General features: G+C 71.2%; 48 protein-coding genes, 1 tRNA gene and 1 other RNA gene (2 of these 50 cut by a window edge). 13 read left to right on the forward strand and 37 right to left on the reverse strand.

Annotated elements, in window-relative coordinates; translation table 11 throughout:
- Positions 1–567: the start of an FAD-binding oxidoreductase gene (locus tag ACFRFC_RS03820; protein ID WP_382681324.1), read on the reverse strand. 840 nt of this gene lie to the left of the window's left edge; only the first 567 of its 1,407 coding nucleotides appear in the window; it begins with the start codon at positions 565–567; the stop codon falls past the left edge of the window.
- Positions 568–658: 91 nt separating this feature from the next.
- On the opposite strand from ACFRFC_RS03820, the gene ACFRFC_RS03825 reads away from it, so the two are divergent.
- The 8 genes from ACFRFC_RS03825 to ACFRFC_RS03860 all read left to right on the forward strand — a co-directional run bounded on the left by ACFRFC_RS03825 (position 659) and on the right by ACFRFC_RS03860 (position 7,492).
- Positions 659–2,098, forward strand: a complete 1,440-nt coding sequence (locus ACFRFC_RS03825) for a tetratricopeptide repeat protein (protein WP_382681322.1) — start codon at positions 659–661, stop codon at positions 2,096–2,098.
- Positions 2,099–2,361: 263 nt separating this feature from the next.
- Positions 2,362–2,832 carry an Lrp/AsnC family transcriptional regulator gene (locus ACFRFC_RS03830; protein WP_382681319.1) on the forward strand — a complete coding sequence of 157 codons (471 nt, stop codon included), beginning with the start codon at positions 2,362–2,364 and terminating at the stop codon, positions 2,830–2,832.
- Between the two features lie 60 nt (positions 2,833–2,892).
- A complete protein-coding gene (locus ACFRFC_RS03835; RefSeq protein WP_382681316.1) occupies positions 2,893–3,540 on the forward strand; it encodes an ABC transporter permease in 648 nt (215 codons plus the stop codon).
- Complete coding sequence (locus ACFRFC_RS03840) at positions 3,533–4,768, forward strand: betaine/proline/choline family ABC transporter ATP-binding protein (protein WP_382681314.1); 1,236 nt, start codon at positions 3,533–3,535, stop codon at positions 4,766–4,768. The genes ACFRFC_RS03835 and ACFRFC_RS03840 overlap by 8 nt, the downstream gene beginning before the upstream one ends.
- Positions 4,765–5,625, forward strand: a complete 861-nt coding sequence (locus ACFRFC_RS03845) for an ABC transporter permease (RefSeq protein ID WP_382681312.1) — start codon at positions 4,765–4,767, stop codon at positions 5,623–5,625. The genes ACFRFC_RS03840 and ACFRFC_RS03845 overlap by 4 nt, the downstream gene beginning before the upstream one ends.
- Entirely contained in the window at positions 5,622–6,605 is a 984-nt protein-coding gene (locus ACFRFC_RS03850) for a glycine betaine ABC transporter substrate-binding protein (RefSeq protein ID WP_382681310.1), read from the forward strand. The genes ACFRFC_RS03845 and ACFRFC_RS03850 overlap by 4 nt, the downstream gene beginning before the upstream one ends.
- A gap of 111 nt (positions 6,606–6,716) precedes the next feature.
- The gene (locus ACFRFC_RS03855; RefSeq protein WP_382681308.1) at positions 6,717–7,307 is read left to right on the forward strand and encodes a helix-turn-helix domain-containing protein; all 591 of its coding nucleotides are present in this window, start codon (positions 6,717–6,719) and stop codon (positions 7,305–7,307) included.
- Positions 7,304–7,492, forward strand: coding sequence for a hypothetical protein (locus tag ACFRFC_RS03860; protein ID WP_382681306.1), 189 nt, complete (start codon positions 7,304–7,306; stop codon positions 7,490–7,492). Before ACFRFC_RS03855 ends, ACFRFC_RS03860 begins: the two co-directional genes overlap by 4 nt.
- A gap of 18 nt (positions 7,493–7,510) precedes the next feature.
- On the opposite strand, the gene ACFRFC_RS03865 is transcribed toward ACFRFC_RS03860, so the two are convergent.
- From ACFRFC_RS03865 to ACFRFC_RS03885, 5 genes are all read right to left on the reverse strand, one after another.
- Complete coding sequence (locus tag ACFRFC_RS03865; RefSeq protein WP_382681305.1) at positions 7,511–8,302, reverse strand: S16 family serine protease; 792 nt, start codon at positions 8,300–8,302, stop codon at positions 7,511–7,513.
- A 208-nt stretch (positions 8,303–8,510) separates the two neighbouring features.
- Entirely contained in the window at positions 8,511–9,152 is a 642-nt protein-coding gene (locus ACFRFC_RS03870) for an IclR family transcriptional regulator (protein WP_382681302.1), read from the reverse strand.
- Positions 9,153–9,618: 466 nt separating this feature from the next.
- Positions 9,619–11,421 carry a DEAD/DEAH box helicase gene (locus ACFRFC_RS03875; RefSeq protein WP_382681300.1) on the reverse strand — a complete coding sequence of 601 codons (1,803 nt, stop codon included), beginning with the start codon at positions 11,419–11,421 and terminating at the stop codon, positions 9,619–9,621.
- A gap of 168 nt (positions 11,422–11,589) precedes the next feature.
- The gene (locus tag ACFRFC_RS03880; RefSeq protein WP_382681298.1) at positions 11,590–11,784 is read right to left on the reverse strand and encodes a hypothetical protein; all 195 of its coding nucleotides are present in this window, start codon (positions 11,782–11,784) and stop codon (positions 11,590–11,592) included.
- 64 nt (positions 11,785–11,848) lie between these two features.
- Complete coding sequence (locus ACFRFC_RS03885; RefSeq protein WP_382681295.1) at positions 11,849–13,339, reverse strand: MFS transporter; 1,491 nt, start codon at positions 13,337–13,339, stop codon at positions 11,849–11,851.
- Positions 13,340–13,576: 237 nt separating this feature from the next.
- Here ACFRFC_RS03885 and ACFRFC_RS03890 point away from each other — a divergent pair.
- Together ACFRFC_RS03890 and ACFRFC_RS03895 are read left to right on the forward strand one after the other, a co-directional pair.
- Positions 13,577–13,648 (forward strand) — tRNA-Cys (locus ACFRFC_RS03890).
- 174 nt (positions 13,649–13,822) lie between these two features.
- Entirely contained in the window at positions 13,823–14,806 is a 984-nt protein-coding gene (locus ACFRFC_RS03895; RefSeq protein WP_382681293.1) for a superoxide dismutase, read from the forward strand.
- Between the two features lie 44 nt (positions 14,807–14,850).
- On the opposite strand, the gene ACFRFC_RS03900 is transcribed toward ACFRFC_RS03895, so the two are convergent.
- The 10 genes from ACFRFC_RS03900 to ACFRFC_RS03945 all read right to left on the reverse strand — a co-directional run bounded on the left by ACFRFC_RS03900 (position 14,851) and on the right by ACFRFC_RS03945 (position 29,064).
- Positions 14,851–16,026 carry an SUKH-4 family immunity protein gene (locus tag ACFRFC_RS03900; protein WP_382681290.1) on the reverse strand — a complete coding sequence of 392 codons (1,176 nt, stop codon included), beginning with the start codon at positions 16,024–16,026 and terminating at the stop codon, positions 14,851–14,853.
- 448 nt (positions 16,027–16,474) lie between these two features.
- On the reverse strand, positions 16,475–18,781 hold the full coding sequence (locus ACFRFC_RS03905; protein WP_382681287.1) for a xanthine dehydrogenase family protein molybdopterin-binding subunit: 2,307 nt from the start codon (positions 18,779–18,781) through the stop codon (positions 16,475–16,477).
- A complete protein-coding gene (locus ACFRFC_RS03910; protein WP_382681285.1) occupies positions 18,778–20,784 on the reverse strand; it encodes a 2Fe-2S iron-sulfur cluster-binding protein in 2,007 nt (668 codons plus the stop codon). Before ACFRFC_RS03910 ends, ACFRFC_RS03905 begins: the two co-directional genes overlap by 4 nt.
- Positions 20,781–21,674 (reverse strand): FAD binding domain-containing protein, encoded by an 894-nt coding sequence (locus ACFRFC_RS03915; protein WP_382681282.1) that lies wholly within the window; start codon positions 21,672–21,674, stop codon positions 20,781–20,783. Before ACFRFC_RS03915 ends, ACFRFC_RS03910 begins: the two co-directional genes overlap by 4 nt.
- 298 nt (positions 21,675–21,972) lie before the next feature.
- Positions 21,973–23,700: a beta-N-acetylhexosaminidase gene (locus tag ACFRFC_RS03920; protein ID WP_382681280.1), complete on the reverse strand. Its 1,728-nt coding sequence runs from the start codon at positions 23,698–23,700 to the stop codon at positions 21,973–21,975.
- 159 nt (positions 23,701–23,859) lie between these two features.
- Positions 23,860–24,714, reverse strand: a complete 855-nt coding sequence (locus tag ACFRFC_RS03925) for a carbohydrate ABC transporter permease (protein WP_382681278.1) — start codon at positions 24,712–24,714, stop codon at positions 23,860–23,862.
- Positions 24,711–25,646, reverse strand: a complete 936-nt coding sequence (locus ACFRFC_RS03930; protein ID WP_382681275.1) for a carbohydrate ABC transporter permease — start codon at positions 25,644–25,646, stop codon at positions 24,711–24,713. Before ACFRFC_RS03930 ends, ACFRFC_RS03925 begins: the two co-directional genes overlap by 4 nt.
- Before the next feature lie 143 nt (positions 25,647–25,789).
- Positions 25,790–27,088: an extracellular solute-binding protein gene (locus ACFRFC_RS03935; RefSeq protein ID WP_382681272.1), complete on the reverse strand. Its 1,299-nt coding sequence runs from the start codon at positions 27,086–27,088 to the stop codon at positions 25,790–25,792.
- A gap of 264 nt (positions 27,089–27,352) precedes the next feature.
- The gene (locus ACFRFC_RS03940) at positions 27,353–27,667 is read right to left on the reverse strand and encodes a DUF3039 domain-containing protein (RefSeq protein ID WP_382681270.1); all 315 of its coding nucleotides are present in this window, start codon (positions 27,665–27,667) and stop codon (positions 27,353–27,355) included.
- Positions 27,668–28,491: 824 nt separating this feature from the next.
- Positions 28,492–29,064: a YqgE/AlgH family protein gene (locus tag ACFRFC_RS03945; RefSeq protein ID WP_382681267.1), complete on the reverse strand. Its 573-nt coding sequence runs from the start codon at positions 29,062–29,064 to the stop codon at positions 28,492–28,494.
- 260 nt (positions 29,065–29,324) lie between these two features.
- Here ACFRFC_RS03945 and murA point away from each other — a divergent pair, with 260 nt between their 5' ends.
- On the forward strand, positions 29,325–30,665 hold the full coding sequence (gene murA / locus ACFRFC_RS03950) for a UDP-N-acetylglucosamine 1-carboxyvinyltransferase (protein ID WP_382681264.1): 1,341 nt from the start codon (positions 29,325–29,327) through the stop codon (positions 30,663–30,665).
- Between the two features lie 272 nt (positions 30,666–30,937).
- On the opposite strand, the gene ACFRFC_RS03955 is transcribed toward murA, so the two are convergent.
- From ACFRFC_RS03955 to ACFRFC_RS04020, 14 genes are all read right to left on the reverse strand, one after another.
- A complete protein-coding gene (locus ACFRFC_RS03955; protein ID WP_004000874.1) occupies positions 30,938–31,219 on the reverse strand; it encodes an HU family DNA-binding protein in 282 nt (93 codons plus the stop codon).
- Between the two features lie 372 nt (positions 31,220–31,591).
- Complete coding sequence (locus tag ACFRFC_RS03960) at positions 31,592–33,010, reverse strand: NAD-dependent malic enzyme (protein WP_382681261.1); 1,419 nt, start codon at positions 33,008–33,010, stop codon at positions 31,592–31,594.
- A gap of 445 nt (positions 33,011–33,455) precedes the next feature.
- The gene (locus ACFRFC_RS03965; protein ID WP_382681258.1) at positions 33,456–36,017 is read right to left on the reverse strand and encodes a UvrD-helicase domain-containing protein; all 2,562 of its coding nucleotides are present in this window, start codon (positions 36,015–36,017) and stop codon (positions 33,456–33,458) included.
- Positions 36,018–36,222: 205 nt separating this feature from the next.
- On the reverse strand, positions 36,223–36,414 hold the full coding sequence (locus tag ACFRFC_RS03970) for a hypothetical protein (protein WP_382681255.1): 192 nt from the start codon (positions 36,412–36,414) through the stop codon (positions 36,223–36,225).
- A 90-nt stretch (positions 36,415–36,504) separates the two neighbouring features.
- A complete protein-coding gene (locus ACFRFC_RS03975; protein ID WP_382681252.1) occupies positions 36,505–37,278 on the reverse strand; it encodes an anti-sigma factor family protein in 774 nt (257 codons plus the stop codon).
- A 50-nt stretch (positions 37,279–37,328) separates the two neighbouring features.
- Positions 37,329–37,910, reverse strand: coding sequence for a sigma-70 family RNA polymerase sigma factor (locus ACFRFC_RS03980; protein WP_382681249.1), 582 nt, complete (start codon positions 37,908–37,910; stop codon positions 37,329–37,331).
- Positions 37,911–38,197: 287 nt separating this feature from the next.
- Positions 38,198–38,830 (reverse strand): CGNR zinc finger domain-containing protein, encoded by a 633-nt coding sequence (locus ACFRFC_RS03985; RefSeq protein ID WP_382681246.1) that lies wholly within the window; start codon positions 38,828–38,830, stop codon positions 38,198–38,200.
- A 451-nt stretch (positions 38,831–39,281) separates the two neighbouring features.
- A complete protein-coding gene (locus ACFRFC_RS03990) occupies positions 39,282–40,445 on the reverse strand; it encodes a uroporphyrinogen-III synthase (RefSeq protein WP_382682054.1) in 1,164 nt (387 codons plus the stop codon).
- A gap of 194 nt (positions 40,446–40,639) precedes the next feature.
- Complete coding sequence (locus ACFRFC_RS03995; RefSeq protein WP_382681244.1) at positions 40,640–42,028, reverse strand: nitrate/nitrite transporter; 1,389 nt, start codon at positions 42,026–42,028, stop codon at positions 40,640–40,642.
- A gap of 200 nt (positions 42,029–42,228) precedes the next feature.
- The gene (locus ACFRFC_RS04000) at positions 42,229–42,858 is read right to left on the reverse strand and encodes a hypothetical protein (protein WP_382681241.1); all 630 of its coding nucleotides are present in this window, start codon (positions 42,856–42,858) and stop codon (positions 42,229–42,231) included.
- Between the two features lie 220 nt (positions 42,859–43,078).
- Complete coding sequence (locus ACFRFC_RS04005) at positions 43,079–44,293, reverse strand: acyltransferase (protein WP_382681238.1); 1,215 nt, start codon at positions 44,291–44,293, stop codon at positions 43,079–43,081.
- A gap of 416 nt (positions 44,294–44,709) precedes the next feature.
- On the reverse strand, positions 44,710–46,914 hold the full coding sequence (locus ACFRFC_RS04010; protein ID WP_382681235.1) for a glycosyltransferase: 2,205 nt from the start codon (positions 46,912–46,914) through the stop codon (positions 44,710–44,712).
- Positions 46,914–48,248 carry a hypothetical protein gene (locus ACFRFC_RS04015; RefSeq protein WP_382681233.1) on the reverse strand — a complete coding sequence of 445 codons (1,335 nt, stop codon included), beginning with the start codon at positions 48,246–48,248 and terminating at the stop codon, positions 46,914–46,916. Before ACFRFC_RS04015 ends, ACFRFC_RS04010 begins: the two co-directional genes overlap by 1 nt.
- Positions 48,249–48,572: 324 nt before the next feature.
- Entirely contained in the window at positions 48,573–49,538 is a 966-nt protein-coding gene (locus ACFRFC_RS04020; RefSeq protein ID WP_382681231.1) for a LysR family transcriptional regulator, read from the reverse strand.
- Positions 49,539–49,634: 96 nt separating this feature from the next.
- Between ACFRFC_RS04020 and ACFRFC_RS04025 the strand changes: the two genes are divergently transcribed.
- Complete coding sequence (locus ACFRFC_RS04025; protein ID WP_382681228.1) at positions 49,635–51,026, forward strand: MFS transporter; 1,392 nt, start codon at positions 49,635–49,637, stop codon at positions 51,024–51,026.
- 93 nt (positions 51,027–51,119) lie between these two features.
- On the opposite strand, the gene ssrA is transcribed toward ACFRFC_RS04025, so the two are convergent.
- The 5 genes from ssrA to ftsE form a co-directional block, all read right to left on the reverse strand.
- Positions 51,120–51,488: a transfer-messenger RNA gene (gene ssrA / locus ACFRFC_RS04030) on the reverse strand.
- 169 nt (positions 51,489–51,657) lie between these two features.
- The gene (smpB, locus tag ACFRFC_RS04035) at positions 51,658–52,137 is read right to left on the reverse strand and encodes an SsrA-binding protein SmpB (RefSeq protein ID WP_382681226.1); all 480 of its coding nucleotides are present in this window, start codon (positions 52,135–52,137) and stop codon (positions 51,658–51,660) included.
- A gap of 211 nt (positions 52,138–52,348) precedes the next feature.
- Entirely contained in the window at positions 52,349–53,512 is a 1,164-nt protein-coding gene (locus tag ACFRFC_RS04040) for a S41 family peptidase (protein ID WP_382681221.1), read from the reverse strand.
- Positions 53,513–53,579: 67 nt separating this feature from the next.
- Entirely contained in the window at positions 53,580–54,497 is a 918-nt protein-coding gene (gene ftsX, locus ACFRFC_RS04045; protein WP_382681219.1) for a permease-like cell division protein FtsX, read from the reverse strand.
- Positions 54,498–54,544: 47 nt separating this feature from the next.
- The gene (gene ftsE / locus ACFRFC_RS04050) at positions 54,545–55,234 is read right to left on the reverse strand and encodes a cell division ATP-binding protein FtsE (RefSeq protein ID WP_382681216.1); all 690 of its coding nucleotides are present in this window, start codon (positions 55,232–55,234) and stop codon (positions 54,545–54,547) included.
- A 266-nt stretch (positions 55,235–55,500) separates the two neighbouring features.
- Between ftsE and ACFRFC_RS04055 the strand changes: the two genes are divergently transcribed.
- Positions 55,501–55,692 carry a hypothetical protein gene (locus ACFRFC_RS04055; protein WP_382682053.1) on the forward strand — a complete coding sequence of 64 codons (192 nt, stop codon included), beginning with the start codon at positions 55,501–55,503 and terminating at the stop codon, positions 55,690–55,692.
- A 132-nt stretch (positions 55,693–55,824) separates the two neighbouring features.
- Here the strand turns inward: ACFRFC_RS04055 and ACFRFC_RS04060 are convergent, their stop codons facing one another.
- Together ACFRFC_RS04060 and prfB are read right to left on the reverse strand one after the other, a co-directional pair.
- Positions 55,825–56,469 (reverse strand): hypothetical protein, encoded by a 645-nt coding sequence (locus ACFRFC_RS04060; RefSeq protein ID WP_382681213.1) that lies wholly within the window; start codon positions 56,467–56,469, stop codon positions 55,825–55,827.
- A 335-nt stretch (positions 56,470–56,804) separates the two neighbouring features.
- Positions 56,805–57,671 carry the 3' portion of a peptide chain release factor 2 gene (prfB, locus tag ACFRFC_RS04065; protein ID WP_382681210.1) on the reverse strand. 240 nt of this gene lie beyond the right edge of the window, so the window shows 867 of its 1,107 coding nt (coding positions 241–1,107); the start codon falls outside the window, past its right edge; the stop codon is at positions 56,805–56,807.

Below are 57,671 nucleotides of genomic sequence, written 5' to 3' on the forward strand. Positions count from 1 at the left end.
CATCAGGCGGCCATCCGCGAGGACGACGTCCAGGCCGAGGACGTACTCGGCGGTCACCCCGTACTTCACGCAGCACAGACCGCCGGAGGCGGTGCCGATGTTGCCGCCGATGGTGCAGGTCTCCCAGCTGGAAGGGTCCGGCGGGTAGTAGAGGCCGTGTTCGCCCACCGCGCGGGAGAGCGTGGCGTTGACGACGCCGGGTTCGACGACGGCGATCCGGTCGACCGGGCTGATCTCCAGGATGCGGTCCATCTTGGTCAGGGACAGCACGATGCAGCCCTCGGAGGCGTTCGCGCCGCCGGACAGTCCGGTGCGGGCGCCCTGCGGGACGACCGGGAGGCGCAGGTCGGTGGCGACGCGCATGACGTGCTGGACCTGTTCGACCGTGCGCGGCAGCACCACCACGGCCGGGGTGCCGGCCGGGCAGAAGCTCGCCATGTCGTTGGCATAGGAGGCGGTGATGTCGGGGTCGGCCAGGACGGCCTCGGCCGGCAGTCCCGCCAGCAGCCGGTCGGTGAGGTTGCCCCGCGCCTCGTGGGGTGCGGCTTCGATACGGCTCATGATCACAGCGTGACACCCGGGGCCATCGGTGTGAACCCCATGGGCGCCCGCATCGGCCGCCGGGGCCGGACGGTCGTACTGACGCAGAGTGAGCGGCATGGAGATCCAGCAGAGAGTGGATCCGGGCGGCCCGCGGCGGCGCCGGTCCCGGCGGGTGATCAGAACCGCGCTGATCGTTTCGCTCGCCGGGTGTGTCGTGCTCGCCGGGATGTCGGTGTGGCGGTGGTGGCGGCCGGCGGAGGGGCCGCCACCGGCGCCGGGTCCGGGAGCGCTGGCGCGGGCGGCGGTCACGGGAGGGGCACCGGCCGCGCTGTCCGATCTGGCGGTGCTGATCGGCGAGCAGGAGACCCGGGTGCGGGAGCGCCCGAAGGACGCCGGGGCGTGGGCGCTGCTGGGCACGGCGTATGTCGAGCAGGGACGGCGGCTGGCGGACGCCACCTCTTACCCGACGGCCGAGCAGGCGTTGCGCACATCGCTGAGGGTGCGCCCGCGCGGGAACGTTCCGGCGCTGGAGGGGCTCGCGGCGCTGGCGAACGCGCGGCGCGACTTCCCGGCGGCGCGCGAGTGGGCGGAGGCCGCGCAACAGGGAAACGGTCGGCGCTGGACGACGTATCCGCAGCTCATCGAGGCGTACACCGGACTCGGTGATCATAAAGCGGTCAAGCGAACACTGGATCGGCTGATGGAGCTGCACGCGGGTCCGGCCGTCCAGGCGCGGGCCGCCGCGGTCTACCGGGACCTGGGCTGGCGGGAGGACGCGGCGGCCGTGCTGTCCGACGCGGCAGCCGCCGCCGAGCAGCCGGCCGAGCGCGCGGCCTGGCTGGAACGGGCCGGACAGCTCGCCTGGGAGCGCGGCGACCTGGCGGTGGCCCTGCGGCACTTCACCGAGGCCCGGCGCGCGGACCCCGACCAGCGGGCCGCGCAGGCGGGCCAGGCACGCACGCTGGCCGCGCTGGGGCGTACGTCGGAGGCGCTGAGCGCGTACCGCGCGGCGCTCGCGAACCAGCCGTCACCGGAGTACGCGCTCGAACTCGGCGAACTGTACGAATCGCTGCGGCTGGGACAGTCCGCGAAGGAGCAGTACGACCTGCTGCGCGACCAGGTGCGTGGCGCGGCGGCGGGCGGGGTGGACGGGGAACTGGTCCTGGGGCGGTTCGAGGCCGACCACGGCGATGCGCTGGAAGCGGTGCGGGTGCTGCGCGAGGAGTGGCGGCGCCAGCCGTCCACGGCGGTCGCGGACGCCCTGGGCTGGGCCCTGCACCGCACGGGTGAGGACGAGGAAGCGCTGAAGCTGGCGACACGGGCGACCGAGGCGCGGGAGGGGGGCGGCGAGCGGAACGCGCTGTACGCCTATCACCGCGGGATGATCGAACGATCACTGGGGCGGGAGGGCCCGGCGCGGCGCCACCTGGACGAGGCGCTGCGGATCAATCCGTACTTCTCACCGCTGTACGCCCCGGCGGCCCGGGCGGCACTGGAGGAACTGGGGGAGGCTCCGGTGGGAGAGGTGCCGGAGATGGGTGGTGGGGCGGGGTGAGGGGTGACGGGGGTGGCAGAGGTGACGAGGGTGACCGGGGTGGCAGGGGCGACCGGGGTGACGGGTGGCCCTCGAAAGGGTGGTCCGCCTGAACCCGGCCGTTCCTGCCCGGCGGAGGGCATGTGGCGCGGGTCATAGGTGCACGCGTCTCCCGCCCTCCGCATGATGTGCAGTAGCTTGCGCTTTCGCTGGACAATCTGATCAGCATGTGGGCGAGCGAGGCGCCGCTCTGTACAGGAGGGCCGCCGGAGGCGGAGGGTGCCATGGCGATCGATCGGCTGGACGGCGGGATCATCGTGCTGCTGGCGCGGGAGCCGCGCATCGGTGTGCTGGAGATGTCCCGGCGGCTCGGCGTGGCGCGCGGAACCGTGCAGGCGCGTCTTGATCGGCTTCAGTCGAATGGCGTCATCCGGGGGTTCGGGCCGCAGGTCGATCCGGCGGCCCTCGGCTATCCGGTCACGGCGTTCGCCACTCTCCAGATCCGGCAGGGGCAAGGGCCGGATGTGCGGGCGCACTTGGCGACCGTGCCGGAGGTGCTGGAACTGCACACCACGACCGGCACCGGGGACATGATGTGCCGGCTGGTCGCCCGCTCCAACGCCGATCTTCAGCGGGTGATCGATCGCGTTGTCGGTTTTGATGGCATTGTCCGGGCCTCCACGGCGATCGTCATGGAGAACCCCGTTCCGCTGCGGATCATCCCGTTGGTGGAGCAGGCGGCGCTCCAGGAGTGACGCCTGTCCTCGGGGCCGGGCACGAAGGACGCAGTCGGGCCGGCCGACCGGGGTGAGGGTGTGAACTTCTGGGAGTACCTGGGCAATCAGCACGAGCAGCTTCTCGTCGACGCGTATCAGCACGCCAGTGCCGTCTTCCAGTGCATGGTCGTGGCGACGCTGATCGGGGTGCTGGTCGGGGTGGTCACCTACCGGACCGAATGGGCCGCCGGGCTCGCCACCACGGCGACCACGACCTTGCTGACCGTTCCGTCGCTGGCCATGATCGGTCTGCTCATCCCGATCGTGGGGCTCGGCGTGGCGCCGACCGTGATCGCGCTGACCCTGTACGGACTGCTGCCGATCGTGCGGAACGCGATCGTCGGCCTGCGCGGGGTCGATCCGGCCCTGGTCGACGCGGCCACCGGCATCGGGATGTCCCGGGTGATGCGGCTGGCGCGGGTCGAGCTGCCGCTGGCCTGGCCGCCGATCCTGACCGGTATCCGGGTCTCGACGCAGATGCTGATGGGCATCGCCGCGATCGCCGCCTACGCCTCCGGTCCCGGCCTCGGCAACGAGATCTTCCGCGGGATCTCCTCGCTGGGCAGCAAGAACGCGCTCAACCAGGTCCTCGCGGGCACCCTCGGGATCATCGTCCTGGCCCTGTTGTTCGACGCCGCGTACGTCCTGATCGGCCGGCTGACCATTCCCAGGGGGATCCGTGCCTGACGCTGCCACCGGGGCCACGATCGAGCTGGAGAACCTCAGCAAGCGGTACTCGGGCAGTCCGCAGCCCGCCGTCGACAACGTCAGCATGGAGATCAAGGCGGGTGAGACGGTCATCTTCGTCGGGCCGTCGGGATGCGGTAAGTCGACCACGCTCAAGATGATCAACAGGTTGATCGAGCCGTCCAGTGGCCGTATCCGGATCAATGGCGAGGACGTGACCGACATTGATCCGGTCAAGCTGCGCCGCAAGGTCGGCTACGCCATCCAGTCGTCGGGGCTGTTCCCGCACATGACGGTCGCGCAGAACATCGCGCTCGTGCCGAAGATGATCGGATGGTCCAGGGCGCGGATCCGGGGGCGGGTGGAGGAGATGCTCGATCTGGTCGGGCTCGATCCGGGCGAGTTCCACGGCCGCTATCCGCGCCAGCTGTCCGGCGGGCAGCAGCAGCGGGTCGGGGTGGCGCGGGCGCTGGCGGCGGATCCGCCGGTGCTGCTGATGGACGAGCCGTTCGGCGCGGTCGATCCGATCACTCGTGATCACTTGCAGGACGAGCTGATCCGGCTCCAGCACGAGCTGCACAAAACGATCGTGTTCGTCACGCACGATTTCGACGAGGCGATCAAACTCGGGGACCGGATCGCGGTCCTGCGTGAGCGTTCGCACATCGCACAGTTCGACACGCCGGAGGCGATCCTGACCAATCCGGCGGACGATTTCGTGTCCGGGTTCGTCGGTGCCGGGGCGGCGTTGAAGCGCCTGAACCTGACCCGCGTGCGGGACGTGGAGATCACCGACTACCCGACGGTGACCGTGGACGATCCGCTCCAGAGCATCTTCGATCTGCTGCGCTCCAGCGGCACCAACGAGATCCTGCTCCTCGACAAGCGCCGCCGGCCCTACAAGTGGCTGCGGCGCGGTGATCTGATGCGCGCCAAGGGATCGCTCGCCCGGGCTGGCACGCTCGTGCACGACACGGTCACCCGGGACGCGACCCTGCGCGACGCGCTGGAGGCGGTGCTCATCGACAACGCCGGGCGGGTGGCGGTGACCGGGCGGCGCGGCGAGTACACCGGCGTGGTCGACATGGAAACGCTCATGAACTCCGTGCACGAAATGCTGGAGGCCGACCGTCTGGAAGCCATGGAGCACCAGCACCAGCTCGCCGAGGCGCGGTCCCGGCAGACGCAGGCCGAACAGGAGGGCGGCACCCAGGAGGCGACGGCGTGACCACCTCGTCCGACCAGAGCCGCCCGCCGGGCGAGCACGACGTCAAGGGGCATCCGTTCCGGGACGAGGGTGAGGTCCCGGCGGACAAGGAGCCACCGCCCCCACCCCGTCCGGCGGCCCGCCGGATCACCTGGCAGAAGCTCACCTTCCTGCCGGCGTTCCTGATCGCGCTGCTGCTGGCGACCTGGCTGTGGTTCGCGCAGGCCGACCTGGACCCGATCTCCGAGAACGCGCTGTCGAACGGCCAGGTCTCCAAGGCGCTGTGGCAGCAGGTGGAGCTGACGGTGATCTCGACGTTCTTCGTGCTGATCATCGCGATCCCGCTGGGCATCCTGCTGACCCGCAGGTCGTTCCGGAAGGCCCAGCCGGTGGCCATGGCGATCGCCAACGTCGGCCAGGCGACCCCGGCGATCGGTCTGCTCGCCCTGCTGGTGATCTGGCTGGGCATCGGCACCAAGGCCGCCCTGATCGGCATCATCATCTACGCCCTGCTGCCGGTGCTGGCCAATACGATCGCCGGTCTGCGGGCGAACGATCCGACGCTGCTCGAAGCGGCCCGAGGCATCGGCATGTCGTCGGCGGGCGTGCTCTCCCGCGTGGAGCTGCCGCTGGCGGTGCCGCTGATCCTGGCGGGGGTGCGCACGGCCCTGGTGCTCAATGTCGGTACGGCCACCCTGGCGACCTTCGGCGGAGGCGGCGGCCTGGGTGTGCTGATCACCACCGGCATCACCACGCAGCGGATGCCGGTGCTGGTGCTCGGTTCGATCCTGACGATCTCGCTCGCCCTGCTCGTGGACTGGCTGGCCACCCTGGCGGAACTGCTGCTGCGGCCCAGGGGCCTGGAGGTGGGGACATGAGGACCGTACGACGGCGACTGCGCCTGGCGCTGGGGCTGGTCGGGGCGATGCTGCTGGCGGCCCCCGGCTGCGGGCTGACCAGCGGCTCGCCCATGGTCGACGATGTTCGTCCGGGATCGATCGGGCAGGGCGAACCGCTCAAGGGCGCGCAGCTGACCGTGACGTCCAAGGAGTTCACCGAGCAGCTGATCCTCGGCGCGATCATGGGCATCGCCTGGGAGGCGGCCGGAGCGGAAGTGCTCGACCGAACAGGGATCCAGGGTTCGATCGGCGCCCGCGAGGCCGTCAAGACCGGCGAGGCGGACGGGATGTACGAGTACACCGGCACCGCCTGGATCACCTACCTCGGCAACAGCGGGCCGATCCCCGACGCCCAGCGGCAGTGGGAGGCGGTGCGCGAGGCGGACGCCCGCAACGGGCTGACCTGGCTGCCCCCGGCCACCCTCGACAACACGTACGCGCTGGCCATGAACCAGGCCAACTTCGAGAAGTACGGCACCACGACGCTCTCCCAGGTCGCCGAGCTGTCCCGGTCGGACCCGGGCGCGGTGACGCTGTGCGTGGAGGGCGAGTTCGCCAACCGCGCGGACGGGCTGCCGGGGATGCAGAAGGCGTACGGAATGAACATTCCGGCGGGGAACATCACGCAGATGGACGCCGGGATCATCTACACGCAGACGGCGAAGGGGGTGTGCACCTATGGCGAGGTGTTCACCACCGACGGGCGGATCAAGTCCATGAACCTGGTGGTCATGCAGGACGACCGGAAGTTCTTCCCGATCTACAACGCCGCGCCCGAGATCAACACCAAGGCCCTGGAGAAGTGGCCGGCCATCGCGGACGTACTCGATCCGATCACGAAGAAGCTGACCAACGAGGTGGCGCAAACGCTCAACGCGAAGGTGGACGTCGACGGGGACGATCCGCACGATGTGGCGCTGGACTGGTTGAAGGGGGAGGGGTTCGTGAGGGAGGGGTGAGGGCCGGCGGGCGCGGTTGGCCTGAGCGGGTCCAGCGGGACCTTTCCCACCAAAGGAATCCTTGCAAAGAAGTTGTTGCAAGCATTCCTTTGCAACGCTACCTTTGTAGGCATGGACGACGCCCAGGACTTTCACGTCCGCCCCCTCGACGCCCGCTCCCTGCGCGGGCTGGCCCACCCCCTGCGCATGCAGCTCCTGCGCGAACTGCGGCTCAACGGTCCCGCCACCGCGTCGATGCTCGCCGAACGGCTGGGCGAGTCCAGCGGAGCGACCAGCTACCACCTGCGGCAACTCGCCGCCCACGGCTTCGTCGAGGACGCGCCCGAGCGCGGCAGGGGGCGTGAGCGCTGGTGGCGTGCCGCCGACCAGGGCGTCAGCCTCGACGACACTGTGCTCCGGGACGCCGATCCGGCCACACGCGGGGCCGCGACGGCGTTTCTGCACGAGATCGCGAGCATGCATGCCCGCGAGCTGTCGACCTGGGTCGGCACCCGCGACGACTGGGCGCCGGACTGGTCCGACGCCACCGACCTGAGCGACTGGACACTACGGCTGACACCGGAGCAGGCCGCCGAACTCGTCCAGGAGATGCACCTGCTGCTGGAGGGCTACCGGGCGCGGGAGACCCCTGGTGCCACCCCGGTACGCGTCCACACACATGCCTTCCCGATCGCCACCGAGGCAGAGAGGCCCGCCCCATGACGCACCCCGAGACATTTCTCGCCCTGCACCACGCGCGCGCCGCCGAACTGCGCGCCGACGCCGACGCGTACCGACTCGCGCGCACCGCCCGGCGCCCGCGCGATCTGCGGGCCCGGCTCGGCTGGACCCTGGTGGAACTGGGGCTGCGGCTGGCCACCCCGCCCCGGCCGGTCCTCACCCGCTAGCCCGGCCACGGACCGCTCTCAGCAGCTGGGTACCGCCCCGGACCCCGTCTCCAGTGCCACCAGTGAGTCCACCGCGCCGTCCAGGGTCGTCACCGGGATCAGTCGCAGGCCGGCTGGCAGTTCCGCCTGGGCGTCGCCGCACTCCGCCTTCGGGACCAGGAAGACGGTGGCGCCGTCGCGCCGCGCGGCCTGCGTCTTCAGGGCCACTCCCCCGACCGCGCCGACCGCGCCGTCCGCGGTGATCGTTCCGGTACCGGCGATCGTCCTGCCCCCGGTGAGATCGCCGCCGCGGCCGTCGCCGTCGAGCTTGTCGATGATGCCGAGCGAGAAGAGCAGGCCCGCGCTGGGGCCGCCGACGTCGGCGAGTTTCAGGGTGACCTTCACCTCGTTCTCGCTCAGGCCCAGCTGCGCGAGCGCGGCCTGGGTGGCGACGTCCTGGGACTGCTCCATCTGCTCGGTGTTGTACTGCTCGATCTCCTTGACGCTGTCCCCGCTCGGGTAGACGGCGTCGCGCGGCATGACCGCCCGATCGGTGGCGAACCAGCTGTCGATCACCTCACCCAGCCCGACGTTCGCGTCCGGGCTGGTCGCCTCGATCGTCGTCATACGGAGCTGGCCGCTGGTCTCGCGGGTCGGCGCCCCGGAGATGGTGATCACGGGTTCGCCCTGGTTGTCGCCGAGCACGTTCGCCGTCAGACCGGGCTGCGCCACCGCGAACGGCAGCGGCGCGAACACCGCCGTCGCGATCAGGGCCACGGCGGGCAGGGCACAGACGGCGAGGGCCTGGGGGCGCGTGAGGCGAGAGAGCACGGGATCAATCTAACGGCGTGCACGAATCCCATGGGCCGCAGGGCCACGCGCGGGGACACCGGACGCCGGGGGCACCCCGTAACGCCCGCCAACCGAATCGCCCCGAGGAGCGCGGGGAACTGCGCGACCAGCCACCCACCACCCGCGGCCGAAAACCCACCGCCCCGACCCCCACCCCCGTCCCCCAGGCGCCGCCCGGGCACCCCGCTCACCGCAACGCCTCCGCCACCTCCCGCGCCGCGTCCACGACCCGCTGCCCCACCCGCTCCGGCACCGCGTCCGACAGCATGACCACCCCGACGCTGCCCTCGACACCGGTGACCCCGATCAGCGGCGCGGCGGCGCTGCTCGCGCCGGCCTCCATCTCACCGTGGGCGAGGGTGAAGCCGGGGTCGTCCAGCGGCTGCTGCCGCGCGGCGAGGATCGCCTTGCCCGCGGCGCCCCGGTCCAGCGGATGCCGGAACCCGGCACGGTAAGCCACGTGATAGTCGGTCCAGGTCGGCTCGACCACGGCGACGGCGAGCGCGTCCGCGCCGTCCACCAGGGTCAGGTGCGCCGTCGCGCCGATGTCCTCGGCGAGCGAGCGCAGGGCGGGCAGCGCCGCCTCCCGCACCAGTGGGTGCACCTGGCGGCCCAGGCCCAGTACCCCGAGCCCGACCCGGGCACGTCCGCCCAGGTCACGTCGGACGAGGGCGTGCTGTTCCAGGGTCGCCAGCAAGCGGTAGACGACGGTCCGGTTGACGCCCAGTTTGTTGGACAGCTCGGTGACGGTCAGCCCGTGGTCCGTGTCGGCCAGCAGTTTGAGGACCCGCAGGCCCCGGTCGAGCGTCTGAGAGGTCTCCGCGGTCACGACGCCCACTCCTTAGTGGTGAGGTCGGCGGCCTCTGCGGCGGCGGGGCGTCACCGAGTCCCGTTCGGCGACGCGCATCAGAGGCTGCCGGTCGGCTGACGGCCCGACGGCGTCCGGGCCCAAGTCGCTTCACGGCTGCGCTCCGCGGCGACGCTGCCACGGGGCGTGTGCGTAGCGGGACAGTAGCGAGCCGGTTCGCTCAGCGGAAGGCTCCGTCCAGAATCCGGTCAATGGCCGGTATGGACTTACTCACATTGACCAGATACGCACGAGAGTGTCCGCACGAACGATCACGTCTGACGCGGATGGGGTGATCGTTCGCTCTGGGGAAGCTGATCGTTCGCACAAAGGCCGCCCATAGGCATGAACAACCGCCCGCACAACAGCCCCAGCCCGGCCCCGGCCCCCATCCCAGCCCAGCCCAGCCCCAGCCCCAGCCCCAGCCCCAGCCCCAGCCACCGCAGGGTCACCGCATCCGCGTAGCCCACTCCTGCACCTTGGCGATCCGCTGGCGCAACTGCCCGGCCGTCGCCTCGGCGCTCGCCGGCCCCCCGCACACCCGGCGCAGCTCGGTGTGGACGACGCCGTGCGGCTTGCCGCTCTGGTGGACGTAGGCGCCGACCATGTTGTTGAGCTGGCGGCGCAGCTCCATCAGCTCCTTGTGGCTGACGACCGGGCGCCGCTCGGCGGGCATCTCCAGCAGATCGGCCTCTTCGTCCGGCTTCTTGCGGCTGTGCGCGATCTGCCGGGCCTGCCGCTTCTGGAGCAGCAACTGCACCTGATCGGGTTCCAGCAGCCCAGGAATGCCGAGGTAGTCCTGTTCCTCCGCGCTGCCCGGGTGCGCCTGCATCCCGAACTCGGCGCCGTTGTACATCACCCGGTCGAAGACCGCGTCGGACTCCAGCGCCTCGAAGGGCAGCATGTCCTGGTCGCCGGTGTCCTCGTCCTGCTGCTTCTCGGCCTCCTGGAGGAGCTTGTCCTCCTCGGCGTACGGGTCCTCCTCGCCGTCCTTCTTCGGCTTGTCGAGGACGTGGTCGCGCTCGCGCTCCATCTCATTGGCGAACCCGAGCAGATCGGGCACCGTCGGCAGGAACACCGAAGCGGTCTCGCCGCGCCTGCGCGAACGAACAAAACGCCCGACGGCCTGCGCGAAGAACAGCGGCGTGGAAATGGTCGTCGCATACACGCCGACCGCGAGTCGCGGCACGTCGACGCCCTCGGACACCATCCGGACCGCGACCATCCAGCGGTCGGTGTTGCCGCTGAACTCGTCGATCCGGTCGGAGGCACCCGAGTCGTCGGACAGCACCAGCGTCGCCCTGTGCCCGGTGATGTCCCGGATGAGCTTCGCGTACGCGCGTGCCGAGTCCTGGTCGGAGGCGATGACCAGCGCACCGGCGTCCGGGATCCCCTTCCTGACCTCGGTCAGCCGCTGGTCGGCGGCGCGCAGCACGGCCGGCATCCAGTCGCCGCGCGCGTCCAGCGCCGTACGCCACGCCTGGCTGATCGCGTCCTTGGTCATCGGCTCGCCGAGCCGCGCCTCGATCTCGTCGCCCGCCTTGGTGCGCCAGCGCATGTTTCCGCTGTAGGAGAGGAAGATGACGGGCCGCACGACGCCGTCCGCGAGCGCGGAGCCGTACCCGTAGGTGTAGTCGGCGGAGGACCGCCGGATGCCGTCGTTGCCCTCCTCGTACGCCACGAAGGGGATGGGGTTGGTGTCGGACCGGAACGGCGTACCGGTCAGCGCGAGTCTGCGCGTCGCGGGCTCGAACGCCTCCAGACACGCCTCGCCCCAGGACTTGGAGTCACCGGCGTGGTGGATCTCGTCCAGGATGACCAGGGTCTTGCGCTGCTCGACGCGGTTGCGGTGCAGCATGGGGCGCACGCCGATGCCCGCATAGGTGACGGCCACGCCGTGGTAGTCCTTGCTGAGCGGCCCCGCGCTGTACTCCGGGTCGAGCCTGATCCCTATGCGGGCCGCCGCCTCCGCCCACTGCTTCTTCAGATGCTCGGTGGGCGCGACCACGGTCACCTGCTGCACGACATGGTGGTGCAGCAGCCAGGACGCGAGCGTCAGCGCGAAGGTGGTCTTCCCGGCGCCGGGCGTGGCGACCGCGAGGAAGTCACGCGGCTGCTCCTGGAGATACCTCTCCATCGCCCCCTCCTGCCAGGCCCGCAGCTTGCTGGCGGTACCCCAGGGCGCCCGGCCCGGGAAGGCCGGCGACAGGTGGGAGGAGTGGGAGGCGGAGGAAGCGGCGGTGGTAGTCACGGTCTCCGGTGTGGTCGGGCGGGGTCGTACGGCGCCGTTGGCGTACCGCGCTGTACCGCGCTGTCCGGGGCTGTACGGGGGCTACGTATGACAACCGGGCCACCCTACCGGCGTCCCGTCCCCGTCAACGCGCGGACGATGCCGGGGCACCCGCGGGTGGGATCCAGGTCACATCCAGGCGTACGACGTCCCGAGCCGCCCGGCGATCACCGGCCCGGCCGGTTCACCGGACACCCGGCCGATGACCGGCCCGTACGGAACCCCGTACCGCCGGTACAGAACCCCGCACCGCCGGTACGGCACCCACGCACCGCCGTACGGCAGGCACCCGCACCGCCCGCACAGGACCCTTGCGGCACCCATTCCGCCCGCACCGAACTCACGGCACCCATTCCGCCCGATCGCCCCACCCCCATCCCCGCCCACGTCACCCGGCCGGAACCCGCAGCCGTCGCGTCACGAAGGCGCCCAGCAGCGCCACCACCGCCATCGGCAGGAACACCGCCGCGAAGGCCGTCGAGGAGCCGCCGGAGGCGTCCGTCGCGGCGTGGGCGACCGTGCCGCCGCCCAGGGCCGCGAAGGCGGCGCCGCCCACGGCCAGCAGCATGACGTTGGACAGACCGTCGGAGATCTGGAGCGCGGCGGAGTTGGTCCCGGCCTCGCTGGGCGCGGAGAGGTGGAGCAGCAGAACACTGCTGGAGGAGATCACCAGGCCCATCCCGAAGCAGCCGAACGCCCACGCCACGGCCACGATCCAGGCCGGCACGGCGTCGATCAAGACACTCGGCGCGGCAGCGATGGCGGCGGCGACCAGCACCATCCCGACGGTCATCAGCGACTCCCGGTACGGTTCGAGCCGCGGCCGGGTCTGCACCCACGACCCCAGCGCCCAGGTCACGCCGCCCGCCGCCAGCGAGAACCCGGCCAGCGTCGGGCTGAGCCCCCGCTGGGTGACCAGCATCAGCGGCACGAAGGACTCCGCCGCGATGAAGGACCCGGCCGCCAGGCCCCGCAGCAGCACCACCGACGGCAGCCCGCGCGCCGCCCGGTACGTGCCGCGCGGCAGCAGCCCCAGCACCGCCGGGACCAGCAGCGCGGCGCCCACGGCACCGGGCAGCAGGGACAGCCAGCGCAGATCCTGAGCCGCGTACTGCAACAGGCCCGCGCCCAGCGAGATGCCGAACGCCAGCCGGATCCGCCGCCGGTCGAAGGACGGGGACGGCTTGCCCTTGCCCCCGCCCTCGCCCGGCCCCGCGTCGGTGTCCACCGGGCCCGTGGCCCGTCGCCGTATCTGCGGCAGTGCGAGCGCCAGCGGCAGCGCGACCAGCAGCGGCGTGCCGAGGAACACCCACCGCCAGCCCACGTGCTCGGTCACCGCGCCCGCCGCCAGCGGCCCCACGATCGACGGCACCACCCAGCTCGCCGCGAACGCCGCCATGATCGCCGGGCGCAGGTGCTCCGGGTAGGCCCGGCCCACGACCACGTACAGCCCCACGATCACCAGGCCGCCGCCCAGCCCCTGCACCGCGCGCCCCAGGATGAACAGCAGCATCGTCTGGGCCGTCCCCGACACCAGCAGCCCCGCCGCGAACGTGGCGATCCCCGTCGTCACCGGCCCCAGCGGACCGCGCCGGTCCGACCACTGCCCGGAGAGCACCATCCCGAACAGGCTGGTCGTGAAGTACCCCGAGAACGCGAACGCGTACAGCGACACGCCGTCCAGCTCCCGCGCAGCCACCGGCATCGCCGTTCCTACCGCCGTCGCCTCGAAGGCGATCAGCAGCACCACCGACGTGATCCCGATACTGAGCGCCCGGTACGGCCGGCTCAGCACGCTCTCCTTCGGCCCGGCGGGCGGACCTCCGGCGGGCGCGGCGGCTTCTACGACGTCGGTGTCGGGCGGCTTCGGGGTCGTCATCCCCGCAGCGTAAGGGCCACAGGCCGGTGATGCCCCTGTCGGGAGACCGCATCGCCCTCCGACCTTGGTCGTACGACCTGGGACCGGACGCCCTCCGCCTTGCCCCCTCCCCCCTCCCACTCCCCTGCCCCCATGAGGGGCGTGAAGCTATGTGAACGCCATGTGGCAGTCCCATTGCGGCCCCCGCGTTCCCCTTGAACCCCCTCCTCCCCACGCCATAACGTCATGTCCACCGATGACCGTGTGCCCGAGAGGCCTAGGGGCTGGCCTGCAAAGCCAGTTACGCGGGTTCGATTCCCGCCACGGTCTCCCAGGGGGCCAGGTCGGTCCGTGTCCACCACGGGCCGACCTGGCCCCACCTCGTTTCCCGGCAGCCCTGAGGGTCACCGCGCGGCGCCCACCGGCTCTCAGCCCACTCTCACCGTGAGGTGGTTGTCTCAGGGCCTCGATGAGCCCCACCTCACTCGCCTCGGAGGCCGAGCCTTGTCCCGGAAGCATCTCCTGCCCAGTCGTCGTGCCGTGATCGGCGCCACCGCCCTGGCCGCCCTGACCGGCAGCGTCGGCGCCAGATCGGCGACGGCCGCCCCCACGTCCCCCTCCCGGACGTCCCCCACGGCCCCGTCGTCGTCCACCGCTGACTGGCCCACCGAGATCGCGCTGCCCAACGGCTTCCTGCCCGAGGGCATCGCCATCGGCACCGGCACGTACGCCTACTTCGGCTCCCGCGCCGACGGAGCTGTCTACCGGGCCGATCTGCGCACCGGCACGGGCGGCCTCGTGTACGCAGGCGAGACCGGCACCGTCACCAACGGGCTGAAGGTGGACCACGACGGCCTGCTGTATCTCTCCTCCGGGTCCACCGGAGGCGCCGCCCGGGTCGTGGACTCCCGTACCGGCCGGCTCGTCGCCCACCACCAGCTGACCGACCCGGACGGCCACTTCATCAACGACATCGCCCTCCTCGGCGATCACGCCTGGTTCACCGACTCCTACGGAGCCGTCCTCTACGGTGTCCCGCGCGGCGGCACCGGGGACATCCGTGAGCTGCCGATCGGCGGCGACTGGGTGCAGCCGGCCGGCGGGATCGGCGCCAACGGCCTGGTCGGCACCCCGGACCGGACGGCACTGATCGTCGTCAACGGCGGCAAGCTCTACCGCGTGCCCCTGGCCACCGGCAAGGCCGTCGAGATCACCCTCAGCGGCGTCGACGCCCTGACCTACGGCGACGGCCTGCTGCGGATCGGCCGCACCCTGTACGTCGTCCAGAACCGGCTCAACCAGGTCAGCGTCCTCGATCTCGACGCCGCGATCCGCACCGCCGTCCTGAACCGCACCGTCACCGACCCGCGCTACGACGTCCCCACCACCGCCGCCCTCTACCGCGACCGCCTCTATGTGGCCAACGCCCGCCTCACCACTCCCCCGGCCCCCGACACGACCTACAGCGCGATCGGCGTCCCGCTGTGAGCCACTGAGGCACAGGACGACCGAGCCGGTCCCGACCGCCGTGGTCAGAGGACCCCGGTGGCCTCGTCCTGGAGCAGCCGGGTCCAGTAGTGCCAGTCCACCGGGTGGTGGGGGGAGCCCGCCGGGTCGACGGCTCTGAGGACCCGGATCATCGTGGCCGCGAGCTGGTCGTAGGCGTCCGTCGTCAGCTCGTGCGACAGCTCGCGGTCGATGGCCCGCTCGCGGCGCAGCAGCCAGAGGGTGAAGGCGAGCGTGGACACGTCCGTGTTGAGCGAGCGCGGGGTCGTCCCCCGCTCGCTCCAGGCCAGGATCTCGCCCGTCGCGCCGTCGACCAGCAGGGCGTGGTCGTCCACGAGGCGCCCGAGGCGGATCAGATGGGCTGCCCGCGGCGGGAGTTCGGCTCTGTGCGACGCGCTGGTGCCGTCCTCCGCGTAGTACTCGGCGAGGGTCGGCAGCTGGACGTCCGAGTCGAAGGTGAGCAGCGTGCCGTCCTCCGGCAGGCCCGTCTCGCGCAGGAAGCGGCGGGTCGGCTCGTGCGTGAGCGTGGACGGGAAGTCCATGTCCTCGAAGCGCGCGAGCCGGCCGGGCCCGAACTCGCGGTCCAGCAGCCGCGACGGCAGGTCCAGGGTCAGCCCGGACCGGGTGCCGGGACCGGCGACCAGGGCCAGCGGCCGGATCAGCGCCGCCATCTTCCAGTACGGCGGCAGCGCGCCGTCCGTGCCTTCCTCGAAGACCGCCAGGAGTTGCCGCGACGCCTCCTGCGCGGTCTTGGTGCCATGGCGCCCGGCGTAGGCCGCGAACCGGCCGCGCAGCTCCGCCAGTTCCTCCGTCGCCGCCGCGAAGGTGACCAGCGCGCGCAGGGAGGGCGCCAGCAGGCGGGTGTCCCCCGCGTGCGGACGGTCGTAGGGGAAGTACGCCGTCATGACCGCGCCCGTCGCGCCGTCGAGCAGCACCGACTCGGCCGCCCCGCCCTCGGGGGTGAGCAGCCCGCCTATCACCAGGCGGTCGCGCAGCTCCGCCGCGAGGATCCCGGGGTCGCCGGTGGTGTCGGCGACCGTCCGCAGTCCGTCCGTGCGCAGCTGCTCGAAGGTCAGCAGGTCGCTCACGCACGGCAGTCCGGGACCCGTCAGCCAGTGGCGGGTGGGCGCGTGCGTGATGTAGGGATCCAGGTCGTGCTCGGTCAGGGTGATCGCCGCGGTGACGGCGCCGGTCATGCTCATTCGTCCCCCGTGCATGGTTGTCTGGGGCCGGTCCGCCCGCCCGATCCCGCGGCCGTCCCCACTGCCCGAAACACTACGCGCTGCCACTGACAATGCGCTCCGACCTGCACAAACGCGATTCCCGGCACGGACCTCACCAACCTGGCTGGGGCAGGGGCTCCGTCGATCCCGGCCGTCACGCCCGGCCCGCCCACTCGGCCCGCGAACGCCACGTCCGGCCAGCGACACCCCACCCGGCCACTCACTCAGACGTCGAAACCGCCCCGGCGGTTGTCCCGTTCCCCGTGATTTTCCCCGGCATCGGCGGGGCGACGGCCCACGGCAGCGACGGCCCTCGGCAGCGACGGCCGTCCGGCGGTCGCAGCCCGCCGGCGACCTGCCGACCGGCAACCACCTACGGCCCGATGACCACCTATGGCCCGCTGACCACCTATGGCCCGGTGACCGCCTACTGTCCGGTGACCACCGCAGCCTGCGGCCGGATCGGCAGGCGGTTCACCGCCCGGCCCGTCGCCGCCCGTACCGCCGACGCGACCGCCGCCGGGGAGGCGACGACCGGCGCCGCGCTGACCGGTTTCGCGCCGAACGGCGCGACCACGTCCCGCTCCTCGACCAGCTTGACGATCCTGATGTCCGGGGCGTCCAGCGCCGTCGGCAGGGCGTAGCCGGTCAGATCGGGGTGGCGGATCACGCCGCGCGGGGTGCGCAGGTTCTCGGTGAGCGCGATGCCCACGCCCTGGGTGACCCCGGCCTCGATGCGCGCGGCGAGCTGCGCCGGGTTGAGCACCCGGCCGACGTCCTGGGCGACCGCCAGCTCCACCACCCGTACCGAGCCCAGTTCGATGTCCACGTCCACCACCGCGCGGATGGCGCAGAAGGCGAGCCCGACGAAGGCGTCGCCCTGGCCGTGCTCGTCGAGCGGCTCGGTCGGGTGCGGGCGGCACTGCGCGGTGGCCCACAGTTCCTTGCCGTCCAGCGCCTCGGCGACGGTCGTGGAGAGCACCCCGTCGTACGACGTGATCTTGCCGTCGGCGATCTGGAGCAGCTCGGTCGACATGCCGAACTTGTGCGCAAGGGGCTGCAACAGCTGCGTACGGACCATCTTCGCGGCCCGTTCCACCGCGCCGCCGGAGACCCAGGTGTGGCGGCCCCGGCAGCCCGCTCCCGCGGGTGGCTGGTCGGTGTCGACCGGTGCCACATGGACCTCTTCGACGCCGAGCGTCTCCTGGACGATCTGCCGGGCGAGGGTGGTGAAGCCCTGGCCGGTCTCGACGGCCGCGCACAGGACCGTGGCGACCCCGTCCTGGACCTTCACGGTCGCCGTGGAGACCTCGTCGGCGCCCTCGCCGCCCAGCATGTGCACCATGCCCAGGCCGTAGCCCACGCCCCGGCGCACCGCGCCCGGCTCGCCCGCGCCCTCGGGGCCGCCGGGCAGCAGCCACTCGTCCTCGGGCGTGTCCTTGGGCAGCGCGGGCAGCGGGAAGTCGCGTACCGCCTGGAGGAGTTCGGCGACCGGCGCCGGGCAGGTCACGGTCTGGCCGATGGGCAGGATGTCGCCGGTGGCGAGGACATTGCTCAGCCGCAGTTCGGCCGGTTCGACGCCGAGCTTCTTGGCGAGCTTGTCCATCTGCGCCTCATAGGCGGCACAGACCTGCATCGCGCCCTCGCCCCGGGCATGGCCGGAGGGCGGGTTGTTGGTGCGCACGGCCCAGCCCTCGATGAAGGCGTTGGGGACGACATAGGGGCCGCACGCGAAGGACACGGCGGCGGCGAGGGTCTCCGCCGAGGTGTCCGCGTAGGCGCCCGCGTCGAGCAGGATCTGGGCCTCGACCTTGACCAGCTTGCCGTCGGCGTCCGCGTGGTGGCGGTAGCGCAGCAGGGTGGGATGGCGGTGGACGTGGCCCAGGAAGGACTCCTCGCGCGTGGCGGTGAGTTTCACCGGGCAGCCGGTCCTGAGCGCGAGCAGGCCGAGCGGCAGCTGGAAGCCCTGGTCCTCGCGGTCTGCGGTGGCGCCGGGCACCCCGGTGACGACGATCTTCACGCGCTCGGGTTCGAGGCCGTAGCAGGCGGCGGCGGTGTCGCGGTCGGTGTGCGGGTCGGTGGAGGCGAGGTACAGCTCCACGCCGCCGTCCGGCCGGGGCACGGCCAGGCCCGCCTCGGCGCCGATGGGCGCGGGGTCCTGGCGGCCGATGCGGTACAGGCCCTCGACGACGGTCTCGCCGTTGACGTCCGGGTCGCCGTGGCGCAGCGGGATGTGCCGGATGAGGTTGCCGTCGGGGTGCAGCGGCTCGGCCTCGAACGCCTGCTCGGGGTCGGTCACCGGGTCGAGCACCTCGTACTCGACGATGACTGCGGCTGCGGCCATCCGCGCGGTGTCGGGGTGGTCGGCGGCGACGGCGGCGATGGGCTCGCCGTGGTGGCGGACCACCTCGGAGGCGAAGACCGGGCGGTCGGCTCTGCCGCGGCCGTGCAGCGCCACGCCCGGCACGTCCTCGTGGGTGATCACGGCCCGTACGCCGGGCATCTCGCGCGCGTGGGACACGTCGATGGACACGATGCGCGCGTGCGGGTGCGGGGAGCGCAGCACGGCCGCCCAGAGCAGGCCCTCGGCCCACAGGTCGGCCGCGTAGGGGAAGGTGCCCTCGGTCTTCGCGCGCGCGTCGGCGGCGGGCAGCGACGCGCCGATGCCGTGCGGGATCGGCTCGGCGGTGGGGACGGCCTCCGCGGTGGTCGCCGTGGCGGCTTCGTTGCTCACGCCTGGCCTCCGTCCTGTCCCGGTCCGGTTCCGGTTCCGTTTCCGAAGGCCCGGTCATGGCCCTGGACCCGGGGCGGGTCGAACGCCGACGGGTTGATCCCGCCGGCCCCGGGGCCCGCCTGGTGAGGGATACGCGGCTCGTCGCCGCCGTGTTCGACGGACTCGGCGGCGCCGGCCGAGGAGCGCTCGGCGGCGACCTCCTGCACGGCGTCCACGACGGCCCGGTAGCCGGAGCAGCGGCACAGGTTGCCGCAGAGCGCCTGGCGCGTCTCCAGCTCGGTCGGCGCCGGGTTGCCCTCCAGCAGGTCGTGCACGGTCATCGCCATGCCGGGCACGCAGAAACCGCACTGCACCGCACCGCACCTGGCGAGCGCGCGCTGCACGTCGGAGGGCTGTCCGTCGGTGGCCAGGCCCTCGACGGTGCGCACCTCGCTGCCGGCCGCGGTGACCGCGGGCACCAGGCAGGAGGCGACGAGGCGGCCGTCGACCTGGACGTTGCAGGCCCCGCACTCGCCCTGCGAGCAGCCGTCCTTGGCGCCCGCGAGACCGAGCCGCTCACGCAGCACGTACAGCAGCGACTCGCCGATCCAGGCGCCGGTGACGGGCCGGTCGGCGCTGTTCACACGGAGCACGTACGAGGCGACGGGGTGGTCGTCGTGCGAGGGCGCCGGAGCCTCGGCGGGCGCACCGGGCGTGCTGGGCGCATCCGGAGTGCCGGAATCGTCCTCGTCCTCGGGCAGGTTGGCGTCATCGGAGGCGTCGGAGTCGTCCGAGCCGTCGGGAGCGGCCTCGCCGACGGGCTGTACGGCCGTCTGCGCGCCCGCGGGCGACGGAGTCGGCCCCGGCGCCACGAAGGCCCTCACGACAGGCCCTGTGGGGCCCTCAGCGACCCCGGGAGCCTCGTCGGCATCCGGGGTGACACCTCGCGCCTCACCGGCCCCCTGAGGCGCGGCGGGCGCCTCGACGACGTCGGGGGCGGCGGGCGGCATCTCCACGGGAGGCGCGACCTCAGCGGCGGGCGCCCCGGCCTCGACCGGTGACGCGGCCTCGACCGATGGCCCGGCCCCAACCGCTGGCGCGGCCCCGGCCGATGACCCGGCCATGCCCGGAGGCACCGCCACGCGCAGGGCCACGGTGTCCGAGAAGTCCCTGGCAGCGGCGGCAGTCCTGCCCCCCGGGCCAGTCCCACCCTCCCCGGCAGACGCGGTCCCAGCGGCGGACACACCGGGCACCCCCGGGCTGGACACGCCCGGGCCGGACACGCCATGTGGCGCTCCCGCACCCGGAGTTCCCCGCGCGGGCGTGTCGGCGGCCGGAGCCCATGCCTGCCCCGCCCCTTCCGTCGCCCAGGGCGCGGCGGCGCCGCCGGGGAGCGTCGGCGGCGGTGTTCCGCCCCACTGCTCGACCAGCGTCGATGTGGTGAACTCGCCCGATTCGTCCGGAAGATCGCCGTTGGCGACGGGGATCGACCACTGGCCGGTCACATCGTGGCCCGGCGCCGGGGCGGCCGGCTCCGGCGCTGTGACCTCCTGGTAGTTCCACTGCCCGGTGGCACCCGGGTGGTACGTGAAGCGGTCCCCCGGCACGCCGCCGTGCGAACCGACACCCTGCGGACCGACGCCCGACGGCCCTCCGCCGTGTGCACCGGCGCCTCGCGGGTCGCCCGCGCGCGGATCGCCGGGGTACTGCACCCCGCCCTGATGCCCCGTGTCCACGGCCTGCCACTGGGTGCCGTCGGCGGGTGTGGCCGACAGGTTGGTCCAGGTGCCGGTGGAGGACGGGTCGGTGGCCGACGGCGGGGCGGGTGTGACCGCGATGGGCGGCGGCACATAGCCGTGGCCGGGCGCGGCGAGCGGGCTGTCGGAGGCCGCCATGAGCGCGTCGATGCCGCCCTCGGGGAGCTTGACGAAGGCGGTGGCGCCGTCGTCGTACTCGCCCTGGGGCAGCGGGTCCCAGCGGCCGCCGCCCTGGGGCGCGCTCTCTCTGTGCTGGTCGTCGGTCATGACAGTGCCCTCCCCAGTGCTCGTCGGGCCAGCGCGGCGACGGATCGCCGCAGATGCAGTACGGCGGGCGGAAGCTGCGGTACGGAGCCGTCCTCGGCCGGGGCCGGGTCGGGGATGCAGGCGGCGGCCACGTACTCGCCGAAGGCACTGAGCGCCTCGGGGACCAGCGCGCGGTCGTTGTCCCAGTCGATGAGCCGGGCGACCCACTGCTCGGCGTCCAGCGGGCGCAGCGGCATCGGCGCTATGGCGCCGACGGCGCACCGCACGCCGCGCCGGGCCGGGTCGAGGACCAGGGCGACCGAGGCGACGGCCCGCCCGGGGCCGGTGCGCGCCGTCGCCTTGAGGAAGACCTGCGGCGCGTGCAGCAGCGGCACGCGCACGAAGCCGATGAGTTCGCCCGCGCGGAGCATCGCCACGCCGGCCAGCAGATGGGAGACCGGGATCTCCCGGCGGGCGCCGCCGGGCCCGGCGATGACCAGGGTGGCCTCCAGGGCGGCGAGCACGGGCAGCGCGTCGCCGGTGGGCGAGGCGGAGGCGATGTTGCCGCCGAGGGTGCCGGCGTTGCGGATGTGCGGGGGGCCCGCCGCGCGGGCGGCGGCGGCGAGCGCGGGGATGAGGGCGGCGAAGTCGGGGCGGCCCATGCGCGCGTGGGTGAGCCCGGCGCCGAGCAGGGCGTGGCCGTCCTGGTACTGCCAGCCGCGGATCTCGCTGATCCGGCCGAGGCCGACCAGCGCGGCCGGGCGGAGCTGGCCGGAGTTGACGGCGGTCATGAGGTCGGTGCCGCCCGCCACGGGCACGGCGGCGGGCAGGGCGGTGAGGGCCGCGACGGCCTCGTCCAGCGTCGTGGGCAGCGTCACGGACTGCGCCGCCTGCGGTGCGTGCGTGGTCAAACCGGCTGCCCCTTCCCGCTGTCCCCACCTGTTCCCGCCTGTGCGCCGTACGGTACGTGCCGACAGGGCGGACGTGGCAACTCTGGCACATCTTCGCAGGGCACGAACGCGGGGGTCCGCTAGGAGACATTCGCCCACCTCGTCGCGGAGATGGTCCGTTTTCACACGGCATCACCCACGCGCGGCAATTGGCACTCTTCGATGACTCTTGGGAGTTTTTTCCATAATCCTTTCAGGCATCCGGAGAGGGCGGGAGAGGGCGCTCCCTCCCGCCCCGGTCACCTCACCGCACCGCACCTCACCGCTTGGGCGGCTCCCCGTCGATCGGCCGTCCCACCACGCCCGGCCGCCGCTGCCACGGCTTCGGGCCCGTCGGGGGCCGGTAGGCGACGCCGAGGGCGTCAAGTCGCCCGTAGTGGGCGGTCATCCGGCGCTGGAAACCGGCGAAGTCCCGCTCGGCCGGGGCGGGCAGGGCGCTCCAGGCCACCTCGGCGAAGGCGGCGAGCCGGGGGAAGACCTGGTAGTCGACGCGGGCGGAGTTCTCCATCACCTCGGACCAGACGTTGGCCTGGGTGCCGAGCACATGCCGGGCCTCGTCCTTCGTCAGTTCCGCGGGAACCGGCTCGAACCGGTAGACGTTCTCCAGGGTGCGCACGAATCCGATCGGCACGGGCTCGTCCGGACCGCCGTCCTGACGGTGGTCCAGATACACATGCTGCTCGGGGCACATGACGACATCGTGTCCCGCGCGCGCGGCGGCGATCCCGCCCTCGTAGCCGCGCCAGGAGGAGACGGTGGCGCCCGCGGCGAGGCCGCCCTCCAGGATCTCGTCCCAGCCGACGAGCCGGCGGCCCCGCTCGGCGAGCCAGGTGTCGAAGTGCCGGATGAACCAGGACTGCAACTCGTCCTCGTCCTTCAGCCCGAGTTCCGCGATCCGGGCCTGGGCGAGCGGCGAGCGGCGCCACTGCTCCTTCGGGCATTCGTCGCCGCCGACGTGGATGAACTCGCCGGGGAACAGTTCCAGCAGTTCCTCGAACACCCCTTCGTAGAAGCGCAGGGCGTTGTCAGTGGGGGCGAGTACGTTCTCAGAGACACCCCAGGTGTCCCAGACCGAGAGGGAGGTGGTGTCGGTGACGTCCGCGTTGCCGAGTTCCGGATACGCCGAGATGGCGGCCTGCGAGTGCCCCGGGATGTCGATTTCCGGGACGACGGTGATATGCCGTTCGGCGGCGTAGGCGACGATCTCGCGGATGTCGTCCTGGGTGTAGAAGCCGCCGTGTGGCCGGTCCTCCCACAGCTCAGAGGCGCGGTGCCCCCATTTGGTGCGTGAGCGCCAGGAGGCCACCTCGGTCAGCCTGGGGTAGCGCTTGATCTCGACGCGCCAGCCCTGGTCGTCCGTCAGATGGAAGTGGAAGACGTTGAGTTTGTGCGCGGCCAGCAGGTCGAGATAGCGCAGCACGCCTTCCTTGGGCATGAAGTGCCGGGCCACATCCAGCATCATGCCGCGCCACGCGAATCGTGGCGCGTCCTCGATACGGGTGTGCGGGAGCCGCCACTCACGGCCCGGCAGCGGGGCGCGCCGGAAGGCGTCCGGGCCGAGCAGTTGCCGCAGGGTCTGGGCGCCCCGGAAGAGCCCGGCGGGATCGCCGCCCGTCAGGTTCACACCGTCCGGGGTGACGTCCAGGCGGTATCCCTCCGCACCGAGTTCGGCCGCGATCGCGGGATCCAGACCGAGCCGTACGGCATTGGCGGCATGGCCCGCGTCCGCGCCCGCCGGGGGGAAGGACAGGCCGGTCGCGGCGCCCAGCTGGGAGCGCAGCCAGCGTTCCGTGGTCCCGGTCCCCGCACCGGCGACCAGGGCCGTCTCCGGTCCCAGTACGAAGAATCCGTCCCCGTCCGTCGTCACCCGCAGCGGCGCGGGAATCAGCTCCGCCGCCGAAGTCGTACCGCCCGGCGTCGCGTTCGGAGCGCCTGTGACGGGAGAAGTCCCGCCCACCGAAGTCGTACTCACGGAAATCCCATCCATAGAAGTGGGGCCAGAAGTGGGTTCAGAAGTGGGTTCAGAAGTCGGATCAGATGCTGGATCGGAGGTCGGATCAGATGGTGGATCGGAGGCCGGATCGGAAGTCACGTCAGAAGCCTGGTCAGGAGCCTGGTCAGGAGTCGCGTCGGGAGTCGCACGGCGTCAGTCCTTGACCGCCCCGCCGAGTCCGGACACCAGCCGGCGCTGCACCAGTACGAAGAAGACCAGCACCGGAATGGTCATCACGGTGGAGGCCGCCATCACTCCTCCCCAGTCGGGATCGTCGGGTTTGTAGAAGACCAGCAGAGCCATCGGAAGGGTCGACTGGGAGGTGTCGCTGATGATGAAGGAGCGGGCGAACAGGAAGTCGTTCCAGGTCGAGATGAAGGAGAACACACTGGTGGCCACGAGGCCCGGGAAGACCAGGGGGAAAAGGATCTGCCACATGAATCGCGAGCGGCTCGCCCCGTCCAGATACGCGGCCTCCTCCAGTGCCTCCGGCACCGCTTTCACAAACCCCCTGAGCATCCAGACCGCGAAGGGCAGCGAGAAGGCGATGTGCGGCAGGATCAGCGCGCCCAGCGTGTTCAGCTGGCCGAAGTCCCGCATGAGGAAGAACAGCGGGATGGTGAGCGCCTCGATAGGCACCATCTGGGCCACCAGGAACATGATCATCACGGTGGTCCGGAAACGGAACTTGAATCGGGTGACGGCGGTCGCCGCGAGAAACGCGATGAGTGCCGAGGCGATGACGACACAGCTCGCGACGAGCAGGCTGTTGAGGAAATACCGCCCGAATTCCTGCTGCCCGAACACCCGCCGGAAGGAATCCAGCGAGGGGGCCAGGGTCCAGGGCCGGGGCTCGGTCGATTCGATCTCACCGGCCGGCTTGAAGGCGCTCAGCACCATCCAGTACAGCGGAAAGGCGACGACCAGGGCGATGACCAGCGCGGATGCCTCGGCGGCCAGCCTCCACGGACGGCGGGGACGCCGGACCAGAGAACGCACGACACTCACAGTTCCTCCCCCTGGCGGCGCAGCAGCCGCAGATAGATCAGGGTCACGGCGAGCAGGATCAGCAGCATCACGACGCCGATCGCCGAGCCGAGGCTGTACTGCGAGGACGCGAACGCCTGTTGGTAGGCGTAGACGTTCAGGACCAGGTTCTGGCCCGCGATGCCGCCGCCGTTGGTCATGACGTAGATCTGGGTGAAGACCTTGAAGTCCCAGATCACCGACTGGATGGTGACGATCACCAGGATCGGGCGGAGCATCGGCGCCATGACCGAGCGCCAGATGCGCCACTGCGAGGCGCCGTCCAGGGAGGCGGCCTCCAGCACCTCGGTGGGGATCGCGCGGATCCCCGCGTAGACGGTGACCATCACGAACGGGAAGGAGCACCACACGACTTCGAGGAGCACCAGGAAGAACGCGCTGTAGCGCCCGTACGTCCAGGAGTGGTCGCCGAGGCCGAGAATCCGGTTGACCGGGCCGAAGTCCGGGTCGAACAGCAGCAGCCAGACGGTGGAGCCGGTGACCGCCGGGGTCGCCCAGGCGCCGAGCGCGGCCATCATCAGCGCGAGCCGGGGCAGCGCCCGTACCCGGGTGAGCAGCACGGCCAGCGCGCAGCCGACGCCGAGGGTGGACACGACACAGGCGGCGGCGAAGACGAGGGTGGCGAGCAGCACCTCCCAGAACTGTTCGTCGCCGAAGAGTTCGGTGTAGTTGCCGAAGCCCTTGAAGGTGGTCGGTTCACCGCCGCTGACCTGCGCCTGGGTGTACTCCAGGAAGGAGATCAGACCGAGCTGGTAGATCGGATAGACGAGCAGCCCGCCGAGCACCACGAGGGCGGGCGCGAGATAGAGCCAGGGGGTCCACGACGGACGCCGTGCGCCCTTTCGCCCCGGGGGGCGCGGGGATCTGCGCGAGGAACCCCCGCCGGCCCGCACCCCCTTTCGCCGACCGGGCCCGCTGTTGCTGAGCGCGTCACCGAACGCATCACTGCTTGTATCGCTAGGCGCATCACTGGGCGCATCGCTGGGCGCATCACCGGGTGTATCGCTGGGTGCATCGCTGGTCGTACTCACCTGGGTCACCCGGCCGACGCGAAGGAGGCGTCCATCTTGTCGGCGGCGTCCGCGGCGGCACCGGCGACATCGTTCTTGCCGCTGACGATCTCCTGGAACATGGTCGGCAGCACCTGCGAGGCGTCGATCTCGGCCCATGCGGGCGAGGCCGGGACGAACTTGGTGTCGGCGGCGAGGGTCTGGACGAAGGGCTCCACGAACGAGTCCTTGGCGGCGGCCTCGTCCCGGACGTCGGCATAGGTGGGCAGGAAGCCCATGGCGTCGAAGAGTTCGCCCTGGGTCTTCTTCGAGGCGAGCTGCTGCATCAGGTCGACGGCGAGGGTGCGGTGCGAGGTGCTGTTCAGTACGCCGATGTTGTTGCCGCCCGCGAACGCCGGGGCGATCGTGCCCGCCTCCACGCCGGGCAGCGGGACCACCGCGTACTTGCCCTTGACCTCGCCCGCCTCGATGGCCTGGTGGCTGAAGTCGCCGCCGATGGCCATGGCGGCCGTGCCTGAGGCGAAGGCGGTCACGGTGTCGTTGCCGGTGAAGCTCGCGCACTTCTCGGCCGGACAGTTGTCGTCGCCGAAGAGGGAGGTGTAGGCCTCGATGCCCTTCTGGGCCGCCGCGCTGTCGATGGCGGAGGCGAAGGAGGTGCCCTGGCCGGTGGCGAGTTCACCGCCGTTGGCCCAGATGAACGGCATCGCGCCGTAGGTGTAGGCGCCGCCGACGGCGAGGCCGTACAGGTCGGGCTTCTCCTCGCGGATCTGCTGGGCGGTGGAGATCAGCTCGGCCTGGGTCTCGGGCACCTCCAGACCGAGTTCCTCGAACACGTCCGTGCGGTAGTAGAGGGCGCGGACGCCCACGAAGAAGGGGGCGCCGTAGACCTTGTCGTCGACCGTGACGGACTGGCGGGCGGTCGGGTCGGCGTCCTTGCCCTCGTCCCATGCCTCGAACTCCGCGGTGACGTCGGCGAGTCCGCCGTCCTTCACATAGCCGGCGGTGTCGGTGTTGCCGTACTCGATGACGTCGGGGGCGCTCTCGGGGTCGTTGAACGCGGCCTTGATGCGCTGGGCGCGGGTCTCCACCGGGATGTACTCGACGGAGACCTCGGTGCCCTCGTGGGCCTTCTCGAAGTCGTCGATCACAGACTCGACGACCTGCTCCTTGGGCTCGTTGTTGACCTCCTGGAAGAGCCAGACCCTCAGGGTGCCGGTCTTCTCGTCCTCACCGGAGGCGGAATTGTCGGAGGTCGAAGGGGCGCAGGCGGCGCCGGCCAGCGTTGCGGAGACCAGCAGGGCGGCCATACGGACGGACAGCTTCATGGAGTGCTCCTCCGGGAGTGCGGCGTTGCTCGTTGCAACATGCGCAATGCCTGTTTCGCTGTGCACAACACTGCGGAGGTTATGGAGTGAATGAACGGACTTACAAGAGGTCTCAACCACTCTGTGACCGGGCGACGCATTCCGTGCAACGGGCCGCACCCCGGCAGGGCACACAAAAGCCCCCGAAGCGTGTCGAAGCACGCCTCGGGGGCCTCTGTACGTCACACGGTCGAGCGGGACCGGCAGCGGCGGCTCGTCCGCCCGCTACTTGTTTCCGCCCTTGCCGCCCTTACCGCCCTTTCCACCCTTGCCGTCGTCCCCACCGGCGCCCATGGACTCGTAGATCTCCTTGCACATGGGGCATACGGGGTACTTCTTCGGATCGCGGCCCGGCACCCAGACCTTGCCGCACAACGCCACGACGGGGGTCCCGTCGAGGGCGCTCGCCATGATCTTGTCTTTCTGGACGTAATGGGCGAAGCGCTCGTGGTCACCGTCACCGTGGGAGGTCTGCGGCGTCGGCTCTACGAGGGTCCCCGTCCCAGTCCCGCGCTCGGGCTCGGGCTCAAGAGTGCTCATAAAAACCAAGAGTACTGAAGCTCACAATGTTCGGTCCGGCGACGGGTGCGCGACCGGTGCGCGGGGGCGCGCACCGGGTGCCGGGGGCTGGAAAGAGACGGGGCGGGGCTCGGGGGCAGGGCTTGTCCTACGGGGGTGAGGTGGGGGCGGACGCCCGGTCGGGGTCGGGCGGGCACTCCGTCTCCGTCGGGGTCGGGGCGGGCGACCCGCCGGTGGTCCGGGCCGGGGGCTGGAGCGGTACGGGGGGGGCGCCGGGCCAGGTCGGCCACGGATCGCCGTACGAGACGCTCGCGCCGCCGGGACGGGCGGGCGACCCGGTCGCGGGCGGCACACTCGGCGGAGGCCGCCGCGCCGATACGGCGAGGGGGGGCCACGCGCGGGCGGCGAGCGGGTGGGGTGCGGCGAGCCCGTCGGGTACGCCGGGTGACTCGGACGCGGCGAGCCTGTCCAGAGCGTCGGATGGGGCGGACGCGGGCAAGCCCGTCAAGGGCATCGGACACGGGTCGGCACACGGAATCCTGCGAGCCGACCGCGCGAGATCGGGCGGGTCGGCACGCTCAATCCCCACCGAGCCGACGGGCACATCCGGCGAGTCGGCACACGCAACCCACTGAGCCAACGCATGAAATCCGGCAAGTCGGCACGCGCAACCCACCGAGCCGACGCCCACAGTCCGGCAGGTCGGCAGGTCGGCACACGCAACCCACCGAACCGACGCCCACAATCCGGCGAATCGGCTCGGGAATCCCGCGAGTCCACTCAGCGCAGGCCCACCGCCCCGCCCCCGCCGCCCCCACCCGTACTCAGCATTCAGCGAAGGATCGTCAATTCAGCGAAGGATCGTCCGGATAAGTGGCCACCATCGCCAGCCCGTTCCGCTGGCGCCGCAGCACCTCGCGCCACAGCCGCTCCGGTTCCGGCGAGGAGACATCGCCGGGCTCGGACTCGACGACGTACCACGCACCCTCGACGAGTTCGTCCTCCAGTTGGCCGGGGCCCCAGCCGGCGTAACCGGCGAAGATTCTCAAGGAGCCGAGGGCGGCGGCCAGCAGTTCCGGCGGGGCCTCCAGGTCGACCAGGCCGATCGCGCCATGGACCCGGCGCCAGCCGAGCGGGGCCCGTTCGGCCGAAGCACCGCCCGGGATGACGGCGACGCCGAGGGCCGAGTCGAGGGAAACGGGACCGCCCTGGAAGACGACGCCGGGCTCGCCCGCGAGGTCCGCCCAGGCCGCCAGGATGTCGCCGACCCCCACCGGCGTGGGGCGGTTGAGGACGACACCGAGGGAGCCCTCCTCGTCGTGGTCGAGGAGCAGCACGACCGCGCGGTCGAAGTTCGGGTCCGCCAGGGCGGGTGTGGCCACGAGCAGCCGCCCTGTGAGCGAGGACACCTCGGTCATGCCAGACATGATCCCGCATCTTGCTGTCAGGTGTGGAGCCAACGGAGGCACGGAAAGCAGCGCAGGCCAGGGGCGGACGGGGGCGTCCGGGGCGCACGGACCGGGCGGTGACCCCAGGTGCCCGGCCGGGAGCGGTTCGTGTTGTGACACAGCTATGACAGGGCTGAGCCGCCCGCGGACTTACGGCACAGGGGCCGACGGCGATTACTCTGTCTCTCCCGGCCCCACCCGAACTCCACACTCCACGGAACGCGAGATTCATGACCGTCAACGACGATGTCCTGCTGGTCCACGGCGGAACCCCGCTGGAGGGCGAGATCCGTGTCCGCGGTGCGAAGAACCTCGTACCGAAGGCCATGGTCGCCGCTCTGCTGGGCGGCGAGCCGAGTCGACTGCGCAATGTCCCGGACATCCGTGATGTCCGGGTCGTCCGGGGCCTGTTGCAGCTGCACGGGGTGACGGTCCGTCCGGGTGAGGAGCCCGGCGAGCTGGTCCTGGACCCGACGCACGTCGAGAGTGCGAACGTCGCCGACATCGACGCGCACGCGGGTTCGTCCCGGATCCCGATCCTGTTCTGCGGGCCGCTGCTGCACCGCCTCGGGCACGCCTTCATCCCCGGCCTCGGCGGCTGCGACATCGGCGGCCGGCCCATCGACTTCCACTTCGACGTGCTGCGGCAGTTCGGGGCGACGATCGAGAAGCGGGCGGACGGCCAGTACCTGGAGGCACCGGCCCGGCTGCGCGGTACGAAGATCCGTCTTCCGTACCCCTCCGTCGGTACGACCGAACAGGTGCTGCTGACGGCGGTCCTGGCGGAGGGCGTGACCGAACTCTCCAACGCCGCCGTGGAACCCGAGATCGAGGACCTCATCTGCGTCCTCCAGAAGATGGGTGCCATCATCGCGATGGACACCGACCGCACGATCCGGATCACCGGGGTCGACAAGCTCGGCGGCTACGACCACCGCGCCCTGCCGGACCGGCTGGAGGCCGCGTCCTGGGCGTCGGCGGCGCTGGCGACCGAGGGTGACATCTACGTCCATGGCGCCCAGCAGCGTTCGATGATGACGTTCCTGAACACCTATCGGAAAGTCGGCGGCGCCTTCCGGATCGATGACAAGGGCATCCGCTTCTGGCACCCGGGCGGCCGGCTGAAGTCCATCGCGCTGGAGACGGACGTGCACCCCGGCTTCCAGACCGACTGGCAGCAGCCGCTGGTCGTCGCCCTGACCCAGGCCACCGGCCTGTCCATCATCCACGAGACGGTGTACGAGTCCCGCCTCGGCTTCACCTCCGCGCTCAACCAGATGGGCGCACACATCCAGCTCTACCGCGAGTGCCTCGGCGGTTCCGACTGCCGCTTCGGCCAGCGCAACTTCCTGCACTCCGCGGTCGTCTCGGGCCCCACCTCGCTCCAGGGCGCCGACCTGGTCATCCCCGACCTGCGCGGCGGATTCTCGTACCTCATCGCGGCCCTGGCCGCCCAGGGCACGTCCCGGGTGCACGGCATCGACCTCATCAACCGCGGCTACGAGAACTTCATGGACAAGCTGATGGAGCTGGGCGCGAAGGTGGAACTTCCGGGCAAGCCGCTCGGCTGACCGGGTACGCACCCGCAAAGCGGACACCGGCGAAAACGCCCATGGGCGGTCACCCCATCCGGGGTGACCGCCCATCAGCGTCTCTTGCAACGCCCTGCAAAGGGGCGCGGGGAACTGCGCGACAAGCCACGACGAAGCCGTCAGCCGCCAGCCGCCGACGCGTCAGCCATCAGCCATCAGCCATCAGCCATCAGCCATCAGCCGCCAACGATGCCAAGCCCACCCGGCGGCAGCGCGACCGCCAGCCGGGCCCGAGCAGCGAAAACGCGCCCCTACTTACCCTTGGCCGCTTCCTTGAGCTTGGAGCCCGCCGAAACCTTCACGCTGTAACCGGCCGGAATCTGGATCGGGTCACCGGTCTGCGGGTTGCGGGCGGTACGAGCCGCACGGTGGGTGCGCTCGAAGGTCAGGAAGCCGGGAATGGTGACCTTCTCGTCGCCCTTGGACACGATGTCGCCCACCACCTCGGCGAACGCGGCCAGCACGGCGTCGGCGTCCTTGCGGGTCACCTCGGCGCGGTCGGCCAGCGCGGCCACCAGCTCACTGCGGTTCATGTTGTTACTCCCGTGTTCATCTTGCTGTTGAGGCGTGCCCCGCGGCGGACCCGCATATTGGGCACAGCGAAGCCGATGCTGCCAGGGCCCTCGGACAGTCCCCGGACCCGGGTCCGTCGTCAGACGCTCGCGCCCAGAGACGCATCCTGCCCCTACCTGCGGCGGGAATGCCAATCCGGCACCCCCACGAGTCGTGAGAACACCCTGGGGAGTCACACGAAAAGAGGGCCTGAAGCCTGGCGACACCCTAGAGGGCCGTCTTTGCCCGTCGGTTCCGCGACGCGCCGGTTTCGGGGGCCGTCACGACGATGCGCACAGGCCCTTCACAGCCCGTACGGCATCGCCCGCAGCCCCCGGCTCCGCACCGCCAGCCTACGACGCCGTCCCGGCCGCCGCCTTCGCGGCCTCCCGCACGGCCCCGGCGACCGCGCCCGCGACCTTGTCGTTGAAGACGCTCGGGACGATGTAGTTCGGGTTCAGCTCGTCCTCGGTGACGACGTCAGCGAGGGCCTTCGCCGCCGCGAGCATCATGTCCGTGTTGACCGTCCGGGACTGCGCGTCCAGCAGGCCGCGGAAGACACCGGGGAAGACCAGCACGTTGTTGATCTGGTTGGGGAAGTCCGAGCGGCCGGTGGCCACCACCGCGGCCGTCTGGCGGGCGATCGCCGGTTCCACCTCGGGGTCCGGGTTCGCGAGCGCGAAGACGATCGCGTCCTCGGCCATGGCGGCCACGTCGTCCCCGTCGAGCACGTTCGGGGCGGAGACGCCGATGAACACGTCCGCACCGCGCACGGCCTCCTTGAGGCTGCCGGAGAGGCCCTCCGGGTTGGTGTTCTCGGCGATCCAGCGCAGCGGCGAATCGGCGGGGACGTCCACCAGGTCGCCGCGGCCCGCGTGCACCACGCCGTGGATGTCGGCGACGACGGCGTTCTTCACGCCGGCGGCGATCAGCAGCTTCAGGATGGCCGTACCTGCGGCGCCCGCGCCGGACATGACGACCCGTACGTTCTGGATGTCCTTGCCGACCACGCGCAGCGCGTTGGTGAGGGCGGCGAGGACCACGATCGCGGTGCCGTGCTGGTCGTCGTGGAAGACCGGGATGTCCAGGGCCTCGCGCAGCCGGGCCTCGATCTCGAAGCAGCGGGGGGCCGAGATGTCCTCCAGATTGATGCCGGCGAAGCCCGGGGCGATGGCCTTGACGATCTCCACGATCGCGTCGGTGTCCTGGGTGTCCAGGCACAGCGGCCAGGCGTCGATCCCGGCGAACCGCTTGAACAGGGCCGCCTTGCCCTCCATCACCGGCAGCGCGGCCATCGGGCCGATGTTGCCGAGGCCGAGCACGGCGGAACCGTCGGTCACGACCGCAACGGAGTTGCGCTTGATGGTCAGCCGGCGGGCGTCCTCGGGGTTCTGGGCGATCGCCATGCACACCCGGGCCACGCCCGGCGTGTAGATCATCGAGAGGTCGTCACGGTTGCGGATGGGGTGCTTGGACTGCATCTCGATCTTGCCGCCGAGGTGCATCAGGAACGTACGGTCGGAGACCTTGCCGAGCGTGACGCCCTCGATGCCGCGCAGCTGCTGCACGATCTGATCGGCGTGCGCGGTCGAGGTGGCCGCGATCGTGACGTCGATCCGGAGCTTCTCGTGGCCGGAGGCGGTGACGTCGAGGCCGGTCACCGAGCCTCCGGAGGACTCCACGGCGGTGGTGAGCTGCGATACGGCCGTTCCGCTCGCGGGCACCTCCAGCCGGATGGTCATCGAGTAGGAGACGCTGGGCGCCGTTGCCATGGCCGACTTCCTCTGCTTTCACGGTGTCGCGATTTCTGCCGTCCGATCGTCGCACCTACCGCCGGGTACGTGGTAGCCGCCCCCTATTGCGCTCATTGAGTTCATGGAGGGACCGACGAAGGGCCGACAGGGGACCGACGGGGGACCGTTTTCCGATCGCTTTCGGAAAACGACTTCCACCATATGAGATCTGCTGCAGTGGGGCGCAACGAAGAGGCCCACGTCACATGAGGAGGCCCACGTCACATGGGACGTGGGCCTCCTCAACGCTGATGACACCGACCCGCCATGCTCGCCTCGCGGCAAGTGGTCGCTCGTAGCGACGAAGGTTGGGCCCGGGGGCTTGGATCGGGCCGGTGCCACGTCAAGGCTAACAAACCGATCCCGTACGGCCATTCCCGCACCGGAAGTTCATCTGCGAGCCGCCCGGAAACACCTGGCCGGGTCAGTCCCGCAGCAGGTCCGGTACCCCGTTCGGGTCCGGCTGGTCGCGGTCGGCGGAGACCACCGTGAGCTGCTGGGTGGCCCGGGTCAGGGCGACGTACAGCACCCGCAGGCCGGCCGGGGACTCGTCCGCGATCTCCGCCGGGGAGACGACCACCGTGGCGTCGTACTCCAGGCCCTTGGCCTCCAGGCTGCCGAGGGCCACCACCCGGTCGCCGAGCCCGGCGAGCCAGCGCCGGGCCTCCTCGCGCCGGTTCATGGCGACGACCACGCCGACCGTGCCGTCCACCTGCTCCAGCAGCCGCTCGGCCTCGGCCCGGACCGTCCGGCCGAGGGCGTCGCGTACGGCGGTGAAGCGCGGGACGATGCCGGTGGAGCGGACCGCTGACGGGGACCGGGCGCCGGGCATGGCGAGGGCGAGGACCTTGGCGGCCAGCTCGGCGATCTCGGCCGGGTTGCGGTAGTTCACCGTGAGCTGGAAGCGGCGGCCCCGGGAGAACCGGCCCGTGCCGCCGGTCGAGGGCAGCGCCTCGTCCCGGGCCCGGGCGGCCTCCTCCGGGTCGGACCAGGAGGACTGGGCCGGGTCGCCGACGACCGTCCAGGTGGCGTGCCGGCCGCGGCGGCCCAGCATCCGCCACTGCATCGGCGTGACGTCCTGGGCCTCGTCCACGATGACGTGGGCGTACTCGGTGCGCTCCTGGGCGAGCCGCTCGGCGCGCTCGCGCCGCGACTCCTCGCGCACCGGCATCAGCTCGTCCAGGCCGGTGAGCTGGTCCAGCGGGTCCAGCTCGCGCTTCTTGCGGGGGCGGGCCGGGGCGCCGAGGATCGCCTGGAGTTCGTCGAGCATCGCGATGTCGTGCACGGAGAAGCCGTCGCGCTGGAGCGAACGGGCGACCTTGCGCACCTCGCCGGGGTTGAGCACCCGGCGGGCCCAGCGGCCCAGCCGCCGCTCGTCGGCCATCGCTGCGAGCACCCCGCGCGGGGTCAGCTCGGGCCACCAGGCGTCGAAGAAGGCGATGAAGTCGTCCTCGGTGGTGATGTCCTCGTCGAAGGAGGAGCGCAGCTCGGCGGCCAGCTCCGGATCGGTGTGCCGGCCCCCCGCGCCGGACCGCTCCCACAGCGCGTCCAGCAGCAGCTTGCGGGCGCGCGGGCGCAGCAGATTGACCGGCGCGGTGCCGCCGAGGGCGGCGTGGCGGATCCGTACCAGGTGGTCCGCCTCCAGCTCCAGACGGCGGCCGAAGGCTACGACGCGGAGGCGGGTGGGGTGGGTGGGGGTGGAGTGGGCGGGGGTGAGGTGGGTGGGGGTGGGCGAGGTGGCGGGGCCCGGTACGGCGGGGCCTACGCCGGGGGCGTCCGCCAGACCTGGCTGGGCGGGCACGCCCAGTTCGCTGCCCTCGGTGCCCTCTTCGTCCCCTTCGTCCTCGTCGCCGAAGGCGAGCTGTCCGGTGGGGGCGGAAACGGGGGCCGGGCGCAGGGCCGTACGGGGGACCGTGTGGGGGGCCGGGCGGGCGGCCGGGCCCGTGGTGCCCAGCTCCAGCACCCCGCGCGCCGCCTGCCGCAGCACCTTCAGCATCCGGTACGACCCCTTGGCGCGGGCCACCGCCGGGGAGTCGTACAGCGTGGCCTCGGTGCCGTCGACGAGGGAGCCGATCGCTCGGATGGCGACCTGGCCCTCCTCGCCGAGGGACGGCAGCACGCCCTCGGTGTACGCGACCAGCAGCGGGGTCGGGGAGACGATGAGGATGCCGCCCGCGTACCGGCGGCGGTCCTGGTAGAGCAGATAGGCGGCGCGGTGCAGGGCGACGGCGGTCTTGCCGGTGCCGGGGCCGCCCTCGACGTAGGTCACGGAGGAGGCGGGGGCGCGGATGACCAGGTCCTGCTCGGCCTGGATGGAGGCGACGATGTCCCGCATGGTGTGGCCGCGGGCCTGGCCGAGCGCGGCCATCAGCGCGCCGTCGCCGATCACGGCGAGCCGCCGGCCGTCCAGGGAGGCGGTCAGCTCGGGGCGCATCAGGTCGTCCTCGACGCTGATCACCCGGCGGCCCTTGGAACGGATCACCCGGCGCCGTACGACCCGGCCGGGGTCGACCGGCGTGGAGCGGTAGAAGGGCGCCGCGGCGGGCGCCCGCCAGTCGATGACCAGCGGCGCGTAGTCCTCGTCGAGCACGCCGATACGGCCGATGTGCAGGGTCTCGGCGATATCGGCGGTGTGGTCGTCGCGGACCGCGCCGTCGGCGGGCTCCAGGGCGGTGAAGGCGCCGTCCGGGCCCTTCTTGCCGTCCTTGCCGAGCAGCAGGTCGATCCGGCCGAAGAGGAAGTCCTCGAACTCGTTGTTGAGCCGGCTCAGGTGCACCCCCGCCCGGTAGACCTGGGCGTCCCGCTCGGCGAGCGCGCCGGGCGTGCCGACCTGTCCGCCCCGGCCGGCGTCGCGCATCAGCAGCTCCGCCTCGTGGATCTTCTCTTCGAGACGCCGGTACACCCGGTCCAGGTGTTCCTGTTCGACGCCGATCTCTCGGTCTCTGACGGAGTCGAGCGCGGATTCCTGTTGCGCCTGAGCGGCCACCGGGCCCCCTTCTGACGTGCTGGGCAGCCGTCCACCGTACGCGAAGGAGGCGTGCATAGGCTACGGGCCCGCCCGGCCGAGCGCACCGGGCGGGCCCGAGGTGCCCGCGTCACCTGTTCGGCCGCCGGTCGTGGCGGCGTCTGCCTCATGCGGGCCGCACGCTTGGACCTTGCGGCCGCACACCTGGGCCTCCGGGCCCGGCCGCTCAGAGCCGCACGCCCAGGCCGCCGGACCCGGCCGCCCAGAGCCGCGCACCCTGGCCTTCGGGCCCCGCCGCCCAGAGCCGCCCACCCGGGCCGCCGGGCAGCCGGGCCGCCGCGCCGCCGCGCCGCCGCGCCGCCGCTTCGAGCCGTACACCCGGACCTCCGGGCCCGACCACCCAGAGCCGCACGCCCACGCTTCCGAGCCCAGCCCCCCAGAGCCGCGCACCCCGACCTTCGGGCCCCGCCGCCCAGAGCCGCCCACCCGCGCCGCCGCGCCCCGTCGCTCAGACGTCGATCTCGACCAGCTTGTCGCCCTCAATGGTGACGACCTCGAAGCGGTCGATCTCGCCCGGCTTGAAGGCGGCGCCGCTCTGGATGTAGAGCGGGTTCCTGGCCTGCTCGGTCTGGGCGCCCTCGATGCCGTAGCCCCAGTTCGGGACGGACCAGGTGCTCATCGACTCGCGCTCGCCGTTCTCGCCGACGGCGATCAGGGAGCACTTGAGCGGGCCCTTGACGTTCTTCAGCTCCAGGACCCCGTCGGTGCCCCATGCCTTCTCCTGCATGGCGACGGTGGCGGTGACCTCGGTAGTGGGGTCGGTCGCGGTGGCCCGGTCGGGCATGTTCTCGAACGCGGACTGCGCGGGGCTCGCGGCCTGGACGCCGGTGCCCGGGGAGCCGCCGTCGTCGCCTCCGCCGCTGGTCGCCACGGCGACGAACGGTCCGCCGACGATCAGCGCGGCAGCCGCCGCGACCATGTAGAAGGAGCGCCGCCGCTTCTGCGCCCTGCGGTCGGCGACCTCGTCGACCAGGCGTTCCGTGAGCCTCGGGGAAGGCCGCGCGGACAGCGACTCGCCGATCGCGGGTGTGCCGGTGCCGGGCAGATCGGCGAGGGCGGCCAGCATCGGTTCCATGCCCGCGAGTTCGTCGAGCTGCTGGGCGCACCATTCGCAGCCGGCGAGATGGGCCTCGAACGCGGTCGCCTCCGCGTCGTCCAGGATGCCGAGGGCGTAGGCGCCGACGGTCTCGTGCTCGTTCGGGCCCGCTGTTCCCTGCTGCATGGAGCCAGCCATACCCGGACCCCCCGCTCCGTACCCCCCGTAAGTGTTCATCACGCCGTCACCCCCCGCTCCTCCAGTGCCAGCTTCATCGAACGCAGTGCGTAGAACACCCTGGAACGCACCGTGCCACTGGGTATGCCCAGCGTCTCGGCCGCCTCATTGACGGTACGCCCCTTGAAGTACGTCTCGACCAGCACCTCCCGGTGGGCAGGGGTCAGGTCGTCGAGGGCGTCGGACAGCGTCATCAGCCACAGCGCCTTGTCGATCTCGTCCTCCGCGGGGATGACCTCCAGCGGCGACGGATCGACCTCCTGCGGCCGGGCCTGCCGGCTGCGGTGGCCGTCGATGACGATGCGGCGCGCGACCGTCACCAGCCAGGGGCGTACCGATCCGGTCGCTCGGTTGAGCTGACCGGCGTTCTTCCAGGCACGGATGAGCGTCTCCTGCACGACGTCCTCGGCGCGCTGCCGGTCACCCGCGACCAGCCGCAGCACGTACGCGAGCAAGGGGCCGGCGTGCTCCCGGTACAGCGCGCGCATCAGCTCCTCGTCCGGTTCCGAGGGCTGGGACATGCGATGTCGGGCCCTCGATGCACGGTCCTTGGCCACGGCCGCATCCTTGCGCACGCCCACCTCCGGTGTCCGGGGGTTCCCCCGAGTCGGTCGCTCGCCACCGGGTACGGACACGGACCCCCGCGTGTTCAAAGGGGGGTGACAGATTTCCTTGAGGTGTCATGACGACCGGGACATGACCGCACATTCCCACCGCGCGATCTTTACATTTCCACCACAGGCACAAGATCGCGGTGAGTACCCGTGAACTCCCACGCGGAAACGGGGTGTCATCCATCTCACACCACCGACTCACATGGCCGGCATCGGGACAGGGGGCGACGCCATGTCCGGGTTCTGCGCGGCCCTCAGGCCCGGGCCGGCGCCGCCGCCACTCGCCGCCGCCGGTGCCGGGCCACCCGCTCCCGGTTCCCGCACACCTCGCTGGAGCACCACCGGCGCCGGCGCCCCCGGGATGTGTCCAGGTACACGACGGGACAGTTGTCCCCCTCGCACTGCCGCAGCCCGCCCCGCGCGACGGGATCCGTCAGCAGCTCTACGGTGTCCCGGGCGAGCACGGCGAGCAGCGCGGCGCATTCGGGCGGCCCGTCCAACTCCCGTACGAGAGCGCCGTCGGCGGCGCGGACGGCGCGCGGTGCCGGGGGCGCGGCGGCGCGGGCGAGGGCGTTGACCCGGGCGAGCGAGGACGCCGTACGGGCCTGGGGCGCGAGGCAGGAACGGACCAACCGGTCGATGTGCGCGCGCAGTTCCCGGAAGGCGACGGGCCAGGAGGCGTCCGCATGGGCCAGCGGGGTGCCGAGCGGGACCAGCCGGGAGCCGGTGATCCAGGCACGTAGCTCGGCCACCGAGCCGAGCCGTTCCGCCGGGTGCGTGGTCGCGAGCAGGTCGAGACAGATCCGCCCCGCGCCGAACCGTGGCTCGTAGCGGACCGTGGCCGTATCGGTCGTGGCCGTGCCAGCCGTGGCCGTGCCGAGTGCCATGTGCCTGTCACCGCCTAGAGGTTGCCCGGGAGCGTCGCCGGGCTGGGGAAGCCGGAGAGACCTGGGAGACCGGGGGAGCCGGGGAAGCCGGGGGAACGGTTCCTCTCCCTTCCCTACAGTGCCTGCCCGCTCCGGCCGCCGGAAGTCCTCGTACCGCGTGGCCACCCGGCCGCCCGGCGCATGCCTGGACGCCCTCATATGCGCTCGGGACGTCAACGAGGTCAGCCCGAACCCGCTGCCCCTGTCGGCGATCGTGGCGTGGCGCCTGAGGCGGCGCCCATGGCTGTGGGCGGCCTTCGCGGCCTGCGCCCCGACCTTCCTGATCACGGCCGCTTCCGGCGCCCCGCTGAACTGCGGTCTCGCCGCGACGACCGACCCGGTGGCGGCGCGGGACGAGTTCGAGAACGCGTGGGAGGCGTGGCACGCCGTACGGACGCTGACGTCGGCAGCGCTAGACGCCGGAGGCCATGTCCCCGTACTTGCTGTCGGCGGCCGGGTCCAGGGCCAGCCGGTAGCCGCGTTTGACGACGGTCTGGATCAGCTTGGGGGTGCCCAGGGCGGTGCGCAGCCGGGCCATGGCGGTCTCGACGGCGTGTTCGTCACGGCCGGAACCGGGCAGGGCGCGCAGCAGTTCGGCGCGGGCGACCACCCAGCCGGGTCGCCGGGACAGTGCCCGCAGCAGGGACATCCCGGCGGGCGGTACGGGTTTGAGGTGGCCGTCGACCAGGACGGCGTGGCCGCGGATCTCGATGCGGTGCCCGGCGACGGGCAGGGTGCGGGCGCGGCCGGGCAGTTCCTGGCAGAGCAGCTGGACGAGCGGGCCGAGCCGGAAGCGGTCGGGCTGGACGGTGTCCACGCCGCGGGCCTGGAGCGGCAGCGCGGTGACCGGTCCGACACAGGCGGGCAGCACGTCGTGGTGGAGGACGGCGAGCAGTTCCGGCAGCTGGCCGCGCTCCTCGGCGCGGGAGAGCAGGGAGGCGGCGGCGGGCGCGCTGGTGAAGGTGAGCGCGTCGACGCCGTGCGAGACGGCGGCGTCCAGCAGCCGGTCGACGGGCGCGATGTCCTCCGGTGGCATCCACCGGTAGACGGGCACGCCGATGACATCGGCCCCGCTCGCCCGCAGCGCCTCCACGAACCCAGGCAGCGGCTCCCCGTGCAACTGCACGGCGATCCGGCGCCCCTCCACGCCCTCCCCCAGCAGCCGGTCGAGCACCTCGGCCATGGATTCGCTGGAGGGCGACCACTTCTCGGTGAGCCCGGCGGCCCGGATCGCCCCTTTGACCTTGGGCCCCCGCGCGAGCAGTTCCACCCCCCGCAACCGGTCGAGCAGCACCTCGCCGAGCCCCCACCCGTCGGCGGCCTCGACCCACCCCCGGAACCCGATGGCGGTGGTCGCGACGACGATGTCCGGCGCGATGCGGATCAGTTCCTCGGTGGCGGCGAGCAGGTCGCTGTCGTCGGCGAGCGGCACGATGCGCAGGGCGGGCGCGTGCAGCACGGCGGCGCCCCGGCGGCGCAGCAGCGCCCCGAGTTCGTCGGCACGCCGGGCGGCGGTCACTCCCACGGTGAACCCGGAGAGGGGGCCGGGTGCGGGTTGTCGCTGTTCGTCGTCCATGGCTCTCGTTCCCGCGTTGGAGTCGTCGTACGGCTGGCGTCCGTCGGGCGGCTGGGGCAGACCGAACACGAGGTTCACCGGCAGCACCCGGCCCTTCGAACGGGCGTCCGTTCCGGCATCGGTCGTCACATACCGATCGAGCCTGTCAACGGCGCATGACAGGCTCGGTTCGGGTTGATGTCGCCGGTGTTACGTCACACCTCGGCGTAGCTGAGCCGTGCCGTGGGCTCGGCGGCGGCCCGCTCCTCGGCCCGCACGGCCGGCCGTCGAAGGTATACGGCCCAGGTGACGGCGAAGCAGAGCCCGTAGAAGAGGAGGAAGGCGACGAAGGCGCCGGTGCCGGAGCCCGCGGTCTGGAAGGACTGCCGGAAGGCGAGATTGATGCCGAGTCCGCCGAGCGCGCCGACGGCCCCGATGAGCCCCATGGACGCCCCGGACAGCCGCCGCCCGTACGCGACGGCCGCCTCCCCGTCGAGCCCCTTGCGCAGGGCCTTGCGCTGGAAGATCCCGGGGATCATCTTGTACGTCGACCCGTTGCCGAGCCCGCTGAGCACGAAGAGGGCGATGAAGGCGACGGTGAACAGCACCAGCGACTCCTGGACGCTGGCGAGCACGACGAAGCCGGTCGCGGTGGCCATGCCGACGTAGTTCCACAGGGTGATGCGCGCCCCGCCGTACCTGTCGGCGAGGGCCCCGCCCAGCGGCCGGATGAGCGAGCCGAGCAGCGGGCCGATGAAGGTGACGTAGGCGGCCTGGAGCGGCGTACGCCCGAACTGCGTCTGGAGCACCAGCCCGAACGCGAAGCTGTACCCGATGAACGAACCGAAGGTCCCGATGTAGAGGAAGGACATGATCCAGGTGTGCGGGTCACGGACGGCGTCCCTGGCGGCCCCGGTGTCGTTGCGCAGGGTCGCGAGGTTGTCCATGCGCAGCGCGGCGAGGACGGCGGCGAGCACGATGAAGGGGATGTAGATCCCGAGGAGTACGCGGGGGCCGCCCCCCGCGCCGATGACGGCGAGCCCGGCCAGCTGCATGACCGGCACCCCGATGTTCCCGCCCCCGGCGTTCAGCCCGAGGGCCCACCCCTTCTTGCGGAGCGGGAAGAAGGCGTTGATGTTGGTCATGGAGGAGGCGAAGTTGCCCCCGCCGACACCGGCGAGCATGGCGCACACCAGGAAGGTGGTGTACGAGGTCCCGGGCTCCATGACGGCGAGGGCGACGACCGTCGGGACGAGCAGGGCGCCGGCCGAGACGATGGTCCAGTTCCGCCCGCCGAAGAGCGCGACGGCGAAGGTGTACGGCACCCGGACCACGGCGCCGACCAGCGTCGCCATCGACACCAGGAAGAACTTGTCGGCGGGGGTGAGCCCGTACTCGGGCCCCATGAACAGCACCAGCACCGACCAGACGGTCCAGATGGAGAACCCGATGTGCTCGGAGAGCACCGAGAAGGCGAGATTCCGCCGGGCGACCTTCTCCCCGCCCTCCCTCCAGAACCCTTCATCCTCCGGATCCCAGCGCTGGATCCACCGTCCACCCCTACTGGGGGCGGCCGGTGCGGGGGCCGTACTCGGGGGTGTCATGACGCCTCCAGGGGCTCCGGGGCTCGGGGTCTGCGAGCGACTGAGTCCTGAAGGTAGGGAGACGTCGTTTCGGCGCTGTGGCGGGGGGTGACCGGGGAGGAACGTTGCTCTCACGGTGGGTGGGGGTGGGGTGAGAGAAGAAGAGCGCCGCTGTCCCTCTGTCCCGCTCTTCTCCTCCCCGGCCTCTGGCCCGGACCCCGTTACGCCCCGGCCGACCCCGTGACGAACGGATTCCCCTCACCCGGAAGCCCCTCGTCCGGGACATACCTGAGCCGCCCCTGCGCATCGGTGACCGCCATGAGCCCCGCGGCACGCATCCGCTCTTGCCGCCGCGCCCAGAGCCGGGGGACCCAGATGAGCGCGAACACCCCCAGCCCGGCCGTCAAAGCCCAGAATCCCCCGACGGCGGCGACTACAGCCACGTTGTCGCGGAACACATAGATGGGCATGGCGCAGAGCAGCGTGATCCCCAAGAACGCGAACAGTAGCCTCTGCCAGGGGCTGTACTGCTTGTACATGTCCCACTCGATCCGCATCTTGAACAGCCGGATGTCCTTGTCCACCAGTGCGGGCAACTCACTGCCCGACGCGGCCAGCGGATATCGCGCCCAGTTCGCCGCGGCCCGCGTCTGCCCCTCCGCACTGGGGTCCGGCACAAGGATCAGCTGGAACTCTTCGTGCCCCGAGGCATCCGCGTAGCGATAGCCGAACTGCTCCGCGTAGAACGCCAGCCGCGCCATCGTCGTCAAGGTCATCAGCTGTGCGCGCAGAAATACGGTCCGCCCACCGGCCATCTCCCGAAACATCTTCCTGACCAGCCGCTTGCGCATCGCCGATCTCCCCCCGTCGCTCGACCCATGTCATTTTCTCAACTACACAGTGGTACCAGTGGAGTTGACGGCATCTTCGCATCCACACCTGTGTGGGCGGGGCGGAGAGTCGAGTGAACAGATGAACTTGAGCGAACAGACAGAAGAATCCGAAGGTGCTGGTCGATGTCGTCGCGGGCTGCTTCCGGGCCCCGGAGGGAACCGATCTCGACCAGGAGTTCTAGACGGCTCTGGACGGCCTCGATCCGGCCCGTCGGCCCCCGCTCTCCCTTCCGTCCGGCCACAGCTGTGGTCGCCGTTTCGCCGCCAGGTCCTCCGCCCAGCCGAAGGCCACGACGCACACGCCGATCAGGACCCACGTGAGCGCGAACACCGGCCAGGGGCTCTCCAGGAGCCACGAGAAGTGCTGCCACATGATGTCGATCTCCCACAGCCGGTCCCACTGGGTCACGATGATGAGGATGCAGATGTTGTGCCAGAGGTAGATCGTCACCGCGCGGGAGTTGAGCAGGGTGATCGGGCGGGCGAAGCGGCGCAGCCGGTTCGGCCACTCGGACCAGGACGGGCTGATGTGCAGCAGCAGAAGCACCGTGCCGAAGGACCACAGGGCCTGGGCGAGCGGCATGCTGTCGAGGTCGTTGCCGTTGCCGAAGTCGTGGTTCAGGGCGTACCACAGGCCCACGCAGGCGATCGCCGGGGCCACGGACGGCACGATGTAGCGGGGCAGGCGTTTGAGGATGCCCTCCTGGTGAGCCATGCCGAGGATCCAGCAGGCGCCGAACGTGCTGAAGTCGGTGAGCGCCGACGGGAACCGCTCGCCCGGCAGCACGATCCAGCCCCGCTCGAACGCCAGCGCCAGCGCGATCGGCATGAACACCGTCACCACCGGCATCGCCCGCAGCGCCTTCAGCAGGAACGGGGAGAGCAGCACGTACCAGAGGTACGCCCGGATGTACCAGAGCGGTCCCGCGAAGTCCGCCGCCCAGTTCTCGCCGACGAACCCGTGGATGCCGGGGAGCCCCTCGGCGTACGGCGGGTCGCTGAACGGGAAGATCCAGTACAGGAGATGGAACCACCACCAGCCCGGGTACCCCTCGGAGTCCGGGCCCCAGCCCTGGAGGACCATCCCGGTCACGCCCACCACGCCCAGCACCCACAGCGGGGGCAGCAGCCGGCGGATCCGGCCCCGGATGACCTGCGACGGCGGACGCTTGAGCGAACGCGCCATGAGATTGCCGGCCAGAGCGAACATCACGCCCATGGACGGAAACACCAGAGGCAGCCACGCCCAGCCGGTGAGGTGGTAGAGGACGACACGGAAGAGGGCGAGCGCGCGCAGCAGGTCGAAGTAGCGGTCGCGGACGGGGCCGCGGGGGGCAGGAGGGGTGGGCATCGCGGGCGCGGCCACCCCGGGAGAAGGCTCCGGCGTCGTCATCACCGGCGATCCCTGGAAAACGCTCCGCGCGCCGTGATCGTACGAGCTTTGATCGAATGAGCTTTGGTCGAACGAACTCTGGCCCGGTGGATAGTGGCCCTGCGGACCTTGGCCGTAGAGACCTTGACCTTGATCATGCGGACCTTGGCCGTACGAACGGTCGCCGTACGAGCCTTCGCCCTGCGGACCCTGATCGAACGGACTCTGATCGAACGGACCCTGACCGTGCGGACTTTGATCGTACGGACTCTGACCGTGCGGACTCTGACCGTGCGGACTCTGACCGTGCGGAGGATCGTACTTGCGGTCGTACATGGGGACGTCCTGTCAGCCCTGGTGGTGCCACGTGTGGGTCGGTTGCTTGCCGGGGCGGGGCGCCGCGCGGGGCGCCGACCGCTCTGGGACGCGTCGTTCGTTCATCGCCGGTGTGATCGCGGCCCCGCCGGCGCCTGGGGACGGGCGGTTGCCCGGGGGTCTCCGCCGGGTCCCGGCAGCCCCACCGCGCCCGTCCGCCGCAGCTTCTGCCAGCGCAGCCGGCCGCCGGTCAGGGCGGTGATCCAGGACTGGAGCAGGACGACGTACATCAACTGCCGGTAGAGGATCTGCTGGAGCGGCAGCGAGATCAGATGGGTCATGCGTTCACGGTCGAGCCGGAAGGCGTACGCCGCGCAGACCGCCTGGACGAGCAGAACGCCCGCCCACGCTCCGATCGTTCGCTCGGTCGGACCGAACACCAGGCCATAGATGAGGAACACATCGATCAGCGGCGCCAGGAGCGGGGCCAGGACCATGAAGAGCGAGACCAGGGGCAGGCCGACCCGCCCGAACCGGCCGGACGGGCCGCGGTCCACCAGCGCCTTGCGGTGCTTCCAGATCGCCTGCATGGTGCCGTACGACCACCGGTAGCGCTGCGACCACAGTTGCTGCACCGACTCCGGGGCCTCGGTCCACGCGCGGGCGTTCTCCGCGTAGACGACCCGCCAGCCGTCGCGGTGCAGGGCCATGGTGATGTCGGTGTCCTCGGCGAGCGTGTCGTCGCTCATGCCGCCGACCCGCTCCAGGGCGGAGCGGCGGAACGCGCCGACCGCGCCGGGAATGGTCGGCATGCAGCGCAGCACGTCGTACATCCGGCGGTCCAGGTTGAAGCCCATCACGTACTCGATGTGCTGCCAGGCGCCGATCAGCGAGTCCCGGTTGCCGACCTTGGCGTTGCCGGCCACCGCTCCCACGCGCGGATCACCGAACGGCTGGACCAGCTCACGTACGGTCGACGGCTCGAAGACCGTGTCGCCGTCCATCATGACGATCAGATCATGGCCGGCGTTGGCGATCCCCCGGTTGAGCGCGGCCGGCTTGCCGCCGTTGAGCTGCCGTACCACCCGCACGCCCGGCAGCCGCAGATCCTCGACGATCCGTGCCGTGCCGTCCGTCGAACCGTCGTCCACGACGATCACTTCGATCGGATGATCGCTCGCCATGAGCGAACGAACAGTCTGCTCGATGCATTTCGCCTCGTTGTACGCCGGAACGATCACGGACACCGGTTCCGTGATCGGTGGCCCCCAGCGGAAGTTCGGGCGCCGCACCCGGCGTGCGTGCACCACGGAGAGGATCAGCATCATCCCGAAGCGGGCGAAGACCAGGACACCGATCACCGCGAGAGCGACGACCAGCACATCCGTGATCGTCCCGGACGCCTGCACCAGCACGATCCAGGCATCACCCTTGAGCGCCTCCACCCCCGTGACAGGCGTGTGCGCACTGGGCGCGTCCAGGGCCCGGGTGAGCGTGTCGAAGCGGTACCCCTTGTCCTGGAGCCGGGGAATGTACCGATCGAGCGCGGCCACCGTCTGCGAACGATCACCACCGGAGTCGTGCATCAGGACGATCGCGCCCTGGTCCTTCTCCTTCGGCAGCGCCCGCCGGATGATCTCCTCGACACCCGGCCGCTTCCAGTCCTCGCTGTCGGCGTCGTTGACGACGCTGATGTAGCCCTTGCTGCCGATGTACTCGGCCACCGGCCACGACTCGTTATCCATGGCCCACGGGAACGACGAGTACGGCGGCCGGAACAGCGACGTGCGGATCCCGGCCGCGCCGGCCAGCGCGAGCTGGTTCTGGGACAGTTCCCAGTCGATGCGCTCTTTGGACTGGAACGACAGGTCGGGGTGGTTGAAGGTGTGCAGCCCGATCTCATGGCCCTCGTCCACGATCCGCTGCACCAGCTTCGGATAGCGCGAGGCCATCGTGCCGGTGATGAAGAAGACGGCGTGTGCGTCGTACTTCTTGAGCACGTCGAGCACGCGCGGCGTCCAGACCGGGTCCGGGCCGTCGTCGAAGGTCAGGACGAGTTCACGGTCGGGGAGCCGCAGGCTGCTGATCCGGCCGTCACGCGTGTCGATCACCGGGCCGCCCTTGAGGACGTCCTGGGGGACCTCGCTCTTGGAGACCGGTTCCCGGACCCGGTGATCGGCCAGGATCTCGCTGTGCACATAACCGCTCAGCATCAGCATCGCCATCAGGGCGACCAGGACGAGCGCGGGCAGCAGCAGCCGCATGGGCAGGCGGCGGCGCCGTGGGCCGGAGGGGGCGGATCCCCTGCGGCGGGAGCGTATGGCCATCAGAGGACGTACTCCGGGGACGGGGAGAGAGGAGAGGGAGCGGAGAGCCGTACGGCGGTGAGCGAGCCGCCGGGCGGGGTGGAACCGGCGGAGAGGCCGAGGGGAAGGTCATGGGGGAGGCCGGGGGAAGGGCCGAGGTCGACGGGGAGACCCGCGTAGGAGGCGCGCTGCGCGGAGATCCCATCAGCGGAGAGCGCATCAGCGGAGACCCCGTCGCCGGAGACCCCACCAGCGGAGATCCCATCGGCGGACACCTCCTCCGCCACACCGCCCTGCGCCGCCGCACCGCCCGCGCCCCCGTCGCCGCCGCCCGCCTCACCGGCGTCGGGGCTCGCGCTGGTGGTGGGGCCGGTGGGCGAACTCGGGGGCGACTCGGACCCGCCCGGCTCGGGCGGGCTGCTGGCCGGGAGCGACGGCTCCGGATCCGGGTCGGTCGGGCCGGTGCCCGGCGTGGTCTCGCCGCCGGTCCGGGGCGGCGGCTCGGGCGTGACCGAGGTGTCGGGGTCGGCGGAGGCGGTGGCCTCGTCGGACGCGGTGGGGCCGGTGTCCGGCGAGGGGAGCGTGTCCTCGCTCGCCGACGGCGAATCCTCGGGCGCGCTCACGCCGGGGTCGGCGGACTCGGCCGACCGCACGGGCGCGGGGGTGGTGTCGACCTGCCCGGCCGGCTGCTCGTCCTGCTGCCCCGGCACGGGCAGCCAGGGCGCGTCGGAGTTCCCGGACACCAGCGTGGCGACGATGACGACCGCGTAGACCGCGCAGGCCATGGCCACGGCGATGCCGATCCGCCGGAACCGACGGCTGCGCCGCCCGCTCTCGTCGACGAACACCGGTCCGTCGCCCCCGTCGTGCCCGTCCCCCGGCGCCGCCCGCACCACCCCACCGGCCCCGAGCTGCACCGCGTCCAGCTGGACGGTCACCTCATGAGGATCGTGGGAGTGCGCGGCGGCGGTGCCCGGCGAGGTCGGCCCACCCGGCCCACCCGGCGGGAGTACGGCGGTCTCGTCGCCCGATCCGGTGTACGGCCGTCCGGCATCCGTGGGCGGCAGCACCTCGGTGGCACCGGTGAGCGGAACCCCCCACGACCCGACGGACGGCGTGGCCGCACCGGCCCGCCCGGTCGCCACGGCGTCGTCACCAGCGGTCAGCGCCTCGGTCCCACCTGAGGTGAAGCCGGAGGAGAAGCCGGAAGAGAGGTCGGGGGAGCCAGTGGGGTCCGCGGAGCCGACAGTGTCGGCGGAGCCGAGGGGGTCGGTGAGACCGTCCGGGCCGTCGGCGAAGGCCGCCTGGTCCACCCCATCCATCCGCTTCGGCGGCAACGGCCGCGTCGACGGCATGGCCCGCATCGGCTCGAACGCCCGGAAGGTCTCCGGCTTGCCCCCGGACCCGTCACCGTCCGTTTCGCCCCCGGAGCCCCGGCCGGTTCCTCCCGTGGCCGGTATCTCCCCCGTCCTGGCCACAGGCTCGGGCCATTCCGGTTGGGCGTCTTCTCGCCACTTGTTCACGTACGCACTTCCCCCCACGGGACAGTTCCGGAAGCGCGGACGACCCCGAGCACCCGTCGACCGAACCAGGCCCCCACCCGGTTCCAGCGCCCCCATTACCACACCGTGCTCGCGCGATGAATGTAGCGCACGCGCGGGATATGTGTTCGCCGTGTGTCAGTCGTGGACGTTCATCACGTCCAGATCGTTGGCCGGAATCCATCCCCCCGCAGGCCGCCGCAGCCACCCCTTCTCCGCTCCGAGCTGCGCGGCTGCCCGGCGGAGGGCGGTCAACCCGGGATGCACCAGGCCCTTTCGCCAGACGAGCGAGACCGGCGACAACGGCACCGGATCGATCAACAGCCGATGCACGGTTCCGGCCATGGCTGGAAACTCCTCCACGACGAGGATCGGGGTGCCCGTCTTCGCCATCACCCGCTCGAACTCCTCCTCGCCGATCGCCAGCGGATAGGGGGACGCGACCTCGATCCCCCGTCCCTCGAACAGGCGACGCGCCAGATCGGTCCACTCCGGGGTGCGCGGATTCCCGTCCCCGGCGTAGACCGACTCCCCGGCCAGCTCGGCGAGCGGCACCCGGTCGCGGCCGGCCAGCCGATGCCCCCGCGGCAGCAGCACGGCCATCGGCTCGTACCGCACCGGCTGCTGCTCAAGCCCGGCCCGCAGCACCGGGTCCAGCCCCGCGAACCGCCCGAACGACGCATCCAGCCGCCCCGCGAGCACTTCTCCCGCCGCCCAGGTCAGCCCACTCTCGTAGCGGGCCATCAGCTCCAGGTCCGGCTCCAGTTCGCGCGCCCGGTGCAGCACCCGCCGGGCCGTACCGAGGCCGGGCGAGTTCACATCGACCAGCAGCGGCCGGGCCGGGGCGAACGCCGCGAGCAGTTCGTCCTGCGCCCGCAGCACCCGCCGCGCATACGGCAGCAGCCGCTCACCGTCCCCGGTCAATGTCACCTGCCGGGTTGTTCGTACGAACAACTCCGCGCCCAACTCCCGCTCCAGCCGCCGTACGTCCCTGCTGAGCGCCTGCTGTGCCACATACAGGCGCGCGGCGGCACGGGTGAAGTGCAGTTCCTGTGCGACGGCGACAAAGGCGCGCAACAGCCTGGGGTCAAGATCGGCGGGCATCCGCGCAACGTAGCCCACGATTCACAACCAAGGCGCGTGAATATTCGATCAGAAGGTGTTGGACCGAACGATCAAGCGCGGGCGACCGTGATGCCCATGCCGCAACCGCCGTACGCCGACCGCCGACCCCCGGGGAACTCCGCAGCCGCGCCCGCCGCCCACACCGCTCCACTCCTCACCGTCACATCCGACACGCTCATAGCCGCAGACTTCCGCCCGCGCACCCTCACCCTCACCCACACCCACACCCACACCCACACCCACACCCAGCATCATCGCCACCGCCACCGCCACCGCCACCGCCACCTCCACCGCCCACCCGGCCCGTACCGCACGCTCTTCGCCCGCCCCGGCACTCGGGCCTTCACCGCCGGGAATCTGCTCGCCCGGCTACCGATGGGCATGTTCAGTGTGAGCGCGGTCGTGATGATCGCCGGAACGCGCGACTCGTACGCGCTCGCCGGAGCCGTCACGGCGACCGGCCTCGCCGCGACGGCACTCGCCGCCCCCTGGACGGCCCGGCTCGTCGACCGCCACGGCCAGGCCCGGATCGCCGTACCGGCCACGCTCTGCGCGGTCCTCGGCAGCCTGGCCCTGGTGCTGTGCGTCCGCCACGACGCCCCCGCCTGGACCCTGTTCGCCTCGTACGCCGCCACCGCGACCACGCCGAACATCGGCGGCATGTCCCGGGCCCGCTGGGCGCATCTGCTCGCGGACGACCCCGAGGCGCTGCACACCGCGAACTCCTTCGAGCAGTCCGCCGACGAGCTGAGCTTCATGCTGGGGCCGGTGCTCGCGGCGTTCCTGTGCGGGACGTTCTTCCCGGAGGCGGGCACGCTGACCGGGGTGGTGCTGCTGGTGAGCGGCGTGCTGCTGTTCGCCGCGCAGCGCTCGACCGAACCGCCGCCACGCCCGGCGACGGCGTCCGGCTCACCGCTGCGGGCGCCCGGCATGGTGCCGCTGCTGGTGATCTGTCCGGCCATGGGCGCGGTGTTCGGTTCGATGGAGGTGGTCACCCTGGCATTCGCCGACGCGGCCGGGCATCCGGTGGCGGCGGGCGTGGTGCTGGGGCTCCAGGCGGCCGGTTCGTGCGCGGCGGGCCTCGCCTTCGGGGCGCTGCGGCTGACCGGCCCGGCCGAGAAGCGCTACCCGTGGTGCATCGCCGCGATGACCGCGCTGCTCCTCCTCCCTCCGCTCGCCGCGTCCCTGACCGGTTCGCTCCTGCTGGTGGCCGCCGCGTTGCTGATCGCCGGGATGGCGACCGCCCCGACGATGATCACGGGCATGACCCTGATCCAGCGGCGCGCGCCCGCCGACCGCCTGAACGAGGCCATGACGCTCGCCGTCACCGGCCTGCTCGGCGGTATCGCCTGCGGCGCGGCGGTGGGCGGCTGGGTCGCCGAACACCTGTCCCCGACGGCGGGCTACGGCCTGCCGGCCACAGCGGCGGCGATCGCTCTGTTGCTGGCCCTGCGTCCAGGCAGGTAGCCGTCTGCGGACACAGCTCTGATAACACAGCACAGCTCTGTGGACACACCGAAGGCCCGGTGGTCAATGACCACCGGGCCTTCGTCATGGAGATCGTGGAGATGGCGGGAATCGAACCCGCGTCCAACGGTGCGGAATCAGGGCTTCTCCGTGTGCAGTCCGCTGCGCTTTTCTCAGCCCCGGAGATCACGCGGACAAGTCTCCGACGGGCTCAGTCACTGTTAGATTTCCCTCTTCACCCCGTGACCGGGATCAAGGTTTAGTTCCCTAGCTGATGCCAGGATCCGGGTCGGGAACAGCCCCGGGCTGACACTTCGCAAGTCGCTACTTAGGCAGCGAGGGCGAAGGAATCGCGCTTGGTATTGGCGATTATTTTTTTCGGCCTGTGGTTTACGAGATCATTGCCGCTTCCTCGACACGCTTCCCCTGCTTCGACAACCGCTGTCGAAACCGATCATCCCCATGTGGTGTTTTCAATCGACGCACCGTCTTGGCGGCGCTTCTGCCATCGTACGGGATCAGCACAGCGCCATGCCAGCGTATTCCCGGCGACCGGCGGGCGACGGCGGCCAACGGGTGACAGCGCCCGGCGGACGGCCGCGACCAGCGGGTCACCGCACCGGGCGGCGGCTCACGCCCGCTGCCGCCGCCGCACCGCCGACACCGCGCGGTCGGCCTCGCGCCGGTCCTGCTTCTCCCGCAGGGTCTGCCGCTTGTCGTACTCCTTCTTGCCCCGCGCCAGCGCGATCTCCACCTTGGCGCGGCCGTCCTTGAAGTAGAGGGCCAGCGGCACGATGGTGTGCCCGGTCTCGCCCGACTTCGCCTCCAGCTTCTCGATCTCCACCCGGTGCAGCAGCAGCTTGCGCTTGCGGCGGGCGCTGTGGTTGGTCCAGGTGCCCTGGGTGTACTCCGGCACGTGCACGTTGTACAGCCACGCCTCGTGCCCGTCGAGCTGGACGAACCCGTCGACCAGCGAGGCCCGGCCCTGGCGCAGCGACTTCACCTCGGTACCGGTGAGGACCAGTCCGGCCTCGTAGGTGTCAAGGATGTGGTAGTCGTGCCGCGCCTTCTTGTTCTGCGCGATCAGCTTGCGCCCTTTTTCCTTAGCCATAGTGCCGCCCATTTTCGCACTAGGGAGGGGGTGCCCGGGAAGCGATTAAGCACGACCGCAAGCACAACCGCAAGCACGACCTCGACCTCGGCCACAGGAACAGCCGCAAGCACCGGCACCGGCGCAAGCACGAGCGCAAGCACGAGCACGAGCACGAGCACGAACGATCAGATCGTTCGATCACCCACCCGGCGCCCCACCACCCCCACAGCTACCGCCCCAGCCCGGTCAGCACCGTCTCCGCCCGCTCCAGCGCCTCCGCGTCGGCCTCCAGGTCGGGCGTGATGCCCTGGCCGTCGACGCCGCGGCCGGCCGGGGTGCGGTAATGACCGACGGTCAGCTCGGCGACCGAGCCGTCGGGGAGCGGGGTCGGCATCTGCACGGAGCCCTTGCCGAAGGTGCGGGAGCCGACGACGACCGCGCGGCTGCGGTCCTGGAGGGCCCCGGTGACCAGCTCGGCCGCGCTCATCGTGCCGCCGTCGACCAGGGTGACCAGCGGCCGGGCGGTGTCACCGCCGGTCTCGGCGTGCAGGGCCTGCTCCTCGCCGTCGACGTCGTACGTGGCCACCAGGCCGCCGTCGAGGAAGGCGGAGGCGGCGGTGACGGCCTCGGTGACCAGCCCGCCGGAGTTGCCGCGCAGGTCGAGCACGACCCCCGTACCGTCCGGGGCCTGCCGCACGGCGTCCCGTACGGCGTCGCCGGAGCCCTTGGTGAAGGCGACCACCTTGATCACGGTGACCCCGCCGGGCAGCTCGCTGACGGTCACCGAGTCGGTGGACAGCTTGGCGCGGTGCAGAATCTGCTCCCACGCGCGCGTGCCGCGTTCCAGTCCCAGGCGGACGCTCGTCCCGACAGCCGCGTCCTGGGCGTCGCCGCGCAACAGCGAGACCACCTCGGTGACCGGCAGGCCGGCGACGCTCCGCCCGTCGACGCTCACCAGCCGGTCGCCCGCGCGGATGCCCGCGGAGGCGGCGGGCGAGCCGGTGCTGACCTCGGTCACCTCGATCCGGCCGTCCGGCTCGCGCCGCGCGAACACGCCGACGCCGGTGTACTCGCCGTCGAGGGCCTCCTCGAACTCGGCGTACTCGCCCTCGGTGTACACGGCGTCCCAGCGCTCCCCGCTGCGGCTGACGGCCCGCTCGGCGGCCTCCACCGGGGACTCGCCCTCGGCCATGGCCTCGGCGGCGGCCTCGGCGACGCCGTGCCGGCCGGCCGGGGCGGCGGCGCGGGTGGTGCCGGGGTCCGGGGCCGCGGGCGCCGCCACCGGCAGCGAGCCGGTCGCGGCGCCCGCCACCAGCACGCTCGCGAACACCAATGTCAGGGCGGCCCCGCGGCGGAGGCGGCGGGGCTGACAGAACAGGTCACGGCCTGACATGGCGGTGAGTCTAGGACAACGCGAAGGGCCGTACGGGCGGTTGCCCGTACGGCCCTGGGGGCGTGTGTCACACCTTCAAGTACTTGCGCAACGCGAGGAACGCGGCGAAGGCGGGCATCAGCAGGCTGGTCGCGAGGATCAGCGGCAGCTTGGTGAGGACGGCGTCCCAGCCGATGAAATTGATCAAGGTCAGTTTCTCGGACAGCGCGAAGCCGTGATCGATGATGAAGTACCGCGCGGTCACCAGGAAGCCGCAGGCGACCGCCCCGCCGATCAGCCCGGCGACCGCGGCCTCCATGATGAACGGCGCCTGGATGTAGAAACCGGAGGCGCCGACCAGCCGCATGATCCCGGTCTCCCGCCGCCGGCTGAACGCGGAGACGCGCACGGTGTTCACGATCAGCATGAGCGCGACCACGAGCATCAGGGCCATGATCGCCCGCGCGGCCCAGTTCATGCCGTTGAGCAGTTCGAAGAGGTTGTCCAGGATCCCTTTCTGGTCCTGCACCGACTGCACACCGTCCCGCCCGTTGAAGGCGGTCGCGACGACCTGGTACTTCTCCGGGTCCTTCAGCTTGATCCGGTACGACTCCTGCAACTGGTCCGGCGTGAGCGAACTGGCCAGCGGGGAGTCGCCGAACTGCTCCTTGTAGAGCTTGTACGCCTGGTCCTGCGACTCGAAGGTGACCGTGTCGACCACCGACATCTTGTCCAGGTCGGCGAGGATCTGCTTCTTCTGGTCCTCGGTGACCGCGCCCTTGGCACAGTTGGGGTCGGACTCGGCGTCGGCCTTGTTGCACAGGAAGATCGAGATGTTGACCTTGTCGTACCAGTAGCCCTTCATGCTGTTCACCTGATCGCTCATCAGGAGCGAACCGCCGAACAGGGCCAGGGACAGGGCGACGGAGACGACGACCGCGAAGGTCATCGTCAGATTGCGGCGGAGACCGACGCCGATCTCCGACAGAACGAACTGGGCGCGCATGGCGTCTGGTTAAGCCTTTCCGTGGACGTCAGCGGGGGCGGTGGCGGTCAGTGCTGGTAGCCGTAGACGCCGCGGGCCTGGTCTCGGACGAGGCGGCCCTGCTCCAGCTCGATGACGCGCTTGCGCATCTGATCCACGATGTTCTGATCGTGTGTGGCCATCACGACGGTCGTACCGGTCCGGTTGATCCGGTCGAGCAGCTTCATGATGCCGACCGAGGTCTGCGGGTCGAGGTTGCCGGTGGGTTCGTCGGCGATCAGCAGCTTGGGCCGGTTGACGAAGGCACGCGCGATGGCGACACGCTGCTGCTCACCACCGGACAGCTCACCCGGCATCCGGTCCTCCTTGCCGCCCAGCCCGACCAGCTCCAGCACCTGCGGCACGGACTTGCGGATCTCGCCGCGCGACTTGCCGATGACCTCCTGGGCGAAGGCCACGTTCTCGGCGACCGTCTTGTTCGGCAGCAGCCGGAAGTCCTGGAAGACCGTCCCCAGCTGGCGCCGCATCTGCGGCACCTTCCAGTTGGACAGCCGGGCGAGGTCCTTGCCCAGGATGTGCACCTGACCGTGGCTGCACCGCTCCTCACGGAGGACCAGTCTCAGGAAGGTGGACTTCCCGGAGCCGGAGGACCCCACGAGGAACACGAACTCACCCTTCTCCACTTCCAGGGACACATCCCTGAGTGCGGGGCGGGTCTGCTTGGGGTAGACCTTGGAGACATTGTCGAATCGGATCACGGATGCACCACGGGTCGCCGGGGGTAGATGTGCGTGACCATACGCGACCGGGGCACACCCCCGCAGTCACCGGTCCCGGTTGCGCGAGGCTTGTGCCTTTTGTACGCCGGTGACTTTCCGGCGGGGCCTCCCGCACCCCTCGCGGGACACCCGCTCGGAGCCACAGGACGCACCACCGGGCGGAACCTGGCACAGTGGAGTGGGGAACGTTCATGGACTCACCACCGTTGAACCGAGTGGAACGAACCCGTGAGGAGGGCGAGCGCATGACGTACGACCGGCTGGTGTGCGGGAACTGTGCAGCGCCCGTGAGCGAGGGCCGCTGCCCCGTCTGCCGGGCCAACCGCCAGCGACTGCGGCAGGAGAATCTCTTCGCGGGCCTCAACCCGATGACCCTGATCGCACTGCTGGCGCTACTGATCGCCGCCGCGGCCCTGCTGGCGCACCAGGCCGCGTAAACGGGACATCTAAAGACGTACAGACGGTACGGACCGTACAGACGCGTCACGTACCGCACAGAAGCCTCATGCACAGACGTACGAAGGGCCCGGAGCAGCCGCTCCGGGCCCTTCGTGATCAGACGGCGATGATCAGGCCGCCGCACCGCCACGGCCGCCCACCAGGCGCGGCAGCACCCGGAAGCCGACACCGCCGACGATCATGGTCGCGGCGCCGATCACCAGGAAGGTGGTCTCCATGGCGCCGGTCTCGGCCAGCTCGTCGCCACCGCCCTGCGGGACGGTGCTGCCGGCCGGCACCTGCGTACCGGTGTCGGTCAGCGACGAGGTGCCCTGGTTCTGCGCGGACTGGCCGGAGCCACCGTTGAGGTCGGTGTTGTCACCGACGCCACCCCCACCGGTGCCGTTGTCGTCGCCGTCGTCGCCGTCGTCACCGGGGTCCGCCGTGGGCTGCTCCGTCGGCTCCTCGGTCGGCTGCTCCGTGGGCTCCTCGGTGGTCGGCTCCTCCGTGGGCTCCGTGGGCTCCTCGGTGGGCTCCGTGGGCTCGTCCGTCGGCTCCGGCGGGTCGGTCGGCAGGCCCGTGTCCGTCGGGGTCGGGTCCACGGGCGGAGTCGGGTCCACGGGCGGGGGCGTCGTCTCGTTGCTGCCGCACAGGACACCGACCACGCATTCCTCGTCCGCGGCGGAGGCCACCCCAGCGGCGGTCAGCGAGGCACCGGCGGCGATCACGACGCCCGCCGCCACGCGTGCGACACGCATCCGTGTCTTCTTCGTCATGTAGTTGCTACCCCCACGTAGTTCATCGTCCGTAGTTCATCGCCAAGTGAGGCGGGCGCTCGGGGCCGTGATCGACAGAGGTCGCCGTGCGAGAACCCCCGGTTCACATGCGCCCCAGAGAAAACGCATGCCACGTTTCACCCTTCCGATTTTTCACAGCAACGTCAAGGCCGTTGCGTACGCGATGTCCTGATACGGCGCGAATGCCAGGCGGAGCGGTGTGTGAGTGTGATGTAAAAGCCAGACATCGAGGGCAAACGAAAGGCAACTGCCACCGGAAAGGCGGCAGTTGCCTTGTCGACAAAGCTGCGTCCAGGAGCGCGCCGCGCGCGGCGCTACTTCTCCTGCTGCTTGCGCCAGCGAATTCCGGCCTCCAGGAAGCCCTGGATCTCGCCGTTGAACACGGCTTCGGGATTGCCCACTTCGAATTCGGTCCGCAGATCCTTGACCATTTGGTACGGGTGCAGGACGTACGAACGCATCTGGTTGCCCCAGGAATTGCCGCCGTCGCCCTTGAGGGCGTCCATCCTGGCCTGCTCCTCCTGGCGGCGGCGCTCCAGCAGCTTGGCCTGGAGGACGTTCATCGCCGTGGCCTTGTTCTGGATCTGCGAGCGTTCGTTCTGGCAGGAGACGACGATGCCGGTCGGCAGGTGGGTGATGCGCACGGCCGAGTCGGTGGTGTTCACGCCCTGGCCGCCGGGTCCGGAGGACCGGTAGACGTCGATCCGCAGCTCGGACTCGTCGATCTCGACATGGTCGGACGACTCGACCACGGGGAGCACCTCGACACCCGCGAAGGAGGTCTGGCGGCGGCCCTGGTTGTCGAAGGGCGAGATCCGCACCAGCCGGTGCGTGCCCTGCTCCACGGAGAGCGTGCCGTACGCGTACGGCACCTGCACGGCGAAGGTGGTCGACTTGATGCCGGCCTCTTCGGCGTACGACGTCTCGTAGATCTCCGTCTTGTATCCGCGCTGCTCCGCCCAGCGCAGGTACATGCGCTGGAGCTTCTCGGCGAAGTCGGCCGCGTCGACGCCACCGGCCTCCGCGCGGATGTTCACCAGCGCCTCACGAGAGTCGTACTCGCCGGACAGCAGGGTGCGGACCTCCATCTCGTCCAGCGCCTTGCGCACCGCGGTCAGCTCGGACTCGGCCTCGGCGCGGGTGTCCGGGTCGTCCTCCTCGTCGGCCATCTCGAACAGCAC

The organism is Streptomyces sp. NPDC056734 (assembly GCF_042790455.1).
Taxonomy (GTDB): Bacteria; Actinomycetota; Actinomycetes; order Streptomycetales; family Streptomycetaceae; genus Streptomyces.

Coding starts and splice junctions, on each gene's coding strand:
- ACFRFC_RS04005 (WP_382681238.1), bottom strand. CDS start 44,293: ATGACGACGCCGGAGCCTTCTCCCGGGGTGGCCGCGCCCGCGATGCCC.
- ACFRFC_RS03855 (WP_382681308.1), top strand. CDS start 6,717: ATGGACGACGCCCAGGACTTTCACGTCCGCCCCCTCGACGCCCGCTCC.
- ACFRFC_RS04020 (WP_382681231.1), bottom strand. CDS start 49,538: ATGCCCGCCGATCTTGACCCCAGGCTGTTGCGCGCCTTTGTCGCCGTC.
- ACFRFC_RS04055 (WP_382682053.1), top strand. CDS start 55,501: ATGACGTACGACCGGCTGGTGTGCGGGAACTGTGCAGCGCCCGTGAGC.
- ACFRFC_RS03940 (WP_382681270.1), bottom strand. CDS start 27,667: ATGAGCACTCTTGAGCCCGAGCCCGAGCGCGGGACTGGGACGGGGACC.
- ACFRFC_RS04025 (WP_382681228.1), top strand. CDS start 49,635: ATGCCGCAACCGCCGTACGCCGACCGCCGACCCCCGGGGAACTCCGCA.
- ACFRFC_RS03860 (WP_382681306.1), top strand. CDS start 7,304: ATGACGCACCCCGAGACATTTCTCGCCCTGCACCACGCGCGCGCCGCC.
- ACFRFC_RS03960 (WP_382681261.1), bottom strand. CDS start 33,010: ATGGCAACGGCGCCCAGCGTCTCCTACTCGATGACCATCCGGCTGGAG.
- murA (WP_382681264.1), top strand. CDS start 29,325: ATGACCGTCAACGACGATGTCCTGCTGGTCCACGGCGGAACCCCGCTG.
- ACFRFC_RS04060 (WP_382681213.1), bottom strand. CDS start 56,469: ATGACGAAGAAGACACGGATGCGTGTCGCACGCGTGGCGGCGGGCGTC.
- ACFRFC_RS03990 (WP_382682054.1), bottom strand. CDS start 40,445: ATGGACGACGAACAGCGACAACCCGCACCCGGCCCCCTCTCCGGGTTC.
- ACFRFC_RS04015 (WP_382681233.1), bottom strand. CDS start 48,248: ATGCCGTCGACGCGGCCGTTGCCGCCGAAGCGGATGGATGGGGTGGAC.
- ACFRFC_RS04040 (WP_382681221.1), bottom strand. CDS start 53,512: ATGTCAGGCCGTGACCTGTTCTGTCAGCCCCGCCGCCTCCGCCGCGGG.
- ftsX (WP_382681219.1), bottom strand. CDS start 54,497: ATGCGCGCCCAGTTCGTTCTGTCGGAGATCGGCGTCGGTCTCCGCCGC.
- ACFRFC_RS03935 (WP_382681272.1), bottom strand. CDS start 27,088: ATGAAGCTGTCCGTCCGTATGGCCGCCCTGCTGGTCTCCGCAACGCTG.
- ACFRFC_RS03920 (WP_382681280.1), bottom strand. CDS start 23,700: ATGGATGGGATTTCCGTGAGTACGACTTCGGTGGGCGGGACTTCTCCC.
- ACFRFC_RS03850 (WP_382681310.1), top strand. CDS start 5,622: ATGAGGACCGTACGACGGCGACTGCGCCTGGCGCTGGGGCTGGTCGGG.
- ACFRFC_RS03830 (WP_382681319.1), top strand. CDS start 2,362: ATGGCGATCGATCGGCTGGACGGCGGGATCATCGTGCTGCTGGCGCGG.
- ACFRFC_RS03995 (WP_382681244.1), bottom strand. CDS start 42,028: ATGACACCCCCGAGTACGGCCCCCGCACCGGCCGCCCCCAGTAGGGGT.
- ACFRFC_RS03880 (WP_382681298.1), bottom strand. CDS start 11,784: ATGGGTGCCGCAAGGGTCCTGTGCGGGCGGTGCGGGTGCCTGCCGTAC.
- ACFRFC_RS03885 (WP_382681295.1), bottom strand. CDS start 13,339: ATGACGACCCCGAAGCCGCCCGACACCGACGTCGTAGAAGCCGCCGCG.
- smpB (WP_382681226.1), bottom strand. CDS start 52,137: ATGGCTAAGGAAAAAGGGCGCAAGCTGATCGCGCAGAACAAGAAGGCG.
- ACFRFC_RS03955 (WP_004000874.1), bottom strand. CDS start 31,219: ATGAACCGCAGTGAGCTGGTGGCCGCGCTGGCCGACCGCGCCGAGGTG.
- ACFRFC_RS03910 (WP_382681285.1), bottom strand. CDS start 20,784: ATGACCGACGACCAGCACAGAGAGAGCGCGCCCCAGGGCGGCGGCCGC.
- ACFRFC_RS03825 (WP_382681322.1), top strand. CDS start 659: ATGGAGATCCAGCAGAGAGTGGATCCGGGCGGCCCGCGGCGGCGCCGG.
- ACFRFC_RS04010 (WP_382681235.1), bottom strand. CDS start 46,914: ATGGCCATACGCTCCCGCCGCAGGGGATCCGCCCCCTCCGGCCCACGG.
- ACFRFC_RS03945 (WP_382681267.1), bottom strand. CDS start 29,064: ATGACCGAGGTGTCCTCGCTCACAGGGCGGCTGCTCGTGGCCACACCC.
- ACFRFC_RS04000 (WP_382681241.1), bottom strand. CDS start 42,858: ATGCGCAAGCGGCTGGTCAGGAAGATGTTTCGGGAGATGGCCGGTGGG.
- ACFRFC_RS03900 (WP_382681290.1), bottom strand. CDS start 16,026: ATGAGCATGACCGGCGCCGTCACCGCGGCGATCACCCTGACCGAGCAC.
- ACFRFC_RS03975 (WP_382681252.1), bottom strand. CDS start 37,278: ATGCAGCAGGGAACAGCGGGCCCGAACGAGCACGAGACCGTCGGCGCC.
- ACFRFC_RS03985 (WP_382681246.1), bottom strand. CDS start 38,830: ATGGCACTCGGCACGGCCACGGCTGGCACGGCCACGACCGATACGGCC.